General features: G+C 62.9%; 46 protein-coding genes (2 of these 46 cut by a window edge). 13 read left to right on the top strand and 33 right to left on the bottom strand.

Annotated elements, in window-relative coordinates; genetic code table 11:
- The 3 genes in view from MNR02_RS21420 to MNR02_RS21430 are tightly spaced (each overlapping or abutting the next) and all read right to left on the bottom strand, a layout consistent with a single transcriptional unit that may run on beyond the window.
- A protein-coding gene (locus MNR02_RS21420; protein ID WP_241949776.1) for a chemotaxis protein CheA crosses the window boundary here: on the bottom strand, window positions 1–1440 show its 5' portion. The gene continues 564 nt to the left of window position 1, outside the view; only the first 1440 of its 2004 coding nucleotides appear in the window; it begins with the start codon at window positions 1438–1440; its stop codon lies beyond the left edge, outside the window.
- Window positions 1437–1805, bottom strand: a complete 369-nt coding sequence (locus tag MNR02_RS21425; RefSeq protein WP_241603972.1) for a response regulator — start codon at window positions 1803–1805, stop codon at window positions 1437–1439. Before MNR02_RS21425 ends, MNR02_RS21420 begins: the two co-directional genes overlap by 4 nt.
- Window positions 1802–2245 carry an STAS domain-containing protein gene (locus MNR02_RS21430; RefSeq protein ID WP_241949777.1) on the bottom strand — a complete coding sequence of 148 codons (444 nt, stop codon included), beginning with the start codon at window positions 2243–2245 and terminating at the stop codon, window positions 1802–1804. The genes MNR02_RS21425 and MNR02_RS21430 overlap by 4 nt, the downstream gene beginning before the upstream one ends.
- A gap of 249 nt (window positions 2246–2494) precedes the next feature.
- On the opposite strand from MNR02_RS21430, the gene MNR02_RS21435 reads away from it, so the two are divergent.
- Window positions 2495–4219: a type VII secretion target gene (locus MNR02_RS21435; protein ID WP_241949778.1), complete on the top strand. Its 1725-nt coding sequence runs from the start codon at window positions 2495–2497 to the stop codon at window positions 4217–4219.
- Between the two features lie 58 nt (window positions 4220–4277).
- Here MNR02_RS21435 and MNR02_RS21440 read toward each other — a convergent pair whose 3' ends face one another.
- Entirely contained in the window at window positions 4278–5633 is a 1356-nt protein-coding gene (locus MNR02_RS21440; RefSeq protein ID WP_241949779.1) for a sigma-54 dependent transcriptional regulator, read from the bottom strand.
- Window positions 5630–7471, bottom strand: a complete 1842-nt coding sequence (locus tag MNR02_RS21445; RefSeq protein ID WP_241949780.1) for an ATP-binding protein — start codon at window positions 7469–7471, stop codon at window positions 5630–5632. Before MNR02_RS21445 ends, MNR02_RS21440 begins: the two co-directional genes overlap by 4 nt.
- Window positions 7472–7693: 222 nt before the next feature.
- Here MNR02_RS21445 and MNR02_RS21450 point away from each other — a divergent pair, with 222 nt between their 5' ends.
- Window positions 7694–9025: a dicarboxylate/amino acid:cation symporter gene (locus MNR02_RS21450; RefSeq protein ID WP_241603955.1), complete on the top strand. Its 1332-nt coding sequence runs from the start codon at window positions 7694–7696 to the stop codon at window positions 9023–9025.
- 92 nt (window positions 9026–9117) lie between these two features.
- On the opposite strand, the gene MNR02_RS21455 is transcribed toward MNR02_RS21450, so the two are convergent.
- From MNR02_RS21455 to alr, 13 genes are all read right to left on the bottom strand, one after another.
- Complete coding sequence (locus MNR02_RS21455) at window positions 9118–9600, bottom strand: Lrp/AsnC family transcriptional regulator (protein ID WP_241603952.1); 483 nt, start codon at window positions 9598–9600, stop codon at window positions 9118–9120.
- Window positions 9601–9722: 122 nt separating this feature from the next.
- A complete protein-coding gene (locus MNR02_RS21460; RefSeq protein WP_241603949.1) occupies window positions 9723–9974 on the bottom strand; it encodes a hypothetical protein in 252 nt (83 codons plus the stop codon).
- A 465-nt stretch (window positions 9975–10439) separates the two neighbouring features.
- Window positions 10440–10826: a DUF983 domain-containing protein gene (locus tag MNR02_RS21465; RefSeq protein WP_241603946.1), complete on the bottom strand. Its 387-nt coding sequence runs from the start codon at window positions 10824–10826 to the stop codon at window positions 10440–10442.
- A 104-nt stretch (window positions 10827–10930) separates the two neighbouring features.
- On the bottom strand, window positions 10931–12334 hold the full coding sequence (locus MNR02_RS21470) for a PLP-dependent aminotransferase family protein (RefSeq protein ID WP_241949781.1): 1404 nt from the start codon (window positions 12332–12334) through the stop codon (window positions 10931–10933).
- Between the two features lie 136 nt (window positions 12335–12470).
- Window positions 12471–13844, bottom strand: a complete 1374-nt coding sequence (locus MNR02_RS21475; protein ID WP_241949782.1) for an aspartate aminotransferase family protein — start codon at window positions 13842–13844, stop codon at window positions 12471–12473.
- A 29-nt stretch (window positions 13845–13873) separates the two neighbouring features.
- The gene (locus MNR02_RS21480) at window positions 13874–15370 is read right to left on the bottom strand and encodes an NAD-dependent succinate-semialdehyde dehydrogenase (RefSeq protein WP_241949783.1); all 1497 of its coding nucleotides are present in this window, start codon (window positions 15368–15370) and stop codon (window positions 13874–13876) included.
- Window positions 15371–15502: 132 nt separating this feature from the next.
- On the bottom strand, window positions 15503–17116 hold the full coding sequence (locus MNR02_RS21485; protein WP_241949784.1) for a GMC family oxidoreductase: 1614 nt from the start codon (window positions 17114–17116) through the stop codon (window positions 15503–15505).
- 10 nt (window positions 17117–17126) lie between these two features.
- Window positions 17127–18344: a mandelate racemase/muconate lactonizing enzyme family protein gene (locus tag MNR02_RS21490; protein WP_241949785.1), complete on the bottom strand. Its 1218-nt coding sequence runs from the start codon at window positions 18342–18344 to the stop codon at window positions 17127–17129.
- A 35-nt stretch (window positions 18345–18379) separates the two neighbouring features.
- Complete coding sequence (locus tag MNR02_RS21495; protein WP_241949786.1) at window positions 18380–19804, bottom strand: aldehyde dehydrogenase family protein; 1425 nt, start codon at window positions 19802–19804, stop codon at window positions 18380–18382.
- A gap of 173 nt (window positions 19805–19977) precedes the next feature.
- Window positions 19978–20877 (bottom strand): LysR substrate-binding domain-containing protein, encoded by a 900-nt coding sequence (locus tag MNR02_RS21500; RefSeq protein ID WP_241949787.1) that lies wholly within the window; start codon window positions 20875–20877, stop codon window positions 19978–19980.
- Window positions 20878–20961: 84 nt separating this feature from the next.
- Window positions 20962–22287 carry a GGDEF domain-containing protein gene (locus MNR02_RS21505; RefSeq protein WP_241949788.1) on the bottom strand — a complete coding sequence of 442 codons (1326 nt, stop codon included), beginning with the start codon at window positions 22285–22287 and terminating at the stop codon, window positions 20962–20964.
- Window positions 22288–22380: 93 nt separating this feature from the next.
- Window positions 22381–23631 (bottom strand): D-amino acid dehydrogenase, encoded by a 1251-nt coding sequence (locus tag MNR02_RS21510; RefSeq protein ID WP_241949789.1) that lies wholly within the window; start codon window positions 23629–23631, stop codon window positions 22381–22383.
- 26 nt (window positions 23632–23657) lie between these two features.
- Window positions 23658–24782 carry an alanine racemase gene (gene alr, locus MNR02_RS21515; RefSeq protein WP_241949790.1) on the bottom strand — a complete coding sequence of 375 codons (1125 nt, stop codon included), beginning with the start codon at window positions 24780–24782 and terminating at the stop codon, window positions 23658–23660.
- A gap of 127 nt (window positions 24783–24909) precedes the next feature.
- Here alr and MNR02_RS21520 point away from each other — a divergent pair, with 127 nt between their 5' ends.
- Window positions 24910–25374, top strand: a complete 465-nt coding sequence (locus tag MNR02_RS21520) for an Lrp/AsnC family transcriptional regulator (protein WP_241603911.1) — start codon at window positions 24910–24912, stop codon at window positions 25372–25374.
- A gap of 46 nt (window positions 25375–25420) precedes the next feature.
- Here the strand turns inward: MNR02_RS21520 and MNR02_RS21525 are convergent, their stop codons facing one another.
- Complete coding sequence (locus tag MNR02_RS21525; RefSeq protein ID WP_241603907.1) at window positions 25421–26005, bottom strand: tyrosine phosphatase family protein; 585 nt, start codon at window positions 26003–26005, stop codon at window positions 25421–25423.
- Window positions 26006–26225: 220 nt separating this feature from the next.
- On the opposite strand from MNR02_RS21525, the gene MNR02_RS21530 reads away from it, so the two are divergent.
- Window positions 26226–26837, top strand: a complete 612-nt coding sequence (locus tag MNR02_RS21530) for a TerC family protein (RefSeq protein ID WP_241603904.1) — start codon at window positions 26226–26228, stop codon at window positions 26835–26837.
- Window positions 26838–26879: 42 nt separating this feature from the next.
- Here the strand turns inward: MNR02_RS21530 and MNR02_RS21535 are convergent, their stop codons facing one another.
- The 3 genes from MNR02_RS21535 to MNR02_RS21545 form a co-directional block, all read right to left on the bottom strand.
- Window positions 26880–30080, bottom strand: coding sequence for an efflux RND transporter permease subunit (locus MNR02_RS21535; protein WP_241949791.1), 3201 nt, complete (start codon window positions 30078–30080; stop codon window positions 26880–26882).
- A gap of 122 nt (window positions 30081–30202) precedes the next feature.
- Entirely contained in the window at window positions 30203–31393 is a 1191-nt protein-coding gene (locus tag MNR02_RS21540; protein WP_241949792.1) for an efflux RND transporter periplasmic adaptor subunit, read from the bottom strand.
- A 47-nt stretch (window positions 31394–31440) separates the two neighbouring features.
- Entirely contained in the window at window positions 31441–32235 is a 795-nt protein-coding gene (locus tag MNR02_RS21545) for an alpha/beta hydrolase fold domain-containing protein (RefSeq protein WP_241949793.1), read from the bottom strand.
- 143 nt (window positions 32236–32378) lie between these two features.
- Between MNR02_RS21545 and MNR02_RS21550 the strand changes: the two genes are divergently transcribed.
- Window positions 32379–33293: a LysR family transcriptional regulator gene (locus MNR02_RS21550; RefSeq protein WP_241949794.1), complete on the top strand. Its 915-nt coding sequence runs from the start codon at window positions 32379–32381 to the stop codon at window positions 33291–33293.
- 28 nt (window positions 33294–33321) lie between these two features.
- Here MNR02_RS21550 and MNR02_RS21555 read toward each other — a convergent pair whose 3' ends face one another.
- The 6 genes from MNR02_RS21555 to MNR02_RS21580 form a co-directional block, all read right to left on the bottom strand.
- The gene (locus MNR02_RS21555; protein WP_241603889.1) at window positions 33322–33768 is read right to left on the bottom strand and encodes a VOC family protein; all 447 of its coding nucleotides are present in this window, start codon (window positions 33766–33768) and stop codon (window positions 33322–33324) included.
- A 110-nt stretch (window positions 33769–33878) separates the two neighbouring features.
- Window positions 33879–35234: a virulence factor family protein gene (locus MNR02_RS21560; protein ID WP_305854563.1), complete on the bottom strand. Its 1356-nt coding sequence runs from the start codon at window positions 35232–35234 to the stop codon at window positions 33879–33881.
- Window positions 35231–37828, bottom strand: coding sequence for a bifunctional lysylphosphatidylglycerol flippase/synthetase MprF (mprF, locus tag MNR02_RS21565; RefSeq protein ID WP_241949795.1), 2598 nt, complete (start codon window positions 37826–37828; stop codon window positions 35231–35233). Before mprF ends, MNR02_RS21560 begins: the two co-directional genes overlap by 4 nt.
- Window positions 37829–38130: 302 nt before the next feature.
- Window positions 38131–39411 carry a type II toxin-antitoxin system HipA family toxin gene (locus MNR02_RS21570; RefSeq protein WP_241949796.1) on the bottom strand — a complete coding sequence of 427 codons (1281 nt, stop codon included), beginning with the start codon at window positions 39409–39411 and terminating at the stop codon, window positions 38131–38133.
- Complete coding sequence (locus tag MNR02_RS21575) at window positions 39411–39752, bottom strand: helix-turn-helix transcriptional regulator (protein WP_241949797.1); 342 nt, start codon at window positions 39750–39752, stop codon at window positions 39411–39413. Before MNR02_RS21575 ends, MNR02_RS21570 begins: the two co-directional genes overlap by 1 nt.
- Window positions 39753–40132: 380 nt before the next feature.
- Window positions 40133–40336: a WGR domain-containing protein gene (locus MNR02_RS21580; protein ID WP_241949798.1), complete on the bottom strand. Its 204-nt coding sequence runs from the start codon at window positions 40334–40336 to the stop codon at window positions 40133–40135.
- 450 nt (window positions 40337–40786) lie between these two features.
- Here MNR02_RS21580 and repA point away from each other — a divergent pair, with 450 nt between their 5' ends.
- From repA to repC, 3 genes are all read left to right on the top strand, one after another.
- Entirely contained in the window at window positions 40787–42040 is a 1254-nt protein-coding gene (repA, locus tag MNR02_RS21585; protein ID WP_241949799.1) for a plasmid partitioning protein RepA, read from the top strand.
- Window positions 42040–43125 (top strand): plasmid partitioning protein RepB, encoded by a 1086-nt coding sequence (gene repB, locus MNR02_RS21590; RefSeq protein ID WP_241949872.1) that lies wholly within the window; start codon window positions 42040–42042, stop codon window positions 43123–43125. The genes repA and repB overlap by 1 nt, the downstream gene beginning before the upstream one ends.
- Before the next feature lie 305 nt (window positions 43126–43430).
- Window positions 43431–44645, top strand: coding sequence for a plasmid replication protein RepC (gene repC, locus MNR02_RS21595; RefSeq protein ID WP_241949800.1), 1215 nt, complete (start codon window positions 43431–43433; stop codon window positions 44643–44645).
- Window positions 44646–44713: 68 nt separating this feature from the next.
- Here repC and MNR02_RS21600 read toward each other — a convergent pair whose 3' ends face one another.
- Together MNR02_RS21600 and MNR02_RS21605 are read right to left on the bottom strand one after the other, a co-directional pair.
- Window positions 44714–45736 carry an LLM class flavin-dependent oxidoreductase gene (locus MNR02_RS21600; RefSeq protein WP_241949801.1) on the bottom strand — a complete coding sequence of 341 codons (1023 nt, stop codon included), beginning with the start codon at window positions 45734–45736 and terminating at the stop codon, window positions 44714–44716.
- Window positions 45737–45878: 142 nt separating this feature from the next.
- Window positions 45879–46193, bottom strand: coding sequence for a hypothetical protein (locus MNR02_RS21605; protein ID WP_241603869.1), 315 nt, complete (start codon window positions 46191–46193; stop codon window positions 45879–45881).
- Window positions 46194–46424: 231 nt separating this feature from the next.
- Between MNR02_RS21605 and MNR02_RS21610 the strand changes: the two genes are divergently transcribed.
- The gene (locus MNR02_RS21610; protein WP_241949802.1) at window positions 46425–47087 is read left to right on the top strand and encodes a metal-binding protein ZinT; all 663 of its coding nucleotides are present in this window, start codon (window positions 46425–46427) and stop codon (window positions 47085–47087) included.
- A gap of 163 nt (window positions 47088–47250) precedes the next feature.
- Here the strand turns inward: MNR02_RS21610 and MNR02_RS22945 are convergent, their stop codons facing one another.
- Window positions 47251–49083 carry a methyl-accepting chemotaxis protein gene (locus MNR02_RS22945; RefSeq protein ID WP_305854564.1) on the bottom strand — a complete coding sequence of 611 codons (1833 nt, stop codon included), beginning with the start codon at window positions 49081–49083 and terminating at the stop codon, window positions 47251–47253.
- A gap of 355 nt (window positions 49084–49438) precedes the next feature.
- Entirely contained in the window at window positions 49439–50563 is a 1125-nt protein-coding gene (locus MNR02_RS21620; protein WP_241949803.1) for a site-specific integrase, read from the bottom strand.
- 816 nt (window positions 50564–51379) lie between these two features.
- Here MNR02_RS21620 and MNR02_RS21630 point away from each other — a divergent pair.
- Window positions 51380–52675: an acyl-CoA dehydrogenase family protein gene (locus MNR02_RS21630; protein ID WP_241949804.1), complete on the top strand. Its 1296-nt coding sequence runs from the start codon at window positions 51380–51382 to the stop codon at window positions 52673–52675.
- A 9-nt stretch (window positions 52676–52684) separates the two neighbouring features.
- Here the strand turns inward: MNR02_RS21630 and MNR02_RS21635 are convergent, their stop codons facing one another.
- Window positions 52685–53320 carry a metalloregulator ArsR/SmtB family transcription factor gene (locus tag MNR02_RS21635; protein ID WP_241949805.1) on the bottom strand — a complete coding sequence of 212 codons (636 nt, stop codon included), beginning with the start codon at window positions 53318–53320 and terminating at the stop codon, window positions 52685–52687.
- A gap of 213 nt (window positions 53321–53533) precedes the next feature.
- On the opposite strand from MNR02_RS21635, the gene MNR02_RS21640 reads away from it, so the two are divergent.
- The 3 genes from MNR02_RS21640 to nirB form a co-directional block, all read left to right on the top strand.
- Complete coding sequence (locus MNR02_RS21640; RefSeq protein WP_241949806.1) at window positions 53534–54886, top strand: acyl-CoA dehydrogenase family protein; 1353 nt, start codon at window positions 53534–53536, stop codon at window positions 54884–54886.
- A 92-nt stretch (window positions 54887–54978) separates the two neighbouring features.
- Window positions 54979–55596, top strand: a complete 618-nt coding sequence (gene ribA, locus MNR02_RS21645; protein ID WP_241949807.1) for a GTP cyclohydrolase II — start codon at window positions 54979–54981, stop codon at window positions 55594–55596.
- A gap of 205 nt (window positions 55597–55801) precedes the next feature.
- Window positions 55802–57671 carry the 5' portion of a nitrite reductase large subunit NirB gene (gene nirB / locus MNR02_RS21650; RefSeq protein WP_241949808.1) on the top strand. The gene runs 581 nt beyond the window's last position, so only the first 1870 of its 2451 coding nucleotides appear in the window; the start codon lies at window positions 55802–55804; its stop codon lies off the right edge, out of view.

The following is a 57671-nucleotide window of genomic DNA, read 5'->3' on the forward strand; positions in this document are numbered from 1 at the left end:
GACCTGCTGAGCAGTTGAGAAGCCGGGCTGGAAGATCAGCTGGAGAAGATCCTGGTCGGCAAGCGTAGCGCCCGGCTGAATGAGCCCGGAAGCCTCTGCCTTGGCCCGGACGCGATCACGGTTGATGCCGCGGCCGTCGTCCTTGATGGTGATGATGACCTCGCCACCCGTCTGGTGCGCCGAGAGCGCGACGCGGCCCTTGGCGGGCTTGCCGGAGGCAAGACGCTCGTCGGGTTGTTCGAGGCCGTGGTCGATCGAGTTGCGCACGAGATGCACGAGCGGATCGGCCAGCCGGTCGATGACCGTCTTGTCGACTTCGGTGCTTTCGCCTTCCGTGATGAGTTCGATCTCCTTGCCCGTTTCGCGCGAAAGGTCGTGCACCAGGCGGCGGAAGCGGCTGAAGAGGCTCGCGACCGGCATCATGCGCAGCACCATCATCGTATCGCGCAGTTCGCCGGACAGGCGTTCGATTTCCTCCGAAACCGAGCGCAGGCCAAGATCGGCAGCGGTGCCGGCAAGCTGGGTGAGGCGCGACTGGGCGATGACGAGTTCGCCGACCCGGTCCATCATCTCGTCAAGGCGCTCGGCAGGGACGCGGACATTCTCTGCGGTCTTGTTCTGCTTGGGATCGTTGACCGCCTGCGCGGGCTCGCGCTCGGTGAAGACGGGTGTCAAGGGTGCGGCGGGCTCGACGGGAGCGGCCGTTGCGGCGGCGACCGGGCGCTCGGCCGCGATCTCCGTGATATCAAGCTCCATTTCGTCCATGACGAAGATGAAGACGTCTTCGATCTCGCTGCGCGGACGCTCCGTCTTGAGCGTCACCAGCCAGTGGAGGTGGATGTCGCGCGGATCGAGTACATCGAGTGTCGGCACCTTTGCGGTGTCGGCGACGATGGTGCATTCGCCGAGGTCGCGCATCTCGTCGAGCAGGCCGAGCGGATTGGTGCCGTTGGCCATGGCATTGGTCGGCAGGCTGAAGCGGATGCGCCATTCCCGCATGCCGCCGGCATCTTCGCCGGCGCTCGGTGCGATCGCGGCCTGTTGCGCCGCAGGAGTGGGCATGCCCGCACCATTGACAGCGCGGTGCAGACCGTCGAGCAGGGCTGCGCTGACTGCATCATGATCGCCGTTCGGCGTTTCAAGCAGGGCGCGCATATGGTCCTGCGCGGAAAGAACCGCCGAGACCAGTTCCTGCGTTGCCGGGACGTCGCCCTTGCGCACGCGGTCGAAGGCTGTCTCGCAATGGTGCGTGAAGGCGGCGAGCTGGTCGAAGCCGAACATCGCGCCTGAGCCCTTCAGCGTGTGCAAACCACGAAAGACCGCGTCGATCTGATCGCGGTCGTCAAGGCGGCGGGTGAGGTCGAGAAGGCCGGACTCGATCTGCTCCAGCAGTTCGGCAGCTTCTGTCCTGAAGACTGAGATCGGGTCCGGGTTGCTCATCTTCCGAGGACCTTTCGGGCGATCTTGACGAGGCTTTCGGGATCGAACGGTTTGGTGAGCCATCCGGTGGCGCCGGCCGCCTTGGCCTGTGCCTTCAATTCGCCGTCCGATTCCGTCGTCAGGAAGACGACCGGAACGCCGGTATGCGCGGGCAGCTTGCGCAACTCGCGGATCATGGTCAGGCCATCCATGTTGGGCATGTTCAGGTCGGTGACGACAAGGTCGTATTCCCCGCCCTTCAGCTTGTTGAGGCCATCCAGGCCGTCGACGGCCTCGGTGACGGTGTAGCCGGCATTGCCAAGCGCAATGCGTGTCGTCAGCCGGATGCTGGCTGAATCGTCGACGGTCAAAATATTCGCGGTCATAAAGTCTGCTCCTGATGTAACCAGAATTGGGAGGCGTCGGGTGTCAGCTCATCGAGAAAGCCGCCGCGCCGTAGAGCCTCGCGCAGCTCACCTGCCGCCGGCCGCGCAAGTAGAACGCGTCCCGTCTTCTGTGCGGCGTGGCTGCGCGCCGCTACGACGAGTTGCACGAAGCTGAGGTCGACCTGTGCATCGTCGGCGATTTCAAGTACAAGTTCGCCGTTATTGTCGATGGCGCTCAGGATTTTCTCGCGAATGTCAAGTATATTTTTGATAGTTAGCGTCTTTGGTAAGGTTAATGACGCGTGATCGGGCGCAGGCGACGACATGGAGGCCTCGATATCAGGTTTTTCCGTAAAGTAATTTCCAGCGCAAATTCCCAGCACATACTTAATGAACTGTAAATTACGGGTGGTGAAATCCGCCAATTCGGAGCGATACAAGACGCATGCCTTTATATGAGGTAATATTCATATTCGTTCAAGTGTATGAATAACATGAATAAACATGAGAATTAGCAAAATGTAATACTATTTATGAACCACTAATTCTAGGGATGCGTGCAGGACGGGTGTAAGCCGCAGGAAGGTACCGAAACGGCTGTTTTGCCTCCATAAGGGAATCCGAATTTACTGGCCGTTACATTGTTTGCCCTAGGGTCCGCTCTGGGATTCTTGAAGATGGGGTATGGCGTGTCAGGAACAGCGAGCGCATTGCGGCTTGAGCAGCAGACGAATGAAGCCGAACTCGTATCGCGGCTCGAAGGCGCGCGTTCGCGCATCGAACAACGCTTTCTGGATGGCGGCGTCGTGCTGCTCGGCGTACTCGATGTGCTCAACCGGCTGGTTGCGTCGCTCGAGAACCTCTCAGGTTCGCTGGGCGGCGAGGACACGGAAGCCACGACGGCGCGCCTGCTTGCGACGATCGATCAGCTGACAGCCTTGCCCGGCATCGAGGAAACACGCCAGCAGCGTCTTGCCGGCGTGGCTCTTACGGAAAAATCGCTTGGCGCCCACATCGCCACCATGCAGGAAACGTTGCGTTACCTGCGCACCTTCGCCACCACAGCCAAGATCACCGGCGCTGCCATTCCGGATTTCGCGGGCTTTGCCGACGAAATCCTCGAACGTATCCAGTTCGGCACGCGCGAGGTCAATGCGCTGGGCAGCAAGATCAGCACGCTCGGCACCGTGATTTCCAGTGCCTCGGCCGGCGGCGGCGATGCGCTTGAGCGCTTTCGCGGCAGCGTGCCTGATATCGCCGGCAATCTTTCGCGCAATGCCGCGGATCTCGGCACGCAGCGCCGGCATCTCTCGCAGCTGGCCGGCAAGGTCGGCGCGCTTGCACGCGGCGTGCAGGGCAAGGTCGCCACGACGCTCTCGGCGATGCAGATCGGCGACATCACCCGCCAGCGCATCGAGCACTGCCAGTCGGCGTTGACGATGCTCGAGGCGGAGCTTGCGGCGGGCGGCTTCGACGATGAGGCATCGACGCGCCTTACGCAGTTTATTCGCCATCTCGTCCATGCCCAGCTCGACGAAATCGCCAGGGATTTCGAACGCGAATGCCGCACCGTCGTCCAGACGATCCGCAGCTTTGGCGCCGACGTCGACAACCTCATGACGCTCTATCGGGATATGGATGCCGGCGACGGCGCGTCCGCCGACCGTGCGATGCGTACGCTGGAGGCTGACATCACCGCCGCACGCGCTGTGGTGCGCGACATCGAGCAGGTGGCCGACAAGGCGAACACGCTCGGCGAAAGCACGGTCGCGACGGTGCACGAGCTCCTGAAGGGTGTGAAAACCATCCAGCTGGTGCGCACCGACATCCAGTATATGGCGCTGAACACCAACCTGCGCTGCAGCAAGCTTGGTGAGGAAGGCCGCGCGATCAATGTCGTCACGGCGGAGCTGCGCAGCTTCTCAAGCCAGCTCGACGAGACCGCAGAACGGATCCTGACGGCTCTGCAATCGCTTGAGGAGGATGCCGGCAAGCTGGGCGCCGTGGGAGCTGCGGGCGGTGACTCGCTCGATGCGCGGCTTGAAGACGTGCTTGGCCATCTGCGCCACACCGGCGACCGTATGGAAGAGGACATGACGGCGCTGCGCGCCTGCGCGGTCGATGTCACCGCAACGGCTGGACGTATGGCGGAAGGGCTTGATTTCAACGCCGAACTCGGCGACGTGCTCGCCGATTGCACGGCGCGGGCTGGTGAATTGAGCGGCCCCGGTCTGCCGAATACGGATGGCCTTGAACCCGTACTGGCCGATCTTGGCGCACGGATCGCCCGGACCTATACGATGGTGTCCGAGCGGGACGTTCATGCCCGCATCTTCGGCACGGCGGCCGAGCCGCCAGCCGTAACCGCCGCGACCGGCAGCGACGAGGACCTCTTCGAGGACGCCCTGTTCTAAGCCTTTTCCGGCGGAAGCGGGATCGCTTTGACCTTCGGACAAAACGGCAAACGATCGCTCAGCCGTCCGCCTTCTGCGTGAAGTCACGGCGCACGATGCCGTGGCGCTGGAGCTTGTCGTAGAAGGTCTTGCGCGGAATGCCGAGTGCGGCAATCGTTTCCTGCACGTCACCGCCATGGGCCGAAAGCGTATCGCGAATGATCTGCGCCTCAACCCTCTCCAGCCGTTCGGGAAGCGCGCCGTCGCCGGTATCAGCAGGTGCTGACATTGTCTGTTGACCAGCGGGCGGCATCATGCCCAGCACGGCGCGTTCGGCGAAGTGGGAAAGTTCGCGCACATTGCCGGGCCAGTCGTGCTCGGCCAGATGTTTGAGGATGGCGGCGGAAAGCGGCGGGGCCTCGCGCTGGAAGCGCCGCGCTGCCCGTTCGGCGAAATAGCTGAACAGCAGCGGAATATCCTCGCGCCGCTCGCGCAGCGGCGGGATCGTCAATGACACCACGTTGAGGCGATAATAGAGATCCTCACGAAAGGTCTTGCGCTGCTCAGGATCGGCCAGATCGACCTTGGCGGCCGCGACGATGCGGATATCGACGGCACGCACCTCGTTGGTGCCGAGCGGGGTCACCTCGCGCATCTCCAGAACGCGCAGCATCTGGATCTGCGTGGAAAGCGGCATGCTTTCCAGCTCGTCGAGGAAAAGGGTTCCTCCGCTGGAATGCTCGATGCGGCCGACGCGCTTCTTCTGCGCGCCCGTGAAGGCGCCGGGCTCATGGCCAAACAGCTCGCTCTCGATCACCTGCTCGGGCAGGGCGCCGCAGTTGAGCGCGACGAAATTGCCCTTCGAGCGTCGGCTCCAGCCGTGCAGCAGGCGGGCCACCACTTCCTTTCCGCTGCCGGTCTCTCCTGTCACCAGGACATCGACATCGGTATCGGCGATCTGGCGCAACGTCTGGCGCAGCCGGTCCATGGCCACGGTCTGGCCGATCAGCGGAAAATCGTCCTCCGCTTGGCGCGCGGCATCCTTCAGGCGGCGGTTCTCCATGACGAGGCCGCGCTTTTCGGCAGCGCGGTGTACGCACTGGATCAGGCGTTCGGCCGGGAAGGGCTTGGCGATGAAATCGTAGACGCCGTCCTGGATGGCTTTCACGGCTGTCGGGATATCGCCGTGGCCGGTAACGAGGATCACCGGTATCTCCGCATCGATGGCGCGGATGCGCTCGAAAAGTTGCAGCCCGTCCATACCCGGCATGCGGATATCGGAGACGACGACGCCCCTGAAATCGCTGTTTATGAGGCCGATGGCTTCCGTGGCGCGGGCAAGCGGCGTCACGTCGAAACCGGCCAGTTCCAGCGTCTGCGCGGTCGCGTGCAGCAGTTGCCCGTCGTCATCGATGAGGAGAACGGGTGTGGTCATGGCACGGCCTTTCTGAGATGCACGCGGAAGCGGGCGCCGCGCGCGTCCGTTTCGACCTCCAGCCTGCCGCCATAGTCTGAAACGATGTCCTTGACGATGACGAGGCCGAGCCCGAGGCCCGTCTCCTTGGACGTGTTGAAGGGCTCGAACAGGGAGGCGAGAATGGTTTCGGAAAGACCCGGCCCGTTGTCGGCAACCGTCAGGGCGACGTCGGTTCCGTTTTCCTCGACGGACACATCGACCCGGCCGTCGGCCTTCTCCGCCACGGCCTCCAGCGCGTTCTGGAAGAGGTTGATGAATACCTGCTCGAGGCGAAGCCGGTTGCCCATGACCTCCAGGCCCGTCGGGAAGGGAACGATCTTCATTCGCTCGAGACGCCCCGTGAACCGGCTGCGAAGCAGCAGGACGGCGCCATCCACCGCTTCGCGCAGGTTCACCGGTTCCTCGCCCGACCGGCCCTTGCGCGCCAGCGCCTTCAGGTCCTCGGTGATCGTGGCGATCCGGTCCGTCAGGCCGGCAATGTGGTCAAGATTTTCCGCGACGGGCTCCGCGCGGCCACGGCCGAGGAAGACCTTGGCATTGTCGGCATAGGCGCGGATGGTGGCCAGCGGCTGGTTGATCTCATGCGCCACGCCGGCGGCGACCTGTCCGAGAATGGCGAGCCGGTTGGCCTGAACCAGATCCTGCTGCACGGACTGTAGTTGGGTCTCGGTCCGGTGGTGATCGGTGATCTCGGCTTCCAGGCGGTCGCGGGCCAGGCTGAGATCACGCGTGCGCTCCACCACCCGGCGTTCCAGTTCTTCGCGCGCCGCCTGGTCGCGCGCCGTCCCGGCTAGCGCGGTCTGGCGGCGTCGAAGCCATATGGCGGCGGCAATCGTGGCGACGCCGATGAGGAGGAGGGCGAGCAACTGCGCCTGGCGCCGGCCCGCCGCAACCGCCTCCGTAACCGGCATGAGATACTCGAACCGCCACGGTGTGGTGGCCACGGGCACCGAGATGCGCAAATAGGTCTCGCTCCCTCCGCCCGGTTCGACCACGCGGATGATGTTGTCGTCCGCCGTCTGCATGAAGGGGAGCGGCAAGAGCGGGGCTTCGCCGAACTGAAGGCTCTCTCGAATGGCCGCGAGGTTTTCGGCAGGCAGCGGCTGTGTCGTCATGAAACGCCAGGAGGGGATGCTGGTGATCAGCACCACATGGCCGGGGTCGACCACATAGGACGGGCGTTGCGTTTCGTGCCAGTCCTGTTCAAGCTGGTCGAATTCCATCTTGACCACGACGACGCCGAGCGGCGCGGTTGGCGGGCCGATCCTGTGCGAAATATAGAGGCCGGGCCGCTTGCTGACGGAGCCGAGCGCGAAATGCTCTGCCGTGCCTTCCTGCATTGCGCGGAAGAAGTAAGGCCGGAATGAATAGTCGTTACCGACAAAACTCGTCGGCTCGCGCCAGTTGCTGGCCGATATCGTCATGCCGGTCGCGTCCGTCACGTAGATCACTGCCGCGCTGGTGCCTGCCACCAGCTCCTCCAGCTTGCGATCAAGCGCGGTGCGCGGTGCCGGATCGGCGGCGGTCAGCGCGTCCGCGAGGTCGCGGTCGCGCGAGAGAAGAAAGGGCAGGGCGCGGGGTCGCTCCAACACGGCGCGCAGCAGCGCGACTTTCAGATTGGCATCAGTGCGCCCCTGCGCCTCCAGATCGGCAAGCGCGGCGGCCCGGCCATACAGACCGGCGGCATGAAGCGCACAGACCAGTGCAAACAGCAGCACGACAGCAAAGGCCAGCCATTGCCGTCGCGCGGTGCGTGAAAGCTCGGCCTGGATTGGAGTCGTGACGGGTGTTTCCATCGGCAATTTTGAGCACAAAACCGCACGACCCTCAATGAAATTCGTGCGGATTGTCGCACATATCAGTCTCGGCAGTTCATTGCTTCAAAAAATAGATGTTCGATTTCAATAGCATAATGTTCGACCTGCGATCTGGCACGGCCTTTGCTGAATGGATGCCATGTTCAGCAAATCACCCCGGGAAGAGCCGGTTTTCCGGTTGGGGTGCCATAGGAGGAAATCATGCAGATCTCGGCTGTCGATACGCATCCGCGCACACCTCTTCCATTCTATCGTCACCTCTATTTCCAGGTGATCGTCGCCATCGTCGCCGGCATGCTTGTCGGCCACTTCTATCCGGATTTCGGCGCCAGCCTGAAGCCGCTCGGCGACGCCTTCATCCGCCTCGTCAAGATGATCATCGCGCCGGTGATCTTCCTGACGGTGGCCACCGGCATTGCCGGCATGTCGGACCTGAAGAAGGTCGGACGCGTTGCCGGCAAGGCGATGATCTACTTCCTCACCTTCTCCACGCTGGCGCTTGCCGTCGGCATGGTCGTCGCCAATGTCGTGCAGCCGGGTGCGGGCATGCATATCGATCCGGCCACGCTCGATGCCAATGCGGTCGCGACCTACGCCACCAAGGCGCATGAATCGACCATCACCGGCTTCCTGATGAACATCATCCCGCAGACGATCGTCGGCGCCTTTGCCGAGGGGGATATTCTGCAGGTACTGTTCTTCTCGGTGCTGTTCGGCGTTGCGCTCGGCATGGTGGGCGATCAGGGCAAGCCGGTCGTCGACTTTCTCCAGTCGCTGACCAGCCCGATCTTCCGTCTGGTCGCCATACTGATGAAGGCTGCACCCATCGGTGCCTTCGGCGCCATGGCCTTCACCATCGGTAAATACGGCATCGGCTCGGTTGCCAATCTCGCCTTCCTCATCGCCACCTTCTATCTCACCTCGTTCCTCTTCGTCTTCGTCGTTTTGGGCGCCGTCGCGCGCTACAACGGCTTCTCGATCATCGCGCTGATCCGCTACATCAAGGAAGAGCTGCTGCTCGTGCTGGGCACGTCCTCCTCCGAGGCTGCGCTGCCGGGCCTGATGCAGAAGATGGAAAAGGCCGGCTGCAAGCGCTCGGTCGTCGGTCTCGTCATCCCGACAGGCTATTCCTTCAACCTCGACGGCACCAATATCTACATGACGCTGGCGGCGCTGTTCATCGCGCAGGCGGTGGATATCCAGCTGTCCTTCGCCGATCAGATCCTTCTTCTGCTCGTCGCCATGTTGAGCTCGAAGGGTGCCGCCGGCATCACCGGCGCCGGCTTCATCACGCTGGCGGCAACACTGTCCGTCGTTCCCTCCGTGCCGGTCGCCGGCATGGCGCTGATCCTCGGCATCGACCGCTTCATGTCGGAGTGCCGCGCGCTCACCAACTTCGTCGGCAATGCCGTCGCGACGATCGTCGTGGCCCGTTGGGAAAACGAGCTGGATGTCGAGCGCCTCAACGAAGCGCTGAGCGGCAACGCCCTGCCGCTGCCGGAAGAGGTTCCGGTGCTCCAGCCGGCCGAATAAGCCGCGTACCATCTTACGGTCCCGCCAAGGCGGGGCCGCACCGCCTGGGTCCTGTGCCCGGGCGTTTTGCCGTCAGGGGGCGATCCGGCGGTTCAGTCGCGCGCGGGCAGGAGGGTTGCAAGCGGCAGCACCGTTTCCTCCTTCACCGTCTTGGTGACGATGTAGGTGAAGTAGCGGTCGATGCCGAGTTCGCGGTCGAGCAGACCGTCGACCAGCCGCTGGTAGGCATCGATATCGGGGGCCATGATGCGCAGGATGTAATCCACGCCGCCGCCGACGGACCAGCAGGCCACAATTTCCGGCGTGGCCGCCACGGCGCGCTCGAAGCGCTCGAAATCCGCCTGCCGGTGATTGGCCAGCGTCACTTCCATCATCACGCTGGCCACCGGAGCGACGCGCCGCACGGCCACGCGCGCATGATAGCCTGTGATGATACCGGCCTTTTCGAGCTTGCGCAGCCGCAGCCAGCAGGGGGTGGGGGAAAGGCCCGCCTTTTCCGCCAACGCCAGCTTGGTGATACGCCCGTTCTCCTGAATGGCTTCCAGGATGCGCAGGTCGATGGCGTCGAGTTTCATGCGGGCGCTCTCCGGGCGGCGTCAGGTCGGGTGGCGACCTGCTATATCCGAATTGCAGCTTCCGGCCTATCTCTCCCGTGTCGCGTCGTGCCGGCTCTCCACCATATCCGGCGCGTCCGTGGTCAGGATATGGCGGCCGATGCGGGCACGGGCATGTCGGCGGGGGTGATCCAGACGCGCCCGTCGAAGGCGAGTTCGCCGCCGGCGAGCTTGCGGCTGGCGATGGCCTCGATGAGGCCGAGCTTGGTGGTGACGTCGCCGATCGTGCCGTCATCGACGATGCAGACCGCCTGGCACCTGCGCTCGTCGCGCATGACGAGGAGCGTGTGCTGGCCATCTTGCCTCATCTTGCCCGGCATCGTCATCAGTGTCATTCGGCGTCTCCTTCCGTTCGGAATATCGAGCCCCCGGTCGGCGAAGGTCCGGGAGTTTGGTTAATAAAAGGTTAACGCTACCGTCTTCATTCCCCGCATTGGGGTCGGCAGCCGCGTGGTAATGCGCCCGCCGTTGTTTCGTTCCAAAGCATAAGGACAATTCCTGCCGCTGCGCGAGGCATGCGGTTTGCGCCGGAGCGGCGATCGGAAAAGAACGTTCCGAAAAGAAGTCTATAAAAGAGATGGAATTTATATCTTCCGCGCTGTGGGCGACACGCACCGCAGCGGCGCCTGCCGCGGTCGCGCGTAAACCGCGCCGCGATACCGTGTGAGAAAAGCGGAAATGAAGGAAATCGTCACGGTCGGGCAGAAATCGCGCCGTCAAGCCGCCCTTGAGCCGACGCGGGGCTTCGCTGCCACGTCAGACAATGGCGCCGGCAGAGCCGGCGCAAGAGCATGTTATGGTCAAGTCTTCTCCGACCGTCTCACGAGCTGGCCCTGTTCGGCCTTGTAGAAATACTGGCTCGCGACAAGCCATCCCTTGAGTGGGCGCAACGGCGGAATACAGGTGAGCAGCATGAACGGGCCGGTCACGAAAAGCTGTGTCAGCAGCGATGCGTTGTAATTGACCTCCAGCCACACGGCGAGCGCGGCGCTGGGGATGCACGCAAAGATCATGACGAAGAAGGCGGGCCCATCGGCGGGGTCGGCAAAGGAATAGTCCAGCCCACAGGCCTCGCACCGCGGCGCCATTTTCAGGAAACCCTTGAACAGGTGGCCCTGGCCGCAGCGCGGACACCGGCCGCGAATGCCCGTCTGGAGGGGCGGAAGTGCGGGATAGGTCTCACTCATGACGTCTGCCTTTCCGGAGCCATTCAATCCTGTCATTCAATGCAGTCATATAGATGTGTTCATACGGCCAATCTGTCGATTAGACATGATGACGCAGGGCTGTATCAGAAGAAGGAACCCGCCATCTCCGGTGGCCTTTCCAGTGCATGCGCCATGAATTCCAATGCGGACTGCAGCTGCCCACGCGCCATCGGCCCGCCGAGACAGACCCGCACCGCTTCGGGCGGCACGCCATCGACGGTGAAGGCATCGCTGGCGACCACGCCCAGACCACAGCTGCTCATATGGGTGCTGAAGATGGAGCGGGTCCAGCCATGCGGCAACGGCAGCCAGATGTTGAAGCTGATGGCGTCAGCGCCATAGCTTCCGGCAGGCAGCAGTCCGGCGACGATCTGCTGCCGCGCGGCCGTTTCAGCGCGCAGAAAGGCGAGGATCGCATCTGCCGTGCCGTCGCCGATCCAGCGGGTGGCGAGCGCTGTCGTCAGCGGCGAGGCCATGACATTTCCGCTGCGCATTGCCCCGGCGAAGGACCAGAGGGCGCGGCTGTCATCCGGCGCCGCGACATAGGCAAGGCGCAGACCGGCACCGATGCACTTGGAAAGTCCGCCGATATACCAGGTGAGTTCGGGTGCGAGCGAGGCCAGCGCCACCGGTCCCTGCGCCGGCAGGAAGCCGTAGGCGTCATCCTCGATAATGGGTACGCGGTAACGCCTTGCGATCTCCACGATCGCCTGGCGTCGGGCTTCCGGCATGGTCAGCGTCAAAGGGTTCTGCAGTGTCGGGTTGAGATAGAGCGCCTTGGGCTGCTCGCGTTCGCAGGCCTCGGCAAAGGCATCCGGCAGGATGCCGCCCGCATCCATCGGCAGGCCACAGAGCCGAAGCCGCAGCTGCGCAGAAATGGAGCGCAGGCCAGGATAGGTTATGTTTTCGGAGAGCACGGTCTCGCCAGGCTTTGCGAGCGTCGCAAGAATGGCAAGCAGCGCCGGGTGCGCGCCGGGCGTCACGAAAATGCGCTCTAGAGGCGCGTTCACGTCACGGCGGGCAAGCCAGGTTGCGGCCGCCTCCTTGTCCATCGCAGCGCCGCCGAAACCCTGGTAGCGCAGGAGCGGCAGGAGATCGGACGAAAGGGCGGCAAGCCCGTCGCGCATGCGGGCGACGAGTGCGGGATCGTCCGGCTCGGGCGGCATATTCATGGACAGGTCGAGAACGGCGGCGCGGCGGCTGTCCGGGTCTGCCGCGACCGATATGTTCACCTGCGGGCTTTCGATGCGGGCGACAAAGGTACCGCGGCCGACGTGGGACTGGACGAGCCCGCGCTTCTGCGCCTCGACATAGCCGCGCGCCACGGTGGTGACGTCGATGGCGAGCCGGCGGGCAAGATCGCGATGGGTCGGCAGCTTGTCGCCGGCCGACAGCTGGCCGCTTTTCAGGTCCAGTTCGATCAGGTCGGCAATCGCCATATACAGGGGGCTGCTGCTTCGGCCGAGATCGGGATGCCAGGTCTTCATGTCACAGGTTTCCAGTCAAGCGCATATTGACTGTATATTGCCTGTAGGCCTGCCTGTCATCAGAAGAAAGCAGCGTTGCTGGCTCCTTCCGTTTCAGGCTGACGAGGGCCGCCGTGGCGACCCTCGTCCTTTCATGTCAGCCGAGAACGGCCTTCACCGCATCGGCGGCCGCCTTCACGACGATATCGGCCTCTTCCTTCGTCAGGCAAAGCGGCGGCGCAAAGCCCAGGATATCGCCCTGCGGCATGGCGCGGCCGATGACGCCGCGCTCGAGAAGGGCGGCCGAGACCTGCGGGCCGATCTTCTTCGCCGGATCGAAGAAGGCCCGGTCGTCGCGGTCCTCGACGAATTCGACCGCCGCCATCAGGCCGTCGCCGCGAACGTCACCGACATGCTTGTGGTCGCCCACGGCCTTGGCGAGCTCGCTGCGGAAATAGGCGCCGACGGTACCTGCGTTCTCGACCAAACCGAGTTCATCGACCAGCTCCAGATTGGCGACGCCGGCCGCGGCGCAGATCGGATGCGAGGAATACGTCCAGCCATGGCCGATCGGGCCGAGCTCGTCCGAGCCCTTGACGAGGACCTCCCAGACCTTGTCCGAAACGATGGTGCCGGAAAGTGGCGCATAGGCGGAGGTTAGGCCCTTGGCGATAGTGATCAGCGCCGGCTTCATGCCGTAATGATCAGAGCCGAACATCGTGCCGAGACGACCGAAGCCCGTCACGACCTCGTCGGCGACCAGCAGAACGTCGTACTTGTCGAGCACGGCCTGGATCTTCTGCCAGTAGCCCTTCGGCGGCGGAACGATGCCGCCGGTGCCGAGGATCGGCTCGCCGATGAAGGCCGCCACGGTGTCCGGCCCCTCGGCCAGGATCATTTCTTCCAGCTTGTCGGCGCAGTACTGCGCGAACTGCTCCTCGTCCATGGAGCGATCCGGCCGACGGAAGAAATAGGGGGCTTCCGTGTGCAGGACCGGAGCGCGCGGCAGGTCGAAGGCATTGTGGAAGACGCTGAGACCGGTCAGCGAGCCCGTCATGACGCCGGAGCCGTGATAGCCGCGCCAGCGGGAAATGATCTTCTTCTTCTCGGGGCGGCCCAGAATGTTGTTGTAGTACCAGATCAGCTTGATGTTCGTTTCGTTGGCGTCCGAGCCGGACAGGCCGAAATAGACGCGGCTCATGCCCTCGGGCGCGCGGTCGATGATCATCTTGGCGAGCGTGATCGAGGCTTCCGTCCCGTGGCCGACATAGGCGTGGTAATAGGCGAGATTCTTGGCCTGCTCGGCTATCGCATCGGCGATCTTTTGGCGGCCGTAGCCGACATTCACGCAATAGAGGCCGGCAAAGGCATCGAGGCTCGTCTTGCCGCTGGTATCGGTGATGTAGACGCCTTCGCCGCCGCCGATGACGCGGGTCGGCGTTTCGCCGCGCGCATGCATGCCCATATGGGTGGAGGGATGGAAGAAGTGGTCGCGGTCCCAGGCGGTCAGTTCGTTGCGTTGGTCCAGCATGGTCTTTCCTTTCAATGTTCCCGGCGCCGTCAGGCGGCGGTGTCAATGCAGAGATATTTCAGTTCGGTGAAGGTCTCCATGCCGTGGCGCGAGCCCTCGCGGCCGAGACCGGATTGTTTCCAGCCGCCGAAGGGGATCGGGCCACCGGTGATCTTCACGCGGTTGATCGCCACCATGCCGTATTCCAGCGCGCGGGCAAGCCGCATCTGGCGGGCGCCGTTTTCGGTCACGACATAGGCGGCGAGGCCGTATTCGGTATCGTTGGCGCGCTCCACCACCTCCGCTTCGCTGTCGAAGACGCTGATGCCGGCGACCGGGCCGAAAGTTTCTTCACGCATGATCAGCGCGTCGTCGGGCACGTCGGCGAGAAGCGTCGGGGTATAGAACAGAGGGCCGGCCGGATGGCGGCTGCCGCCGGTCAGCAGGGTTGCGCCGCGCGCGACAGCGTCTGCCACCTGTTCCTCCACCTTGGCGATGGCGCGTTCGTGCATGAGCGGGCCGATCTCGACGCCGTCCTCCAGCCCGGTACCGACCTTCAGCGCTTGTATGCGGGCTTGGAAGGCTGCGGTGAAGGCTGCGAGCGCCGGACGCTCGACATAGATGCGGTTGGCGGCAAGGCAATCCTGCCCGGAGGTCGCGAATTTCGCGTTGACCGCGATGTCGGCGGCTTTGTCGATATCGGCATCTGCGAAGACGATCATCGGGGCGTGGCCGCCGAGTTCCATCACGAGCCGCTTCATGGTGGGCGCGCACTGGCCGGCGATCAGCTTGCCGATCTCGGTGGAGCCGGTAAAGCTGAGGGCACGCACGCGGGCATCGGCGTTCATCCGGCCGACGATGGTGGCGGCATCGCCGGTCACCACATTGAAAACGCCGGCAGGTAGACCTGCCCGCTCGCCAAGTTCGGCAAGGGCAAGTGCGGAAAGCGGTGTTTCGCTGGAAGGGTGGGCAACGACGGTGCAGCCGGCGGCAAGCGCTGCCGCGGCCTTGCGCGTTACCATGGCGGAGGGAAAGTTCCACGGCGTCACGATGCCCACGACGCCGAGCGCCTCGCGGCGCACGATCATCTCGGCGCCGGGCAGGTGGCTGGTGACGCTTTCGGCGTTGAGGCGCTTGCCTTCCTCGGCATACCACTCGATGAAGGAGGCCGCATAGTCGATCTCGCCACGGGATTCGGCCAGCGGCTTGCCCTGTTCCAGCGTGATCAGCAGCGCGAGGTCCTCGCGGACCTCCAGCATCAGGTCGTGCCATTTGCGCAGAATTTTCGCGCGCTCCTGCGGCAGCCGGTCCCGCCATGCCGGAAAGGCGCGGCTTGCGGCGGAAATCGCCTGATCCGTCTGCGTGCCGTCGAGGGCGGCGACCCAGCCGAGCGTCGTGCCGGAACCGGGGTCGATCACCGCGAAATTCGCGCCATCACGCCCGGCCACCCAGCGGCCATCGACATAGGCAAGGCTGCGCAGCAGGTGCGGATCGGCAAGACGGGCAATGGCCTCGTGAAAGGCGGGGCGGGCGAATGTGGCGGTCATGAAGGCCTCCTCTGGTGTGCAGAAAGTCTGCCAGAGGATGGCGGTCAGATTGTCTATTGGGTGGGGAGAGCGCAGAGAGTTGGGCCAAATCCGCGCAACGGCGTAGACAATCTCTCTACTAGGTCGCTTCGCCTACCGCGCATCCTCACGGATCATCGCAGCACCCTTTTCCGCCACCATCATGGTCGGCGCATTGATGTTGCCGGCGGTGATGTTGGGAAAGATCGAGGCGTCGATCACGCGCAGGCCCACCACGCCATGCACCCGCAGCCTGCTGTCGACGACTGCCGTGCGACCATCCGGGCCCATCGCGCACGTGCCGCACGGATGGTAGATCGAACCGGCATTCTCGCGGAAATAGTCAAGCAGCGCGGCGTCGCCGTCGATTGCGGGGCCGGGAGACACTTCCTCTGAGGTCATCGCGGCGAGGGCGGCGTGCGCCGCAATCCGCCGCACCAGCCGGCTGCCCTGCAGCACCTCCGCGATATCCCGTTCCGTGGAGAGATAGTTGGGCCGGATCGCCGGCGCGACACGCGGGTCGGTCGAGGTGATCGCCACGCTGCCGCGGCTTTGCGGCCGGCAGGCGTTGAAGCAGATCAGGTAGCCGGGATAGGGCTCCGGCTTCAGCCCCGCCTTCGGCTCGGCTGGAATGCGATAGGAGAGGGGATTGAAATAAAGCTGGATGTTCGGCGTTGCCTCGTCCGGCGCGCCGCGAAAGAAACCGCCCGCCTGATTGACGCTCATGGCGAATGGGCCCTTGCGGGTGAGGAGATATTGCAGCCCAAGCCGCGCCTGGCCGAACAGGCTGGCGAACGCGCCGTTCAGCGTCGGCGTGGTCGCACGGTAATAGTAACTCGCGCAGAGATGATCCTGGAGATTCCGCCCCACCGCGGGCAGATGCCGGCGCACGGGAATGCCGAGGTCGTTCAGCCGATCGCCGTCGCCGAGGCCGGAAAGCTGCATGATCTGCGGACTGCCGATGGCGCCTGCCGCCAGCACCACCTCGCGCCGTGCGATGAAGTTGCGCGTCACGCCGTTCTGGATAACCGCGATGCCGTTGACCCGACCGTCTTGCGCAAAGGTCAGCCGCTCGACCAGCGCATCGCGCTCGATTGCCAGATTGGGACGGCCGAGCGCCGGGCGCAGATATTCCGCGCTGGAATGCGAGCGGCGGCCCTTGTTGGTGTTGATATCGTAGACGCCCGCGCCTTCGATGTCGGCGCCGTTGAAATCCGCATTCATCGGCAGGCCAAGTGTGCGGCAGCTTTCAAGGAAAGCGCCGGTGATGGGGTGCGTCATGCCGCGCATCGGCGTGACATGGATCGGCCCGTCGCCGCCATGCCAACCGGACGCGCCGCCGGCATGGGTTTCCATCTGACGGAAGTAAGGCAGCACATCGTCGTGGCTCCAGCCGGGATTTCCGGCGCGCGCCCAGTCGTCGAAGTCGGCTTTTGCTCCGCGCACGAAGATCATGGCGTTGATCGCGCCTGAGCCCCCCTGCACCTTGCCGCGCGGTACATAGACGCGCCGGCCGTTCAGCGCGGCTTCCGGCTCGCTGTAGTACATCCAGTTCACGCGCGGATCGTAATAGCTGCGGGCATAGCCGACAGGGATCTGGAACCAGAAGGACCGGTCGCTGCCGCCGGCCTCCACGATCAGCACGGAATTGCGGCCGTCCTCGCTAAGGCGGCTCGCCAGGATGCAGCCCGCCGATCCCGCTCCGACGACGATATAGTCGTATTGCATGGGCGCGCCCTCAGCCGCGTGCCGGGGCAAGCGCCTTCACGTCGACCGGCTCGCTCGCCATCTGCAGGTGCAGGCGCTCGCCGGTATAGGGCGAATGGCGTTCCACCACGTCGAGATCGAGTTCGATGCCGAGCCCGGGTTCGCGCGAGGGGATAATGTACCCGTCCTCGACGGTGAGCTTCGTTTTCAGGATTTCTGCATGGAAACCGGAGAAGTCCACGATGGCCTCGTGGATGAGGAAGTTCGGTGTCGCGGCCGAGAGCTGGATGCTGGCGGCCGCACCGACGGGGCCGTTGTAAAGGTGAGGGGCGATCTGCGCATAATGCGCCTCTGCCATGCCCGCGATCTTCTTGGCCTCCAGAAGGCCGCCGACGCGCGCCACGTTCATCTGGAGAATGGAAGCGGCTTTCTCCTCCAGCACACGCTGGAATTCGTATTTCGTTGTCAGCCGCTCGCCAGTCGAGATCGGGATGGAGGTTGCCCGCGCGACCTCGGCCATCGCCGCCTCCTGGCCGGGCGGCACCGGCTCTTCGAACCAGAGCGGATCGTATTTTTCCAGGCGCCGCGCGAGGCGGATCGCCGAGGAGGGCACCATCTGCCCGTGCGTGCCGAACAAGAGGTCGGCACGGGAGCCGACAGCATCGCGGATATTGAGACAGAACGCCTCGCAGCGGTCCATCACGGCGAGCGAGAGCTGATGGCCGGAATAATCCGTATAGGGGCCGGCTGGATCAAACTTGACCGCGGTGAAGCCCATGTCGACCATCTTCACGGCATAGTCGGCCGCAAGGTCCGGGTCGTTGTAATCGTATTCGCCGGCCGCATTGACGGGATAGAGATAGGTATAGGCGCGCAACCTCTCATGTACCGTGCCACCGAGCAGATCGCAGACCGGACGGCCCGCAGCCTTGCCGATAATATCCCAGCAGGCGATCTCCAAACCGGAGACTATACCCATCATGGTCGGGTCGGGACGCTGGGTGAAGCCGCTGGAATAGGCTGCCCGCCAGAAGCGCTCGATGCGGTGCGGATCATGGCCCAGCAGGTAGCGCTCGAAGACGTCGTCGATCAGTGCGGTCATCGCGGCCGGATGAAAGGCGGTGGCGTAGATCTCGCCGACGCCCTCGATGCCGCATTCGGTGCGCAGCCGCACGAAGATCCAGTACATGCCGCCGATATGCGGCGGCGGCACCGCGACGATATGGGTGGTGAGAGAGGCGATCTTCATGGTTTCCCCCGTCCTGGTGAAATCGGTGAGCGCTGTCAGTGCTTGAACACGACGAGCCGCGTCTGGGTGAATTCCAGCATGCCGTGCTTGCCGTCATCGCCGCCGAGGCCCGATTTCTTCCAGCCGGCATGGAAGCCCTGATAGGGATCGGCGGGCAGGCTGTTGACGTAGAGTTCACCGGCCTCGATGGTGGCTGCGGCGCGCATGGCCTTGCGATAGCTCTCGGTAAAAAGCACGGCGCTGAGGCCGTATTGATGGTCGCTCGCCAGCGCCAGCGCCTCCTCGAAGGTGGCATAGCGCAGCACGGCGAGAACTGGTCCGAACACCTCCTCGCGCACGATTTCCATATCCTGCCGACAGCCGGACAGCAGCGTGAGCGGATAGAAGAACCCCGGGCCTTCGGGCAGAAAGCCACCAGTTTCCACGATGGCGCCGTCGGCCCGCGCGCTCTCCACCATGGCATGGACGCGCTGGCGGGCCGCGTCGCTGACGAGCGGGCCCATGCGCGCGGGATCCTCGGCACGGTCGCCGAAAGCCTGCGCCGAAAAGGCCTGCCGTAGGCTCGCGAGCAGGCGGTCATGCACCTTTTCATGGACATAGAGCCGTTCGGGACTGGTGCAGACCTGGCCGCAATGGTTCATCTTGGCCGCGACGATCATCGCCGCGACCGCATCGATATCGGCATCGGGCTCGACGACGACAGGCGTCTTGCCGCCCAGTTCCAGTGAGGGTTTGGCGATGTTTTCCTTGCAGTAATCGAGGACGGCCTGCCCCGCGGCCACGCTGCCCGTCAATGTGATCATGCCCACGGCCGGATGGGTGCAGAGCGCACGGGCGGTGTCATGGTTCATGGCGAGAATGCTGACGAGCCCCTCCGGCAGACCCGCCGCCTGCACCGCCTCCGCAAAGACCAGGGCGGACAGCGGCGTATTGTTGCTTGGCCGTACGACCACCGCATTGCCGGCAATCAGTGCTGGCGCGATCTTCCGCACCAGCGTGTAGATCGGATAGTTGAACGGGATGAGGCAGGCAACGACGCCGACGGGCTCGCGGCGCAGGATGAGCGTCTCGTCGGCATTGTCGCTCTGGATGACTTCGCCTTCGATGCGCCGCGCCCATTCGGCGTGGTAGCGCATCAATTCGACGCCGTAGGTCACTTCACCGGTCGCATCGTCGAGGCTCTTGCCGGATTCGGCGGCGAGTGCCGCGCCAATCTCGCAGGCGCGGGCCGTCAGCGCGTCGGCAAGCCGCCGCAGCGCATCGCCGCGCGCGATGGCGGGCAGAGCGCACCACGGGGCTTGCGCCTGCCGGGCGGCTGCCACAGCGGACAGCGCCTCGGCCTCGGTGGCAGCGGGCACGGCGGCGGCGATCTCTCCCGTCGTGGGATTGCGCACGGCAATCGTCTCTGACGATGCGGGCGGCACCAAACGGCCGGCAAGGAAGTTACGGAATCCGCGCATGTATCTCACCCTGGCTGGTCCCCCTCTGCTGGAGGAAGACCGGGAGAGGATGGCCAAGCGGCGCACGCCGCCTCTCCCCGCGCCGGCCCGCCGGGCAAGTGTCGCGGGGGTAGCGGGAATGCGCAAACGAGGAATTTTCGGGTGAAGCATTCCGCCGGGGAATGCTTCAAGACTCAGCCCGCTCGCCCCGCCTGTGCGAAGAGCCATGTGCGGAACGCCGCTAGCGCGGGGGACGCTGCGGCACGCGGACGGGTCACAAACCAGTAGGATTCATGGCCGCCGACGGCGATATCGAAAAGCTGCCGCAGCGTGCCGGCAGCGAGGTCGGCGGCCACCATGGACCGGTCGGCGATGGTGACGCCAAGGCCCGCGCGGGCCGCTTCGATTGCGAGATCCAGCACATCGAATTCGAGGCCGTGGCTGGTGTCGAGTTCGGGAAAGCCGGCTGCATCCAGCCAGTGCCGCCAGGTGAGGTAGCGCTGGTCGGGCGCGGAAAGCACATGCAGGAAGGTGAATTGCGCGAGGTCACCGGGTGTGGCAAGCGGCCTGCCGTCGACGAGGCCGGGAGCCGCGACGACGATGTGTTCCTCGCTCATCAGCAGGCTGGCGTCGAGCGTGGGCCACTCGCCGTCACCGAAGCGGATGGCGCAGTCGAGCAGGCCACGCTCGGCAAGGCTGTCGGCGGCCTCGGTGCCGATGCTGATATCGATGTCGGGCAGGGCGCGCCTGAGATCGCCAAGCCTTGGCATCAGCCAGCGCCTGGCGAAGGTCGCGGGAACATTGATGCGCAGCCGGTTGCGGTTCTGCTTGTCGGCGATGCCGCGCAGGGAGGTCTCGATGTCATGGAATGCCTGCTGCACGGTTTCCAGCAAGGCGGCCCCTGCAGGCGTCAGCTCAAGGCGATGATGGCGCCGGATGATCAGCGGCTCGCGGATATCGTCCTCGAGGCTCTTGATCTGCTTGCTGACGGCGCTCTGCGTGAGGTTCAGCCGCTCGGCCGCCCGCGTGAAGCTGCGGGTCTGGCCGACCACTTCGAAGACCTTCATGGCCGAAAGACCGGGGAGTTTGCGCATGATCCTCTCGTGCGGCATCTCAATCGCCTGCATCATACGCAAAGACGCCGGACGGCATAGCGAAATGGGCGGCTGAGGGCCGGATTACGGGGCTTTCCACATGATGACGCGGTCGCGTCCGGCTTCCTTCGCCTTGTAGAGCGCCTTGTCGGCCCGCGAAATGCCGGCTTCCAGACTTGTCTCGGAATCGAAGATGAAAAAGCCGATGCTGACGGTGATGGTCAAGTCATCGTGGTCGATCCCGAAGGGCGTGGCGCCAACGGCACAGCGCAGCTTTTCCGCCGCAGCCTCGATCGCCGCGCTATCCGGACGCCGCATCAATATTGCGAATTCCTCGCCGCCCATCCGCCCGAAGCAATCCTGCGGCTCCAGCGCATCCAGGCAGCGGCGGGTGAAGTCCACCAGCACGCGGTCGCCCACGCTGTGGCCGTAGCGGTCATTGATCGACTTGAAGTGATCGATATCGAGCATCAGGAAGGAGAACGCGGCGCTACGGTCGCGGCTTTCTGCATGCAGGCGTGCGGCCTCGTCCATCAGGCGGCGGCGGTTCATCGCGCCCGTCAGCGAGTCGGTCTCGGCAAGTGTCTTCAGCTCGCGCGCCGCGGCGCGCTCCTGCGTCACGTCGATATAGAGGTTGATGTTGAAGTTGCCGATCGTGCGGTGGCGGAACTGGATCGTCCGCGTTCGGCCGGTTGCCGTGGCAACCTCGAGGTCGAAAGGCGTCATCTCCCGCTGCTCGGCGCGGGCGGCGGCAATCGAATCGTACCACTGTTTGCGGGCGTAGGCGCGGTATTCGGGATCGGGATAGGCAACGCGCCACCAGTCCTCGATGTCGGAAATGTCGTCCTGCGAAAAGCCGAACAACTCGTTGAAGGTGGAGTTCGCGAACTGGATCTGGTCGTCAGCGCCCGCGATCTCAAAGCCGAAGGGCAGCCAGTTGAGCAGAGACATCATATTGTCCTGCCAGCCCGCGAGCGCAACGGATCCCTGCGGTGGCGCATCCATGAAGGTAAACAGGCGCAGGACTTCGTCCTCCACCGCAATCTTCGTGACCTGCACCATGAGCGAGCGTTCCTGGCCCTGCACTTGCGCCGGCATGATGAACGGCTCGCCCGGCGTGCCGACGGGCGCGACATTCCAGATCTGGCCGAGCATGCGGGTTGCCTCGGGGCCGACGAGCTCTTCCATCGGGCACTGGCCAATGGCTTCGAGGCCGCGGCCGAAGAGGATCGCGGCGTTGCGGTTGGCCTGGCGCACGACAAGCTGCTGCATCTCGACGAGCACAAGCGGCGCGCCGACACAGTTCATCCAGAAATCGACGTCCTGACGGGAGCGGCCGGAGGCGGGCATGCCTTCGGATGCTGGCTCCTGCGGGAGCGGAACTTCCAGTGCGATTTCGGGCATGCTCATGCGCTCGCTTCTCGCTTCGGACCGCGGTTTCATTCCGTCATCGCCGGAAGCTAGCCTATGAGATGTAAGGATTTGGTTTATGGATCGGCGCCGTCAGGCATAACGCGCGACGGCGAGGTCGGTGGCGTCGATCTCGGGCTTTCGACCGGAGACGAGGTCGGCGATCACGCGGGCCGAGCCGGAGCTCATCGTCCAGCCAAGCGTGCCGTGGCCGGTGTTGAGATAGAGGCCGGCGATCTTCGTCGGCCCGATGACAGGGGTGCCATCGGGTGTCATCGGGCGCAGGCCGGACCAGAAGCTCGCCTTCGACACGTCGCCGCCGGGGAAGAGGTCGGTGACGGAATGCTGCAGCGTCAGGCGGCGCGGTTCGCCAAGATCGTTGGTATAGCCGGAGATTTCCGCCATGCCGCCGACGCGAATCCGGTCGCCGAGCCGCGTGATGGCGATCTTGTAGGTCTCGTCCATTACGGTGGAGACCGGCGCGCGCGTCTCGTCGGTGATCGGGATCGTCAGGGAATAGCCCTTGACCGGGTAGACCGGCAGCCGGATGCCGTGCGGGCGCACGAGCAGGGGAGAGAAGCTGCCGAGCGCCACGACCACGGCATCGGCCTCGATGCGGCCATGGGCCGTGATGACGCCGGTGATGCGTCCGGCCTCCACATCGAGCCCGCGAATGATGCTGCCATAGTTAAAGGTGACGCCGAGCGCCTTTGCCTTCTCCGCCAGCGCATTGGCGAATTTGAAGCAGTCGCCGGTCTCGTCCTTCGGCGTCAGCAGCCCGCCGACGATCTTTTCACGCACATGCCCGAGCGCTGGCTCCACGCGGATACAGCCTTCCGGATCGAGCACCTCATAGGGAATGCCGTCGGCGGCGAGCGCCGTGACGTCCTTGGCCGATGCGTCGAGCTGGGCTTGCGTGCGAAAGAGCTGCAGCGTGCCCTGCATGCGCTCGTCATAGGAGATGCCGGTCTCCTCGCGCAACGCGGCGAGCGCCACGCGGCTGTAATCGGCGAGCCGCAGCATGCGGCTCTTGTTGAGCGCGTAGCGGTCCGACGTGCAGTTGCGCAGCATCTGCGCCATCCAGGACAGCATGGCCATATCGACCTTGGGACGCAGGATGAGCGGGGCATGCTGCATGAACAGCCATTTCATCGCCTTCATGGGAATACCGGGAGCGGCCCAGGGCGAGCAATAGCCGAAGGAGACCTCGCCGGCATTGGCATAACTGGTCTCCAGTGCCGGGCCGGGCTGGCGGTCGATAACGGTGACGTCGTGGCCGGCACGCGCGAGCTGATAGGCGGATGTGACGCCGACGATGCCGGCGCCGAGAACGATGACTTTCATGATGCCCTCGAAGGAAAGAGACGATGTCAGCGATAGGTGCGCTGGTAGCGGTTTCCGAGACCGGTCAGGATCTCGTAGGAAATGGTGCCGGCGTCGCGGGCAACATCCTCCAGCGTCTGGTTGGGCCCCAGTAGCTCGACACGGCTGCCGAGCGTGAGGCGCCCCTCCGGCAGTGCGGAGATGTCGATGGTGATGCTGTCCATGGAGACACGGCCCACGATGGGAAGGCGGATGCCGTCGCAATAGACGGCGCCGCGGCCCGAGAGACTGCGCGGCAGGCCGTCCGCATAGCCGGCGGCAATGGTGGCAAGACGGGTCTCGCCCGTCACGATATGGGTGCCACTATAGCCGACGCGCGCGCCCGCCTGCACCGTGCGGGTCTGCACCACCGATATGTCGAGGCTGACGACCGGCTCCATCGGGTTTGCCCGGCCGAAAACGGGCGCGCCGCCATAGAGCGCGATACCGGGGCGGGCGAGCACGCCGTGATAAGGCTGGCCGAGAAAGATGCCGCCGGAGTTGGCAAAGCACAGGTCGAACTGCGCGAAGGTGGCCGCGACGGCCTGCATCTCGGCAAGCTGGCTGGCGTTTTGCGCGCTCTCGGCGTCGTCGGCGCTGGCAAGATGGCTCATCACGAAAAGTACGGCGATCCCCGCTTCGGCTTTCACCAGAGCCGCGAGCACTTCGCGCTCCTCCGGCGGCACGCCGAGGCGCGACATGCCGGTGTCGAACTGGAGGACGGCGGGAAGGATGCGGCCCGCAGCCTTCGCCGCGCCGGCCCATTGCCGCCACTGCTCAAGCGAGCTGATGACCGGCACGATGCCGTGGCGTGCACAGGCACTTTCATTGCCAGGCAGAAGGCCGTTCAGCACGAAGATGCGGGCATCGTCGGCCAGCAGCGGGCGAAGCCTCAGGGCCTCGACGAACTGGGCTACGAAGAAATGCCGGCAGCCTTCGGCATAGAGCCGAGGCGCGACATGGTCGGCGCCCAGCCCGTAGGCATCGGCCTTTACCACGGCTGCGGCGCGTGCCGGGGAAACTTCCGCCGTCAGCCGTGCATAGTTGCGGGCAAGTGCGGCCAGATCGATGGTAAGATAGCCGGATGCGCCGCCGATCTCTTCGCTGATGTGTCGTGATGTTACGCCGTCCATACCCGTCCCCCGAGCCTTTTATCGAAGCCTAGTGAAACGATCGTGAAATTTCCGGCCGATGAATGCTTGATTGTTGTGTGCTTGCATGATTGTTGGAAGAAACGTTGATGTTTCGGAACAATCTGCCATGGCCGCTCTCGATACGATCGACCGCAACATCCTGCGGCTCCTCCGGCTCGATGCGCGAATGAGCAATGCCGCGCTCGCCGCGGAAGTGGGGCTGTCGCCCTCCGCCTGCCTGCGGCGCATCCGGCTGATGGAAAAGGCGGGTGTTATCAGGGGCTATACGGCGCTCGTCGATACCGGGAGTGCCGAGGCGACGATCGCCGTCATCATCAACATCACGCTGGAGCGCCAGACGGAGGACCATCTGGACCGCTTCGAGGCGGCGGTGCGTCGGCACCCGGAAATCCGCGAATGTTTCCTGATGACGGGCGGCTCGGATTATCTCCTGCGTGTCGAGGTCGCCAATGCCGGCGACTTCGAGCGGATTCACAAGGAAATCCTGTCGGCGCTGCCGGGCGTCCAGCGCATCCATTCCAGCTTTTCGATCCGCAATGTGCTGGCGACACGCCCGCGGGGTCGGCGGTAGCCAATGTCCAGCCGAAGCAGGATCGCTTCTGCGCCGGACCAGACGGTCAGTCGGTGACCGCCATGCGCAGCTCCGCCTCGCGGCCGAGCATCGTCATCCATTCCGTGTATTTCGGCTGGTTGCGGATCTGCCGGCCGTAGTGGCGGCGCAGGGCCGCTGTCAGATCGCCGCCACGCCCGAGCTGCTCGTCGGCAAAACCGATCATCTGCGAATTCGGCCAGGCCTGCGGGCGGATCTCGACGAGACGCCGGAACAGGTCTTCGGCCTCCTCACCCGGGTTCGCCTGCGCCATCAGGGTCAGCATGGCGGCCGTGGAGCGGGATATGCCCATATGGCAATGGACGAGAAGGTGGCTCTGTGCGTCCTGCTCCTGCCGGGCGAGGAAATCGCTGCCGAAGGCCAGCACCGCCGCGACGTGATCGGGGTGCGGCATCACGCGGTCGGGTATCGCGGAAATGATGTCGTGGAAGCGCAACGTCGTGCGATGGTGCTGCCCGTAGGTTGCGAAGGCCTCCAACTCCGGCAGGTCTGGGTCGACGATGGACAGGACATGGGTGACGGCGCGGTCGCGCTGCCCGGGCAGTTCATCGATGCCGCACACCGTCAGCACGGGCGAAAAGATCATGTCCATATTCGTATCCTCGCAAATTCCACTCATGACCGACAGGGCGTCGGGAAACGATAGATAGTCAAATGCGAGCCGCGCGACAACGAAGCGTTTTGCCGCTGAGCGGCAATCTGCGCGCGGCGGCGGCCACGCCATCTTGCAAAATGCGAAGCCGGGGCGCACTGATCCGTATCCCCGGGCAGGGATGACCCGGAGGCGAACCGCGACATTTGAGGTATGACGCATGGAAATTCTGACGGCAGCCGGGCTGACGGCGCTCTTGCAGGTTATTGCAATCGATCTGGTGCTGGCGGGGGACAATGCCGTGGTCATCGGTCTTGCCGCGGCGGGGCTCGATCCCGCCCAGCGAAAGAAGGCCATTCTCGTCGGCATCATCGCGGCCACTGTGCTGCGCATCATTTTCGCCACCGTGGCTGTGCATCTTCTGGCCATTATCGGCCTGCTCCTGGCCGGCGGCCTGCTTCTACTGTGGGTCTGCTGGAAGATGTGGCGCGAACTGCGTGGCGGGCATAGTGACACCGATGGCCTGCCGGCCGAAGGCGCGCCGAAGAAGACGTTCATGCAGGCTGCGACCCAGATCGTCGTCGCCGATGTCTCCATGTCGCTGGATAACGTGCTGGCCGTTGCCGGCGCGGCGCGCGAGCATCCGAGCGTGCTCATCGTCGGCCTTGCGCTCTCCATCGCGCTGATGGGCATTGCGGCGAACTTCATCGCCCGCCTTCTCAACAAACATCGCTGGATCGCCTATATCGGCCTTGCCATTATCCTCTATGTCTCGCTCGACATGATCTATCGCGGCGCGGTCGAGGTGCTGCCATACGTGCCGATCGACTGACGCGACGAAAAAGGCCGGGATGAACCCGGCCTTTCGTTTCGTTCAGTGCTGCACCGCGGGCGTGCCTTCCGGCTCCTCCTCGGACATGGTCGACCGTCCGTGCTGGACGAGCGGGCGGTTGCCCGCGATCCGGCGCATCAGCACATAGAAGACCGGCGTCATGAAGATGCCGAAGAAGGTCACGCCGATCATGCCGCAGAACACGGCAAGACCCATGGCCGAGCGCATTTCCGCGCCCGCGCCGGTCGACAGGACGAGCGGCACGACGCCCATGATGAAGGCCATGGAGGTCATGAGGATCGGGCGAAGACGCAGGCGGCTGGCTTCGATGGCCGCCTGGATCGGGGTTCGGCCTTCGAATTCCAGTTCGCGGGCGAATTCCACGATGAGAATGGCGTTCTTCGCCGATAGTCCCACCAGCACCACAAGGCCGATCTGGGTGAAGACGTTGTTGTCGCCGCCCGTGTACCAGACCCCGGCGAGCGCGGCGAGCACGCCCATCGGTACGATCATGATGATGGCGATCGGCAGCGTCAGGCTCTCATACTGCGCGGCAAGCACGAGATAGACGAGCAGCAGCGCGAGCGGGAAGACGACGATGCTCGAATTGCCGGCCAGGATCTGCTGGTAGGTCAGGTCCGTCCATTCGAAATCGATGCCGGCGGGAAGCGTTTCCGCAGCGATCTTCTCGATGGCGACCTGTGCCTGACCCGACGAGAAGCCTGGCGCAGGCCCGCCGTTGATGTCGGCGGCGAGGAAGCCGTTGTAGCGCGTGGTGCGTTCCGGCCCCGTCGTCGCATCCACCTTCAGGAGGGCGGAAAGCGGGATCATTTCGCCCGACTGCGAACGCACCTTCAGCTGGCCGATGTCTTCCGGCTTGGCGCGGAAGGCGGAATCAGCCTGCACGCGCACGCTGTAGGTGCGCCCGAAGGCGTTGAAGTCGTTGACGTAGAGCGAGCCGAGATAGATCTGCAGGGTCTCGAACACATCCGTAACCCGGACGCCGAGCTGCTGGGCCTTCGCCCGGTCGAGATCGGCGTAGAGCTGCGGCACGTTGATCTGGAAGCTGGAGAACAGGCCGGCCAGCTCCGGCGTCTGGTACGCCCTGCCGAGGAAGGCCTGGGTCGCCTCGTTCAGGGCAGCATAGCCAAGGCCCGCGCGGTCCTCGATCTGCAGCTTGAAGCCGCCCGTCGTGCCGAGACCGTTGACCGGCGGCGGCGGGAACATGGCGATGAAGGCGTCCTGAATGCCGGCGAACTTCTGGTTCAGCTGCATGGCGATTGCGCCGCCGGAGAGATCCGGCGTCTTGCGCTTGTCAAAATCGTCGAGAACCGCAAACACGATGCCGGAATTCGAGCCGATGGTGAAGCCGTTGATCGACAGGCCCGGGAAGGCGATGGCATGCGCCACGCCCGGCTGTTCCAGCGCAATCGCGCTCATTCTCTTGATGACGTCTTCCGTGCGGTCGAGGGTCGCGCCATCGGGCAACTGTGCGAAGCCGACGAGATACTGCTTGTCCTGCGCCGGCACGAAGCCGCCCGGCACGGCATTGAACACCGTGTAGGTCGCGCCGACGAGGGCGAGATAGACCAGCATGACCAGCGACTTGCGGTTCACCAGGGCGCCGACGCCGCGGCCATAGCCGTTGCCGGCCGCGCCGAATGCCCGGTTGAAGCCGCGGAAGAACCAGCCGAACAGGCCGTCCATCACGCGGGTCAGCCAATCCTTCGGCGCGTGATGATCCTTCAGGAGCAGCGCGGCAAGGGCAGGGGACAGTGTCAGCGAATTGATGGCCGAGATGACCGTGGAGATGGCGATGGTCAACGCGAACTGGCGGTAGAACTGACCGGACAGGCCACTGATGAAGGCGAGCGGCACGAAAACCGCGACGAGCACCAGCGCAATTGCAATGATCGGGCCCGACACCTCGCGCATCGCCCGGTAGGTGGCGTCGCGTGGACTCAGGCCGTTTTCGATGTTGCGCTCCACGTTCTCCACCACGACGATCGCGTCGTCCACCACGATGCCGATGGCCAGCACGAGGCCGAACAGCGTCAGCGCGTTCACCGAGAAGCCGAAGGCATACATGACGGCGAAGGTGCCGATGATGGAGACGGGCACGGCGAGCAGCGGGATGATCGAGGCGCGCCAGGTCTGGAGGAAAAGAATGACGACGAGCACTACGAGCGCGATGGCTTCGAGCAGCGTATCAACGACCTTGTCGATGGAGGCGCGCACGAATTCCGTCGTGTCGTAGACGATCTCGTACTTCACGCCGTCGGGCATGGCGAGCTGAAGCTGGTCCATGGTGGCGCGCACGCTGTCGGCGATCTCGATGGCGTTGGAACCCGGCGCCTGAAGCACGGCGACGGCGACGGCAGGCTGCCCGTCGAGCAGGGAGCGCAGCGTATAGTCGGCGGCACCGAGTTCGACGCGTGCGACATCCCTCAGGCGGGTGATCTGTCCCTCGGGCCCGGCCTTGACGATGATGTTGCCGAATTCCTCGGGGGTGCGCAGACGGCCCTGGGCATTGACGTTGAGCTGGAGGTTGACGTCGTTTGGCGTCGGGGAAGCGCCGATGATGCCGGCGGCCGCCTGCACATTCTGTTCGCGAATGGCGTTGCTGATATCGCTTGCCGCCAGCGCATGCTCGGCGGCCTTCTGCGGATCGATCCACACGCGCATCGCATAGTCGCCGGCGCCGAAGACCTGCACCTGCCCGACACCTTCGATGCGGGCGAGGCGGTCCTTGATGTTCAGCGTGGCGTAGTTGCGAAGATAGGTCACGTCATAGCGGTCGGTCGTCGAGACGAGGTTCACCACCATGATGAAGTCGGGCGAGCTCTTGACCGTGGTCACGCCGAGCGAGCGCACCTCCGCCGGCAGGCGCGGCTCGGCCTGCGACACGCGGTTCTGCACGAGCTGCTGGGCCTTGTCGGGATCGGTGCCGAGCTTGAAGGTGACCGTGAGCGTCAGCACGCCGTCCGACGTCGCCTGGCTGTTCATATACAGCATGTCCTCCACGCCGTTGATCTGCTCTTCGAGCGGCGTGGCGACGGTTTCGGCGATGACGACGGGGTTGGCGCCCGGATAGACGGCACGCACCACGATCGAGGGCGGAACGACTTCCGGATATTCAGAAATCGGCAGGGCGCGCATGCCGATCAGGCCTGCCACCACGATGAGGATCGATAGAACCCCGGCAAAGACCGGGCGATCCACGAAGAAACGGGAGATGTTCATTTTGCACCCTCTCCAGGATGAAATTCGGACGAACGAGCCCACCCGGCGGGCAAGGCTCCGCCGGCGGACATGGATTTGCATGCAATCGGGGCGGGGCCTTTACGTCGCCCCGCCGGCCGCCGTTACTTCACGGCGGCGACGCTTTCCTGTTCCTGCGGATCGACCACGACGCCGGGGCGAACGCGCTGCAGGCCGTTGACGACCACTTTGTCCCCATCGGCAAGGCCGCTTTCGACGATACGCTCGTTGCCGGACAGGCTACCGAGCACGACAGGCCGGTAGGTGACCTTGTTCTCCTTGTCGACGACGAAGACGAACTTCTTGTCCTGGTCGGTGCCGACGGCCTTTTCGCTGACGAGGATCTTGCTCTCGGCCTTCGGCTCGCCCATGCGGATGCGCACGAACTGGCCGGGGATCAGGCGATTGCCGGGATTGTCGAACACGGCGCGCACGGCAATCGTGCCGCTGGCCGCATCCACCTCGTTGCCGATCAGCTGGAGCTTGCCGTGGATAGGCGTGCCTTCGTCGGCGAGGGTGCCGACCTCCACCGGGATCTGCTCGATCGGCGGCAATGCGCCTTCGGATGCGGGCAGGGCTGCAAGCGCCGCCGCAACCGTTTCCTCGCTGACATTGAAGCTCGCATAGATCGGATCGACAGAAACGAGCGTCGTCAGCGCCGGGGAAGCCGAGCCGCCCGCCACGAGGTTTCCGGTGGTGATTTCCACCCGGCCGACGCGGCCGGCGACGGGTGCGCGTACATTCGTATAGCTGAGCTCGAGCTCAGCGGCATCGAGCGTGGCACGCGCGGTAGTCAGCGCCGCTTCGGCCTCGGCCACCGCGTTCAGGCGCTGGTCGATATCGCTTTGCGAGATACTGTTGCTTTGCGCGAGGCGCTCGCCGCGCTCAAGCTGGGTTCTGGCGAGTTTAACCCGGGCCTCGGCGGAGGCGAACTGGCCCTTCGCCTGCGTCACCGCCGTCTGGAAGGGCTGGGGATCGATGGTGAAGAGCAGGTCGCCAGCCTTCACCAGCGCACCCTCACGGAAGTTGACCGACTGGATGGCGCCCGAAACGCGCGAGCGAACCTGCACGCGTTCGATGGCCTCCAGGCGGCCAGAGAATTCCTGCCATGTCACCACATCGCGGTTCTCGACAACCGTGACGGTCACGGGCACCGCGGGAACCTCAGCGGAGACGGTCGCCTCGGCCTTGGCGGCGGTGGCGGGCAGTTGGAAGATCAGGGCTGCGGCAGAAGCAGACACAGCCAGTCCCAGGCCGGCGCCCGTGAGGGCCCAGCGCTTGCGCTTCGACATCATTGTTTTCTCCAGTGCGGCTTGGGTCCGCGTTATGTTTTCAATTCAAATCAGGCAGTGCTTATATTGTGAACGAAACCGGAGAACTGGTCGGCGACGACGCCTGCCCAGTTCCCGGCACCATCGGGTGTCCCGCTGTAAATCGTTGGCCAGCCTGTTCCCGCGGGGAGGACATGCTGCTGAACCTTGACGCCCGCCGCGCTGAGGCTTGCGGCATAACCCAGGCCCTCGTCGAGAAGCGGATCGTCCTCAGAGGACAGGATGAGCGCCGGTGCAAGGCCCGTAAGGCGCGAGCACATCGACGGTGCGGCATAGGGGTGGCAGACCCCGCCGCTGAGATAGTGGCTCCAACCGTCGGCCCAGCGGCTGCGCATGCCGATGGCGTCCGCCTTGCGGAAGGATGGGGTGGCCATGAAGGGATCGAGCAGCGGCGACAGCAGGACCTGGCCGTCGAGCTCGTCGGCGAAGTGATCCCGCGCCTTCAGCGCAACGCCGGCCGCGACATTGCCGCCCGCTTCCTCTCCGCCGATCAACAGAAGCGACTTGCGGTCGCCGAGACCGGCGCGCTTCTTGGCCAGATAGGAAAAGATGGAAAAGCCGGTTTCGAGCGGCTGCGGAAAGACGCTGCCGTCCTCGTTATAGTTCGGCACGGCGACGATGGCGCCGGTGCCGGCAATGCATTCGGCGAGCGGGCAATGGGTGAGGCCCGACTGCATGAACGCGCCGCCATGGAAATAGAGCAGGACCGGTGCGCCCTTGGCGTACTCCGCTCCCTGATAGACGCGCACCGACACGGGGCCGGAGGCCACCTTGTCGAACGTCATATCCTTTATTTCCACCGGCATCGATTTTGTCCTGTGGCCCTGTTGGAAATAGGAGGGGCCCTCACCATTTATATCGTTATTCATTGCACCCAGATAAGTGTGGTAAAATTGATTTCACTGTTCGATAACTCGAACAATCATGTCTTCCATAGCGGGAATGTTCCATGGATCAGCTTTCTGCGATGCGCGTTTTCCTTCGTGTCGTCGAGATGGGAAATTTCACCCGGGCGGCCGATACCCTGGGAATGCCCAAAGCCACTGTCAGCAATCTCATTCATAACCTCGAGGCGCACCTGCAAACCAAGCTGCTGAACCGCACGACGCGCCGGGTGATGGTGACGACGGACGGCGCGCTCTACTATGAGCGGGCCAACCAGATCATCACCGAGATCGATGAATTGGACGGCAGCCTTTCACATTCGCGCACCAATCCGAGCGGCCGCCTGCGCGTGGAGATGTCCGGCGCCTTCGCCGATCTTGTGGTCATTCCGGCGCTGAAGGAGTTCCACGAGGCCTATCCCGATATCAGCATCGACCTTGGTGTCGGCGACCGGCCGGTGGATTATCTCGCGGAGAATGTCGACTGCGCGCTCAGGGCAGGCGCGCCGGGCAACACGTCGCTTATCGCGCGGCGGGTTGGCGAGGTCGACCTCCTGGCCTGCGCGGCGCCCGACTACATAGCGGCCTTCGGTACACCACAGCATCCGGCGGAGCTCGAAACCGACCACCGTCTGGTGAACTACTTCTTCGCGCAGAACAACCGCATCATGCCCTTCGCGCTGACGCGCGGAGAAGAGAGGATCGAGATCAACGGCCGATATACCGTATCGACCAACGATGCGCGCAGCTATTCCACAGCCGCGCTTTCGGGGCTGGGCATCGCCCTGCTCGCCCGTTTCATGGCGCGCGGGGCGCTGGAAGATGGCCGGCTGGTGCCGGTGCTGGCCGACTGGGAGGTCGAGCGGCTTCAGCTCTACGTCGTCTATCCGCCCAACCGGCATCTCAGCAACAAGGTCCGTGTTTTCGTCGACTGGCTCGTGCGCCTGCTGGCGCGCTCGCAACTGGCCCCGCACGATTGAGCACGCTGTCGGTCGTAATGGCGAGATCTCAGCCTTGCTTCGGCTTCCAGTCGGCGGACGGTATTGTGTTGATCATCCACGGCACGCCGAATTTGTCGGTCAGCGAGCCAAAGCCGGGGGACCAGAAGGTTTCGTCAAAAGGCATGCCCGGCCGCCCGCCGTCACAAAGCGCGTCATACCAGCGCTTCGCCTCGACCTTGTCGGTTGTGTGCAATGTCACGTCGAAGCCGTTCTTGGGCTTGCCGACATTCGGTGCCCACGCGACGTCCATGTCCGCGCCCATCAACGCCTGATCGCCGACCTGCAGCCAGCAATGCATAAGCCAGTCCTTGTACTTTTCGTCGCTGATGGGCATGTCCGGTGGCGCGGCGCTATAGGGCATGGCAGCCGTGATCGTCCCGCCGAGAACCTCGGCATAGAACTCGAACGCCTCCCGGCACTGGCCCTGGAAACTCAGGCTGGTCACGATCTTCACGATGCTATCCCTCCTCCCTAGAGTGACGCGTCACTATCCTACCGATCGGCATGGAGGTCAACCTGACGGCGTCCGGGCAAGATCGCAGAGACAGGAGGAGCCATCCTGCCCTAGCCGCCGAGGCGCTTCTTCAACCCATCCACGATGCGGCCGGCAAGGGCCTCGTAGTCGCCGTCGAAATGGTGCCCTCCCTCGATGGAGATAGATTCCACGCCCGAGGCCTTCAGTGTCGGGCACGGGTCGTCGTCCTCTTCGCTGCCATAAATGCATTGCACCATCTTGGGGTCGATCTTGGCAATGTCCTTGACGGGATCGCCGCCCGCCCCTTCCCCGGCCACGCCGAGCCAACCCGTCACCGATATCTCGTAGTCCACCTGGTGCGACAGCGCCATCAGCGTCACCTGCGGCACCCGCTTGCGGTCTTCCGCCGGAAGCAGGTTGTAGGTTGCCGGCAGCACATCGGCGCCGAAGGAGTAGCCGACGAGCAGCACATGCTTGACGTTCCATTCCTTGCTGAAGGCATCGATGATGCGGGATAGGTCGTCCGCCGTTTCCTGCGGCTTTCGCTCGGACCAGAAGTAGCGCAGCGAATCCACGCCGACGACGGGAATGCCGCGCTCTTGCAGCGCGCCGGCCACCTGCTTGTCGATGTCGCGCCACCCGCCGTCACCGGAGTAGACCACAGCCATCGTGTCATAGGCCGGCGTCGCCTTGAGGATGCTGAGCGGCAGGCCAAGGGGCGTTTCTGTGTCGGCGGCGGCATCCACCCGGTCGGCCAGCGCCTGCGAAAGCGCATCGGCGGCGCTTGCCGTCTCGTCGCGCACCTCGATATCGGGATGCGAAGCCTGCAGCGTCATCACATGGTCGCGGCCGGCCTGCGGGGCGGCGGTGGTGAAAAGCACCGTCACCGGCGCCGGCAGCGGCCCGTCGGTCAGACCATAGAGTGTGCGGTCTCCCGCCTTCGTCTTGCTGGCGGGGGTGCAGAGCACCTTGTCCAGCGCGATACCTGCTTCCGGATCGACGGCAATAGCCTGGTCGAGCGTGGCGGCGGGGCTCTGGGCGATCATGGCGAGGGCCAGGGCACCCCCTTCCCCGATGCCCGCGACGATGGGCGGATTGTACTGTGTCGCCCCGCCGGCGCGCTGGGTCTGGTGGGCCAGCGATTCCACGTCGGAGATCATGTAGACGCAGTCGCCGGTATCCGCGGCGAGCGTCTTGAGGTAGGTCGGCAGGTCGATGCCGACGACGGCCGCGCCCTTCGCGGCCAGGTCCGCAGCCTGCTTGTCCTCCTGCTCGCCCCAGCCGTCCTTGCCGGAGATCAGGAACACGCTCGCCTCAGGCGCACCGTCTGGCATGGTGATATGATCGGCGGGGATCATGCCTGTGTCGAAGCTCTGCGCCATGGCTGCGCACGGCAGGAGGCCGGCGAGCAGCGCGGCGGCCGTAAGACGGGACAGAACCTTCATTTCGAGATTACTCCTTTGACGCCGCCGCCGATCAGAAAGGTCACGTCCATCAGGGCCAGCGCCGCCCCCGTGCCATTGGAAACCGCAAGATAGCGCGGTTCCCAGCGGGGATGAAACTTCGATTTGAAGGCCCGCAAGCCCTTGAAATTGTAGAAGCGCTCGCCGTGTTCGAAAAGCGCGCCGCCGACGCGGTCCCATACGGGGGCCGCCTCGCGCCGCGCCATGCCCGACAACGGCGCCATGCCGAGGTTGAACTGGGCATATTTTTCGTTGCGCAGATAGTCGAGAATGCTGGCGAACAGGAAATCCATCGTGCCCTTGGGCGCATCCGGCGCAAAGCGCATGAGATCGACCGTCGCCTCGGCTTTCGTATCCGTCACCATGAGCGTCGCAAAGGCCACGATGCTCTCGGCGAGCCGAACGACCGCAACGGGCTGGGACAGCACGTAATCGTCATCGAAGGCGCCGAGCGAGAAGGTCTTTTCCTTGGCGTTGTGATGGTCGAGCCAGCCATCGGACACGGCACGAAGATCGTCGAGGATCGGCGCGATATCGCCCGGCGGGACGACGCTGAATGTCAGCCCGTCGCGAAGGCCGCGGTTATACGACTGGCGCAGATTGGCGAAACGGCTGCCCTTGAGCTCGAATTCCGCAAGGTCGATTGTGGCGAGCTCGCCGAGCTTGAAGGCCCGAAGGCCCACATCCGCGCAGGCGCCGAGCAAAGCGGGCGAAATCTGGTAGAAGGCGGCGCGCCCTCCGCCCGCCCTCGCCGCGCCGACGAATTGCCAGACGAGTTCGGGAAATTCTTCCTCCGCGCCGATCGGATCCGCCAGTGCGATCCAGGAACGGCCGTGGATGCCGTACATGATGTAGGAGCGGCCGGAGGGGGAAAACATCAGCCGCTTGTCACCCATGCGCACCAGATTGGCATCCGCCACATCCTGCTGCATCGTCACGGCCACGGCCTGCTTCAGCTCCTCCGGCGTCGGCCCCTGCGTTCGGTAATGTGCCGGTCGCAGCAGGCTGGAAAGCGCCAGTGTCGATGCCGCGATGGCGAGGCCAAGCAACGCGCGCAATCCGCGGGGCGCCTCTTCCGAGAACTCGAACTGCCACCAGAGGTCATGCGCATAATTCGTGTCGCGATAGACGAAGAACAGGATGAAGGTCGCCGTGACAAGGATGACGGCGATGGCCATCAGCCAGGATGGGCCGAGCGCCTGGCGCAGCAGCGAACTGTGCCGGTCGAAGGCGCGCGCATTGGCAAGCAGCGCGACGATGAACAGCGCCAGGAGGGCCGCCTCGAAGACCGCGATGGCCTTCAGGAAGGCGAAGGCGAAGGCAACAGCAGCGCCAGCGAGCGCGACCCACCAAGCACCGTCGAGCCGCTGGCCAAGTCCGCGTGCAGCCACGATCAGAAGCAGGCCGATAAGGCTCGAGAGGAAATGCGCACCCTCGACGATCGGCAGCGGCAGGTAACCGGACAGGAAGTCCAGATCGGTATCGGGTGTCGGTACCACGCTCGAGAAGATCAGCATGGCGCCCAGCAGTAGCGACAGCGTGGCGATCAACGCCGGGGCGAGCTTTCCGGCAAGCTGGGCGGCCTCGGCAACGCCGGGCCGCAGCGCGAGCTGGCGCATTTCGGTCAGGAGCAGCAGGAGCGTGGCCAGAAGCAGCGGCAGCACATAGTAGATCAGGCGGTAGAGCACGAGGCTGCCGAGCAGCTGGTCGATGCCGATGGCGTTCGACAGGCCCGCCATGATCACGGCTTCGAACACCCCGAGCCCGGCCGGGACATGGCTGAGCACGCCGAAACCGATGGCCACCGCATAGATCGCGAGGAAGGTCGGCCAGCCGACATGGGTTTCCGGCAGAAGCACATAGAGCACGGAGGCCGCTGCGGCGATATCGAGCGCGGACACAAGAAACTGGCGCGAGGCGGTGCCGCTGTCGGGCAGACGCAGCCGAATTCCCTTGATATTCAGCACCCGGCCGTTGCGGCCGATATAGAAGACTGCGGCCAGCCCGGCCACGACCGCGCCGGCGATGACCCGCAGCCAGACCGCATCCACGCCGATGATGCCGGCAACGCGGGGTGCAACGGCAAGCGTGGCAAGGGCGCTGACGCCAAGCAGCCCGAGGCCGAAGGAGAGCGTGACGAAGGCGATGATGCGGGCGATCTCGCCCGGCGTCAGCCCGAGCCTGGAATAGGCGCGAAAGCGGATGGCCCCGCCGCTGAGCGGGCCGAAACCCACGGTATTGCCGACCGCATACGCCATGAAGGCGGTAACGGCGACGGAGGGGAATGGCGCCTTGCGCCCGACGTGGTCCAGCGCGTTCACGTCGTAAAGGATGAGCGCGAAGAAGCTGAGGCCGGTGAACAATGCGGCAAGCGCCATCGCGCTCCACGAGGTGGCCGAAAGCGCGGCGAGCACCTCGTCATAGCGCACCTCCGCCGTCAGCCGATACAACGCGAATGCCACGAGCGCGAAAACGCATAGACTGGCCGCACCGAGGATATAAAGTCTGTATGTGAGAAACAGCACAACGAGCCGAGACGACGTGTCCTCTGCAACCACACCTGTTTTGTCCGACATGCTCAAGCCCGCGCTGATGTTACGGCGCCGCATCCTAGCCCCGTCTGTGGCAAATATCGGGCTGATTTTTCGCAATCGTTCGACAGTGTGGGAGCAACGCGGCCCGTGCATAGCTGCATTGCACAATAAATGTTTTCCATCTGGTCAAAAAAGGGGCATAGTGCTCGCAGTTGATGCACACGGCGGCTTTTTCCTCCCAGTGCCGCCGCATCAGCTGTTCCCCTCTGGAGGTTTTTTGAACCTTCACACTTCATGGGCCGCGCAACTCGCCGGCCCATTTTTTTTGCCTGAAGCCCCCTGCCCTAACCCTTTATCTCCTGCACCAAAGCCAGCGTGTCCAGGTGGGCGATGAGGCGATCTCCGCGTTCTTTGCCGAGCAGGTGTGGGGCTTCTTGCGGCCATCGTTCAAGCGCCGTCCGCACGGTTGCCCTCACCTCCCGTTCGATCCAGTCGGCATCAAGACCGAGGAATTCGGCCACGCGACGGAAGCGGCGAAGATTGACTTTCTCGAAGCTGTGCGTCCCGACGAAGCGCAGCGCCAATCCATCGGCAGGTGAAAACAGCACGGTCGGAACGATGTCATAGGCCGGCGACAACCGGACGATGCCTTCCGACGGAAACAGGAATGACCAGTTCTTCAGGTGGTTGTCGCCATTGCCGATCAGAACGTCGGCGACGATGCGGCGCAAACCTTCCATCACGTCGGCGCGCCAGTCCGTGGAGAAGCGGCGGATCATGTTGAGGATCGTCTCGTAGGTCGCCATCGTGTATTTGCGCTCGCCGACGGCGCCCACGATCTGTGCCGCATCCTCGATATGCAGCCGCCTGCCCTCCCCCGGCCGGTCGAACCGGTCGACCGCAAGGGCCTGCGCGCCACCCTCCAGCAAAGCCGATGGAATACCGTCGATCGCACTGACCGGCACGAGACGGCAGTCGGCGGTGTGAACACCAATCATGCGGCAGAGCGACATGGCGGCGAATTCCGCTTCCGGCAACGCGCGATACCGCGCCGTGGGTACCTTGAGGATCGCCCTCCCCTCCCCTGCCCGCGCGGGCACGGTGAGGCGGCCGTGATTGTCGGTAGCCGAAAACTTGAGCTGCACGCCGGCGAGCGAGAATTTGACCAGCCCTTCCGGCCGCGGCAGATCCAGCCCGCCGAGGCGTTCGAGATGAAGCGGCCCGGCGGTGGAAGGTGGCGTCGTCTCCGGCGTGACGATGAGCGCGCCCGGCAGGTCGCCGCCCAGCCGTGTCAGGAGATCGAACTGGTCGTGCCGGCCCGGCCCCATTTCGGCCATGACGAGCTCGCGGAGCGCGCCTTCCGGCAGCAGGCCCGCAAACCATGGCGGCAGATGCCCGTTGAGGCCGATCTTGTCGCCACGACCGGTAAGGCGTTGTCGGGTGGCCTCCTCATCACCAGGAACCACCCATCCAAGACTGACGACCGGTCGCGCGGGATCACGCAGGAACGCCTCATCTATTGTAAAGGCGGTTGCCCCTCCCCCGTCGCGCGACAGCGTGCCGACGCGCCACAGGTGGCCCTGCGGATCGGTGATGTGAATCGCGAGCATCGCCGCGCCGGCCATCACTCATCCTCGCCCGAGAGATCGACGAACACATCGTCGAAAGCGGTGGAGGTCGGGCTGGATGACAGAACCCTCCCCTCCCCTTGCCGCAACGCGCTCTGCACGGCAGAAAGTTTTTCGACCGGCACCAGCATGGGCACGAGGTCGAGTGCGTCGCAGATGTCGAGCAGCAACGCCAACCGATCACGGCCGATACGCCCCTGAAGCAGATCGCGTTCCAGTTCTGAAATGCGGGCGCGATCACGCCCGAGCCGTGCGGCAAGGTCCGGCTGGGTCATGCTGCGGCCGGTCCGGGCCTGCCGGAGCTGCGCGCCGAGATTTTCGGCAATCGGCGTTTTCATGCGGACCTCGATGTCAGAAAGTCCGCTGTCTATCATGAAACGCTGAACGAAAGAAGCGGAATTCCGCACGAAAATCGTAGTTCGAGCGGAATTCCGCTTCAAATTGTCTGGGGTGTTTCGTGAGAAGACTTTGTGTTGCCGCTAGCGCAGGTGAAACTGGCATGGACAGCGTCCACCGGCTGGGCGTCGAGAGTGCGCGATCAACCTCGAAGCAGCGATGTCCCTGTAATGAAAGAGTATGGAGTCTATGTCCAGTCCTTTTGCGGCAAAGTTCATGGAGGCCAGTGCATGGATCAAGCGGGTCGGCACTGGCAGTGCTGTCGTCTACATCGTCGAACTGCAGATCGTTGACGCGTTGACAGCTGTCAACGATCAACTCATCACTCAGCGACCGGCACATAGCCACGCTTCATCTTCCGCGCCGCGAGCGCTGCCGCGTCGCGCACGGCTTCCGCCAGCCCTGTCTTCTCGTCTGAACGGCGGCGGGCGTAGACACCGACCCGTCCCCATTCGCGGATGAGCAAGGTCTGTCCCAGCAGGTCGCGTGTAACGGTCAAGCGATAGAAGCGGTTCATGTTGCGCATGGGATCGCAGCGGATGAAGTGTCTTGACGTGCCTTGTTCCATGCGCCGAAGTTGAAGGTGGCGGGGAATCGTGTCCAACGAATTTGTTGAATCGATTCGGGCTGATCGATTCATGCCGCTGATGGGTAAGGTCGTTGACAGCTGTCAACGTGATGATGGCGACGCCCTCGTTCCTGACGCCGAAATGCCCGCAAACGATTCATTTTCCAGCGTTTCTTTGCCTGTGCATTGCCATTTCCCATAATCAGAAAGGGCTTGACGCGACTCGCAGCATGGCCCAGCGTGCCTAACGGAATAAGGCGAAGGATGGTTAGTTCGCCGTAACTGCTAAATGCATCTGTAGATTTTCAAGACGTCGCATATCCACGGTGTCGAGAATCGGGAGATAATAGCATGACGGTCCGCAGTGCATGAGGCGCTAGCGAGACCGGGAAACGATCGGAGACATTGATGGCCCTGCCGTCGGATACAGCCATGGGAGAACAGACGCCGACGCTTCGCCCGGCGGACGAAACCATTGCGGAAGATGCGCAGGCGCTCTCCGTGCAGCTCCAGGCAATGCGCGACCGACTGTTTTCGCCGACATCGCGGAAGTCGTTGCGCAGCTTCACTTCGGGGGAAGCCGCGCGGCTGATCGGCGTATCCGACGGTTATCTCCGGCAGATCTCGTTGGCGGGCGAGGGACCGGAACTGGCAACCGGCCCCGGCGGCCGTCGCATGTATTCGCTCGCCGATATCGATGCGCTGCGTCATCACCTCGCCGAGCAGGCGCGCGCCAAGGGCAATGCCGCCAAGGCCCGCTCCTATCTGAAATGGCGTGACGAGGCGCGAGGCGAGCACCTGCAGGTCATCTCCGTCACCAATTTCAAGGGCGGCTCGGGCAAGACGACCTCGGCGGTCCACCTCGCCCAGCACCTGGCCATGACCGGCCATCGCGTTCTGGCGATCGATCTCGACCCGCAGGCCTCGCTTTCGGCGCTCTTCGGTTACCAGCCGGAACTCGACCTTGTCGGCAATGACACGATCTACGGCGCGATCCGCTACGATGACGAGGCACGGCCGCTTTCGGATATCGTTCGCAAGACCTACTTCCACAATCTGGATCTGGTGCCCGGCAATCTCGAACTCCAGGAGTTCGAGCACTCAACGCCGCGCGCGCTTGCCGAGCGACGCCCCGGCGACGCCCATGGCCTGTTCTTCACCCGCGTCCAGGCAGCCCTTGCCACGGTTGCGGATGACTATGACGTTGTTGTCATCGATTGCCCGCCGCAGCTCGGCTATCTTACGCTGTCAGCACTCTGCGCCTCGACGTCGGTCATCGTGACGGTGCATCCGCAGATGCTGGATGTCGCCTCCATGAGCCAGTTCCTCTTCATGACGGCGGATCTGCTTGGCGTGGTGCGCGAGGCGGGCGGGCAGCTCAATTTCGATTTCCTGCGCTATCTCGTAACGCGCTATGAACCGCATGACGGGCCGCAGGCACAGATCGTCGGGTTTCTCCGTTCGCTCTTCGGCAGCCGTGTTCTGACGGCACCGATGCTGAAATCCACCGCCGTCTCGGATGCCGGCCTGACGAAGCAGACGCTTTACGAAGTCGGGCGCGAGAACTTCTCCCGCGGCACTTATGATCGCGCGATGGACGCACTGGATGCCGTCAACAACGAGATCGAACAGCTGATTCATACTGCATGGGGGCGCACATGATGGCGGGGCGCGATCGCAAGAATTCCATCAAGGCGCTGTTCGGCGGCGATATCGTGCCGACCGGAGAGGCAGCGCCCGAAACGAAGTCCGTGCCGACAGCAAACGAACCGGCCGCTGCCCCGGTGCGGGCGTCCTCCGGCGCCGTCAAGGCGATGGGCCTGACGCTGACCTCGATTACTCGCGAGGCGGAGGAGGCGCGGGCGCTGCGCCAGGCGTTGCAGGACGGCGAGCGCATCGTTTCGCTCGATACAGACAAGATCGACGTCTCCTTCATCAATGACCGCCTCAGCGACGAGGAACGCGACGATCCGGATTTCCTCTCACTCGTCGAAAGCATCCGCGAAAGCGGGCAGCAGGTACCGATCCTGGTGCGCCCCTCCCCTACTGGAAATGCCGGGGCAGGGGAGGGGGACCGTTATCAGGTCGCCTATGGCCACCGCCGCCTGCGCGCAGCCCGTCGCCTTGGCCAGCCCGTAAAGGCGATCGTCAAGACGCTGAGCGATGACGAACTCGTTCTGGCACAGGGCAAGGAAAATGCCGAACGACGCAATCTGAGCTTCATCGAGCGCGCGCTGTTTGCGCATACGCTCGTCGGGCGGGGTTTCGAGCGCAAGCTCGTCTGCGATGCGCTGGCCGTACAGAAGAGCGAACTGTCGCGCCTGCTGCAGGTCGCAGAAGCCGTGCCCTTCCGCTTCGTGCGCGAAATCGGGCCGGCGCCAAAGGCCGGCCGCGAACGCTGGATGGCGCTCGGCGCGCTCTTCGAGAACGGCAATGGCGCGGAGATCGAGAAATCGGAGGACGAAGTCCATTCCGAACGCTTCCGCCTGGCAACGAGCGACGAGCGTTTTCAGATGCTGTTCGACCGGCTGATGCGCCGCGCGCCCAAGGCAGCGGCTGCGGTCGAGGCGATCACCCGTCCGGACGGCGGTGTACTCGCCCGGGTCGAACGCAAGGGCAAGGCCGTACGCATTGCCTTTGCACCGGAAGTGGATCCCGCCTTCATTGAGGCTGTAACAGCCCGGATGAAGGACGATTACGCAGACTTTCTTGCCGCGCGCAAAGACGCGAAGGCGGGGAAGACCTGACCGACAATTCTGTGATTCGGCCGCGTGAGCGGCTGGAGAACGCCTGAGAAACCAGCGAAAGGAAGCGCGGAGACAAGAAAAAAGGCCCCCAAAACGTCACCATTTCGGAAGCCCTCTTCTATGTAGCAATTCGAGAGAATCACTTCCTACAGTCAAAGTCAAGAGTCGTGCGACGCTAGCGTCGTGCGATGGTGAAACTTTGTCTGCCAAATGACCTGTCGCAGGAGCGGAAACCCCGCTCGATCACGCGGCAGGGCGGATGGATGGCGTCGACGGGACCTCCTTGCCTCGGAAAGGGGACCCGAATGATGGAGCATATTGCAACGACGCCTTTCGGCGGCGGACGAATGAGTGCGCGCCAATTCCAGAGACAGCGCGAAATGGCGGGGCGGCAGGAAAAGCTGCGAGCCGGAAAGGGCGGTAACGATACCGGCCGAGCCGACAAGTGGCAGCTGATGCGCGCCCTGACCGAGGCCCGCGCGGCCTATGGCATCGGCGATCGCACGATCAGCGTGCTGGAAGCGCTCGTTTCTTTTACCACGACGCGGGAGCTCGACGGGTCGGCACCGATCATCGTGTTCCCATCCAATCGCGAGTTGTCGGTGCGCACGCGCGGCATGGCGCCGGCGACAATCCGCCGTCACCTGGCAGCGCTGGTCGAGGCCGGCATGATCTTCCGCCGCGACAGCGCCAATGGCAAGCGCTTCTGCCGGCGTGACGACAACGGCGTTATGGAAGACGCCTTCGGCTTCGATCTCGCGCCGCTCGCGCTGCGGGCCACCGAAATCCTTGAGGCAGCGGAAGCCGCACGCGCCGAGGACAGGGCCATACGGGCGCTGCGGGGCGAGGTGACGCTGCACCAACGTGACATCGCCAAGATCATCGCCTGCGCTCTGGAAGAGGGCAGGGCGGGAGACTGGCTCGATTTCACGGCCCGTCTGGCCACGGCCACCGCCGGCCTTGGCCGCCGCTCGGCTCCCGACCTCCTGGCGCGGCGGCGCGATGAATTGATAACGCTGCGTGCTGAGGTGGAAAACACATATCTTTCAAGTCTTTCCGAACAAGAAATGAGCGGCAATGACCTTCAAGATGAGCACCATATACAGAATTCAAATACAGACTCATCTTTTGAAATAAGCGGCTGGGAAACTAAAACGGGCGAAGCCGCAATCTCCAAAGGCAAGGCGCCAGAGCAAAAGATGGCGGTCAGCCTCGACAGATTGATGCGTATATGCCCGCAAATCGCCGACTACACGAAGGACGGCATCCGGTCATGGGGCGATTTCCTGGCTGCGGCGGATCTCGCGCGGTCGATGCTCGGCATTTCACCCGATGCATGGCGCAAGGCGAAGGCAGCGATGGGTGAGCAAGCGGCGGCCGTGGTGATTGCGGTGCTGCTTGAACGGGGCGAGGCCGTCCGCTCGCCCGGGGGCTATCTGCGAAACCTAACCGAGAAGGCGGGGCGTGCGGCCTTCAGCGTCTATCCGATGCTTCAGGCGCTCGAACGGTCGCAGGCGTGACGGGCAAGGGCGTGAAAAATCCAGGTTTACCGGGCGGATGGCCGCAATTGCCCCCGCCCGGTGCGTTTTCACCGCCAGCCAAGCGCCGGTGCGACGTGTTTCAGGATGGATTCGATGACATGCGCGTTGTAATCGACCCCAAGCTGGTTCGGAACGGTCAAAAGCAACGTGTCGGCTTCCCGGATGCCCTCGTCGGCGGCCAGCTGGTCGATCAGCCTGTCCGGCTCATCGGCATAGGAGCGGCCGAAGATCGCGCGTGTCTTGTCGTCGATGAAACCGACGGAATCCTCTTCCTTGCCGCCGCGGCCGAAATAGGCGCGGTCGCGGTCATCGACCAGGGCGAAGATGCTGCGGCTGACCGAAACGCGCGGCGTGCGCGTATGGCCGGCTTCCTTCCAGGCTTCGCGATAGGCGCGGATCTGTGCGGCCTGCTGAATATGAAAGGGTTCGCCGGTTTCGTCGTCCTTCAGCGTGGAGCTTTGCAGGTTCATGCCCTGCTTGGCAGCCCAGACGGCTGTGGCGTTGGAGCCGGCGCCCCACCAGATGCGTTCGCGCAGGCCTTCCGAATGCGGTTCAAGCCGCAGCAGGCCCGGCGGGTTGGGAAACATCGGGCGCGGGTTCGGCTGGGCAAAGCCTTCTCCTTTCAGCACCTCGAGGAACACCTCGGCGTGCTGCCGGCCCATATCGGCATCGCTCGTACCTTCCGCCGGCGCATAACCGAAATGGCGCCAGCCATCGATGACCTGTTCGGGCGAGCCGCGACTGATGCCGAGCTGAAGGCGGCCTTGCGAGATGAGGTCGGCCGAACCGGCATCCTCGGCCATGTAGAGCGGGTTTTCATAGCGCATGTCGATGACGGCCGTGCCGATATCGATGCTTTTGGTCCGTGCACCGACGGCTGCCAGCAGCGGGAAGGGCGAAGCGAGCTGCCGCGCGAAGTGGTGTACCCTGTAATACGCACCGTCGGCGCCCAGTTCTTCCGCCGCGACCGCCAGATCGATCGATTGCAGCAACGTATCGCCGGCCGAACGGGTCTGTGATTGGGGGGAAGGGGTCCAGTGTCCGAAGGAGAGAAAACCGATTTTCTTCATGTGAGTTCGCCTCGACGCCATGCGTCCGTTTCTGGGAAGTTGATCCGCAAGATGGGTGATCGCCGCCCGCTTGAAAAGGCCGCTGGCGAGAACGGTGCGTTCACCGGTTGAGACGGAATGAACTGGGTTTGGTGCCGCTTGCCTATTTGTGGCGGGGCAGGGACGTCAGTTCGAAATCCAGGCGATTGTAGGTGGCCTGGATCATATCGATATCGCTAAGATGGCTGGCGACTGCGATTTCCACCATCACATCGGCGACGGAAGCATCAACTCTAGGCTTCTGCGGCCTTTGGGCTCCGGCAAGAACCACGGCCTGCGCCGGATCGCCGCCCAGCGCGAAATAAAGGTTGAGAGCGCTTTCGAGATAAGGAAGAGCCCGTCCGGCGGGTGATTGAGAGGAGATGTCGCCTTCATTCTGCATGGTAAGGGCGACAGCCTTGTTCTGAATCTCGCTCATCTCGTTTCTCTCTTCGCGCGCCCGCCGAAAGCCGCCGCTTCAACCGCAGTCTGTGCTCATTTATCCCGCGCAAGCTAGCGCCAGCCTGATGTGCGGGACGGAGGATGGGTAAAAATTCAATGCATTTTTGACCTTGCACGCGACTTCCAGGCGGGTTAATCGATATGTGTAACGTTATTACATATCGGTTTGGTGTTGACTGCCGAACGGGACAATTGAAAGGAAGAGGCAATGACCAAGGTGATGAGAAGGCTCGGCCACGTATTGGCGATATCTGCAGCGCTGGGCCTTGCGGGACTGGCCAGCGCCCATGCCGCGTCGGAGCACAAACATAGCCATAGCCATGCCGACGAGGCACAGAAAAAGGTCCATAACGGCTACTTCGAGGACGATCAGGTGCAGGCGCGTCCGCTTTCGGACTGGGAAGGCGACTGGCAGTCGGTCTATCCCTATCTCGTCGACGGAACGCTCGACCCGGTCATGGCCGACAAGGCCAAGCATGGCGACAAGAGTGCCGCGGATTACCGGGCCTATTACGAGGTTGGCTACAAAACCGATGTCGACCGCATCCTGATCGCCGGACCGAAGGTGACCTTCTTCCGTGGCGAGACGCCGGTTAGCGGCGACTATGAAACCGTTGGCCACGAAATCCTGACCTACGAGAAGGGCAATCGCGGCGTTCGCTTCATTTTCAAGAAGGTAGGGGGTGACGAGGCAGCACCATCCTTCATTCAGTTCAGCGACCACATCATCGCCCCCCAGAAGGCAGGCCACTACCATCTCTACTGGGGCAATGATCGCGCTGCGGTGCTGAAGGAACTGACGAATTGGCCGACCTATTATCCGGCCAATCTGGACGGCAAGCAGATCCTTGAGGAAATGCTCGCCCATTGAGCCGATCGCGGCCTGCCGCCGGGCAGGCCGCGCTAGGTGTTCTGCGCAGGGTGGTCGGTGCGGGTGGAAGGATCCGAACGACCATATGCGCCCTCAGGCAGTCCTTTTCATTCGTTTGTCTTCGAGATGCCGAGCCGTGTGACGCGGCATCATCTTCCGGCTTCTATGCAGCCCGCATCGTCCGGACGATGCTTTCTGGGCCTTTTGCACCGCTCAGGTTGAACTGCGCCAGGAGTTGATTGAGCGCAGCGGCTTCCCGGGCGAGACCATGGCTCGCCGCCGTCGACTGCTCGACCATTGCCGCATTCTGCTGCGTGCCCTGGTCCATGACGTTGACGGCGGTGTTGATCTCCTGAAGGCCGGTCGCCTGCTCCCGAGACGATTCCACGATGGCGTGGACGTGCAGGCTGATTTCCCGAACTTCAGCGACGATCGTTTCGAGCGAGGCACCGGTCTGCTTTACCAGGTCAACGCCTGTTTGAACTTGAGAGCCGGAGGCGGCGATCAAGGCCTTGATTTCCTTGGCGGCGTTTGCCGAGCGTTGGGCAAGCTCTCGAACCTCCTGAGCGACCACCGCAAAGCCTTTTCCCGCTTCGCCGGCGCGGGCCGCTTCTACACCCGCATTCAACGCCAGGAGATTGGTCTGGAACGCGATCTCATCGATAACGGAGATGATGTTACCCATCTCGCCCGAAGATTTCTCAATCGCCATCATCGCTTCGACGGCATTCTGCATCAACGCACCAGACTGTTCGGCACCTGTTCGTGCCTTCGACACGAGCCGACCGGCATCGTCCGCACGCTTGGCTGAATCCTTCACCGTCGTTGTGATCTGTTCCAGCGCTGCTGCCGTTTCCTCGACGGAGGCTGCCTGTTGTTCGGTGCGCCTCGAAAGATCGTCGGCAGCCGCCCGAATCTCGTTCGCACCCGCGTCGATCCCTTCCGCATTTTGCCCAACCGAGCGAAGCACGGAATGAAGCCTCTCCACGGAACTGTTGAAGTTTGAACGCAGTTCGTCGAGCGTTCCGGTGAAGGGTGTCAGGATGCGGTGAGAGACGTTGCCATTCGCGAGAGCCTCCAGGCCATCTCGAAGGGAATCGACCGCAAACTTGGTGTTGGCGGCGTCGGCGGCCTTCTGTTTCTCCCGCTCCAGTCTCTCGTGTTCGGAAAGCGTTCTGTCAGCCTCGCTCTGTCTTTCGAGACGATCCTTTTCAATGGCATTCTCCCGGAAGACAGAGACCGCAGAAGCCATGCTTCCGAGCTCGTCGCGGCGGTCAGCACCCGGCACGGCCTCATCCACCTGACCGGCGGCCAGCGACATCATTCTAAGACGAAGCCGCTCGATCGGCGATGAAATCTCGCGTTTCGTAACGACCACGGCAAGAAGCAACAGGGACGAGAAAACAACAGCCAATGCCAGAAGAGTGTAGAGGATCGTATTGTTGGTTTTTTCAGAAAGAACCTCTGATTTCTTCTTCAGAGAGTCACTCGTATTGTTAATCCATGTCCGCATCGCTTTAATTGTCTGCGCCGCCTTCTCGTCGGCTTGCATGAGAAGTGCTTTGGCCTCCTCGTTCCGGTCGGACGACCCTGCAGAAACGGCCTTATCTGTGATTTCGATGACGGTGTTGGCTTGATCCTGCAGCGACGTCAGCACCTCACGGTCCGCCGGCATCAGTGTCCGCGCGTTATCAATCAGCTGGTTGAGCCTGGTCTTGCTGGCGGCGTAGTCACTCTCCGCTCTTTTCATGCCGTCAGTTCCGGCGTCGTAGAGAAACACCTGATATGCGTCATAGACGATCGCAACGAGACGCTGGCTGGCAATCGCCATGTCTATCTCGGCGTTCCCGTCATTGCTGACGAAATCGGAATACTCGGTATCCGCAGATTTGAATTTGCCCGAGACATAGAGGGTTCCACCTATACCGATAAGACAGGCAGGGAGGACGAGGGACAGGACCTTTGTTCTGATCCGCAGGTTTTGCAAAAGCGACATAGTACTTTCCGTGGATAGGGGGAACAGACGCGAAAGACAGGGTGAACATGATCGTTCGCGTTATGAACCGACTACAATCGGTCGCGCCTCTACCCCGGGATCTGCCGGCTAATACTTGACAAAAATGCTTAAGGTCTTGTTAAGCTTATTATGAGTTGAGTCGCTGGGCAATTTGGCGAACAATTACAACTGCTGCTCTGTGTCATATATGAATATGCTCGAATTCCAGCGTTTATAGGTTGTTTTTATCGCTTCCAGCTCGCGTCCCGACGGATCAAGAGGGACGAGGGGAAAGCTGCCGAAGCGCATGGCACATCCACCCGATGACGTCCGCGCCAGTGGCGGACACGCGGCATCACAGCCCTGCCGCCTTTGTCAGATTGACGCGGAAACGGTCACGCCGGCGCTGATACTTGCGGGTCATCTCGGCAGAGGCGTGGCCGAGCTGTTTCTGCACATGGCGTTCATCGACCTCGGCGGAGGAGGCAAGGCCGGCACGCAGCGAATGGCCTGCAAACTTCCCGCCCCGCTCGGTTTCCGACAGGTCGCCCTGCACGCCGGCAGCCAGCGCCGTCTTCTTGACGAGGCGGGCCACCTCCTGGTCATTCAGCCGGTCCGGCCCGACATCCTTGCCGCGGCCTGTCACGCGGCGGAAGAGCGGTCCTTTCGCGAGCTTGGCGAAGCGGATCCACGCGCCGACGGCGGCGACGGGGCAGGTGGCTTCCGACGACCCCCTGCCGATCTCCACCTCGCGCCAGCCGGTCTTGCCGCGTAGCGTCACGAGCATGCCCTTGTCGAAGATCTCGATCCAGCCGCGGCCGTCCTGCGTCTGGTCGCGGCCAAGATCGAGCCCGGTGATTTCCGATCGCCGCAGACCGCCGGCAAAGCCGATGAGCAGCATGGCGCGGTCGCGCAGGCCGCGCAGCGTGCCGCGCTCCAGCGTCTCGAGCATGGCGATCAGGTCCTCTGGTAGCACCGCCTCCTTCTGGCGCGGTGGGGCGGCATGGGTGTTGCGGATGCCGGCCATGACGGTGGCGATCGCGCGATCCTTGCGATCGAGCGGCTGGCCGGCCTGGGCATAGCTCCAAGACAGCGCCGAAAGCCGCCGCTCGATGGTCGAGACCGTGTTGGGCCTGACGCCGCGCGCGCCAGCACCGCCGCTGCTGCCCGAGGCACAGGCGGTGATGTAGAGCCCGACGACCGCCGGGTCGGGCGGCATGAGGGCCAGGCCCTGGCGCCGGCACCATGCGGCAAAATGCTTCCAGTCGGCCGCATAGGCGCGCCGCGTATTGGCCGAACTCGCCGCCTCCACATAACCACGCGCCCGCTCCGTCAGATCCCGCAGATGCGCCGGCACAGCCCCCGATCCACCATCCGGCGGCAAGGCAGCCAAATCCCCACCGCCAACAGCCGTGCTGTCAGACGGCGCTGAGCTCTCCTGAGGGTGATTTTCGCTGTTCTGCTCGACGATAGGGCGCATTTCTCTATTAAAGAGCATGATGAATGATAATGCAAGATTATCCGTCATTATTTATTGACGACGTGCCGTGCGGTTATTACACATTACTCCGATATAATGCGCACGTGTAGGCTAGCATGCCGGACCTGCATTCGCCCGTCGCCTCATCCGGTTCCGCCCAGACCTTCACTGCTTCTCTGCCCGGCTGAGCCGTGCCGCGTGGGCGCGAGCCGGATGTGCTTGCGGCGGCATTTTCAGCCGCATTGCTTTGAAATCGCTCGACATCTTCAGCTTCCGCCCCCATCTGGACCGACTGCTGGCGTGCGCGCCAGGCCCTCAAATGTGCCGCCGTCGCGGTCCGGCTGATGGGGCGGAATGAGGACGAGGCCGCACTCGCGTTAGGCCGTTCAACTGGCGGCCGCCGGTGACGATCCGGGGCCAGCGGGAAAAGTGTTTTTCGCAGATCAGCAAGATGCAAGGCTCCGGATACATGCCGCTCCACTATGGCGGCAAGGATTGGTTTGTCATCATGAAGCCGCTGAAATTCGAATGCGCAGCGCGCGCTTGTTGTGCGGCAGAAGATGCCCGGGGCCACTGCACCAAGTTTGATGCGGAAGCGTAAGGGTCGATAAACATTCCCTCGCGTCGTCGATGTGCGCTTGCGCGGTTTCAAAGATGGATTGGTCGGCGCGCGGCTACCTACGGAGGATCATTCGGTGCAACTGGAATCGCAAATTTCATTCCGATTGCCGTGTTTCAAAAGAAAGAGCACGCTGGGTCTTCCCTCCGACTTCTGGCACGGCGATTGCTTTGTTTTCCGAGAAATCGGAGAACGATATGGCAATCGACTTCAACCTTTCTGGTGGTCAGAAACGCCTCCAGCGCATAGCGCGGGAATTCGCCAATGACATTCTTGCCCCGCGAATTTGCAGGGCAGACGAGGAACCGGATCCGCAAAAGGCGTTCCAGGAAGTCAAGGGCGCTTATATCGAGGCCTACAAGCTCGGTTTTGCGACCGGATTCATTCCCCAGCAGTATGGCGGCGGCGGGATCAGCAACCTCGATCTTCAAGTTGTTTCTGAGGAAATCTGTGCGATCGATCCGGGTTTTGCTACCATTCTCCTGGTCAATGGGCTCGCGCTCATGCCGCTCGTATGGTTCGGAAGCGAGGCGCAGAAACAGAAATGGCTCATCACGGCAACCAGTGATCCGAGAGGTGAGTATCTGGCAGGGTGGACTGTCAGCGAAGGCGCCGGCTCTCCCGGCGGAACCGCCAATTTCGACAGCCCGGCTGTATGGCCTGCCGGGATATCGCTTACAGCCACGCACGATGCGGCGAACGGCGAGTATGTCCTGAATGGACGTAAATACTGGCCGTGCAATTCAGGCGGCTGGGATCTCGCCGGTGCAAATGTAAATGTCTGTATCGTCCGAACGCGGAAAGAAGCGGGTGGTGATGAGGGCTTGTCGGCTATCATCGTGCCGCGCGGAACGCCTGGAGTGCAATACGAGGAGCCGATCTCCAAGCTCGGCCACCGCATCTGTCAGAACAATTCGATCATCTTCAGCGACTGTCGTATTCCAGAGGAGAACGCCTTCGCTATAGGGCAAGGTGATCTGGCCATCTCGCGAGCCTTTACCTGGTCGGGACCGGTTGCGGCGATAGCGTCCGTCGGCGTCGCGCGGTCCGCATATGAATACGTTCTTGAATGGTCGAAAACCTACACCGGCGGCGGGCCGACGCCGATAATCAACCACCAGGCCGTTGGATACGCGCTCGCTGACATCGCCATGAAGATCGAAGCGTGCCGAGCCTTCGCCTGGAAAGCTGCCCATTATCTCGACAGCCATGAGAGCCAGGGCCACGCCATTTGCGCGATGGCGAAGGTGTTTTGCGGAGAGACGCTTTTTGATGCTGTCTTCAAGGCGATGAAGGTGATGGGAGTAAATGCGCTCGACCGAAGACATCCACTTGAGCGCTACTTGCGCGAAGCCGCGGTGTTTCCCCTCTATGATGCCGGCAATATGGGAATGCAGATGCGCAAGATCTGGACTGTTCTTAGAGATGATGCGTTTGATCCGCGCGCATTTATGGATCTCACGGCGACCCCGTTTGACAAGAGGTTGATCTGAGTGGCTGCATTACGCGTAAGGGATAAACCGAAACCGACAGAGTTCACCGCCATCACGCTGCATGCACTCTTCTTGCTCGACCTCTGCTCCCATCAATCCGCTAAGGAAGCCGATATCGAACCGACATACTTCCGGATACTCCTTGGACAGGTCGTGATAGACGCAGTTTTTACAAGCAATTCGGGGGAGGCTGCCTTCCTCCGCATCGACCACGTGTGCAACGAAGCCTGTCTCATTCATGATGCGTACGATTTCCACGATGCGCTCTAGTCTCGTTTTGCCCGTGATGCGCGGCAACGCTGTCGCCGACATGTCAACGCCGAGATTGTACATGAACTCGCCTAGATCGTTTTCGCCTATGCGCGACCTGAGCGTCTGTAACAGTACCTTGGAAAACCAGGAATACTGCTTCGGGAAGAAGTCGATTCCGCTGTCGGTCAATACAAAGGTCTGCTCCGGCCGCCCCGCCGTTCTTCTTGCCGTACCGCGCGCGACATAGCCGTCTCTTTCGAGCGTCGACAAATGCTGCTTGACGGCTGTGCGGCTGATCTCGAGCCGCAGCGCAAGATCATCGATGGACAGTCCCTTCTTGTAGTCGAGAAGCTGTGCGAGCAGTCGACGCTGGGTATCTCCCCCGCTGAGCATAGTTTTTTCCCTTCGTTCTACCCGCAATTATAAAGGCGCGCCTGCAACTTAACAACGTTGCCAAAAACAGGCACTTTGATCAGATTCTAAGCGCAATTGCCTACTTTTCAACATAAAAATCTTTTGACATTTTTTTAAGCCAAAAGTACCGTAAGGGCGCTTCCACCTGGGAATGGAGGAAGCATCACGGTCGATTAATCAAGGGGAACTTCAATGGCAATTGACTTTACGATGTCACCTGAGCAGCGAAGAATTCAGGCAACGGCCCGCGAGTTTGCGGAAGGAATTCTGGCGCCGGTAGTGCCGGATGCGGATCGCGAGCCTGACCCATTAAAGGCCCACGCCATGACAAAGGGCGCTTATATCGAGGCCTACAGGGCGGGCATCGCCATGGCGATGTTGCCGAAGGAATACGGTGGCGGCGGGATGTCCTGCCTGGACTTTACGATTGCCGCTGAAGAAATCTGCGCGATTGACCCCGGCTTTGCATGTACAGTTCTTTGCAACGGCCTCGGCCTCATGCCCGTTTCCTGGTATGGCACTGAAGAGCAGAAGCGCCGATTTATTGGCGCCGCAACCTCAGACCCGACCGGGGAGTTTCTGGGAGGGTGGACTGCCGGTGAGCCTCCGGGTGGCACGGGCGGCACCGCAAATTTCGACAATCCGTTCCCGAGGCCAGCAGGTATAGGGCTGACCGCCGTTCGCGACGGTGACCACTTTATCCTCAACGGCCGAAAGAAGTGGTCCTCGGCCAGTGGCTGGGATGCCAAGGGTGTGAATGCTCAGACCGTCATCGTCCGCACCGACTCGACAGTTGGTGGCACGAAAGGTCTCTCGGCTCTTGTCGTGGAACGGGGAACCCCCGGCATCACCTACGAACTCGTCAACAAGGAAGGCCACCGTACTGCATCAAACGCTGTTATCACGTTCGATAATGCGCGTGTACCGGTCGATAACCTTCTTCCCGGTGCAGAAGGAAATGGCGACTTCGTCATCAACCGGAACTTCGCGTGGTCGGGCCCCGTCGCCGGGATCGCGGCTGTGGGTATGGCGCGCTCGGCATACGAACTTGCTTTGAAGTTCTGCAAGAACAATACCGCCGGCTCGCTGACGCCTATCATCCGTTTCCAGAATGTTGGTTACATTCTCGGTGATTGCGCTGCGAAGATTGAATCCGCTCGTTATTTCTGCTGGCGTGCATCTGACTATCTGGACAAGCATGACCAGCATGCCGAGCTGGTCGGTGCAATGTGCAAGATCAACACCACGGAGGCGATGCTTGACGTCATCTACAAGTGCATGCAGGTGGTCGGCGTTAACAGTCTCAGCACGGAATATGCGTTCGGCCGCTACCTGCGCGAAGCCTCGGTCCTGCCGATCTACGACGGTGGCAACATGGGTATGCAGCGGCGACGCGTCCACGGCGTCATCGCTGATGAACGCTTCAATCCTCGCGCCGTCATGCAGGACGAGACGATCGTTTTCGACAAGTCGATGGAAAGTATCGGCACGGTGGCCGATTGGGACCAACGTTACTCGAACGCGACAGCGATTGCTGCCGAGTAACGCGCTCGCCCATTGAACGGGAGACCTGGGCAATCCTTCGCCCAGGTCTCATTCATGGTTGGCGTCATGCGCCGATGAAAAGGAGCCATCTGATGATCCCGCCAAAGGAGACGCGGATTTTCCGATATTCGGAAGCGAAGCTACCGTCCAGGTACGGCCAGTTCAGAGTGATTGCCTACCGCGAACAGCCTTCGGACGTGGAGCACTTGGCGATGGTGTACGGAACGCCTGAAAACCGAAAGGCGCCGCTTGTGCGTGTCCATTCAGAATGCCTCACAGGGGAAGCCCTGGGCTCCCTGCGGTGCGATTGCGGTGAGCAACTGGAAAGCGCTTTGAGACTTATAAGTGACGCCGGGGATGGGTGCCTAATCTACCTTCGCGGCCACGAGGGTCGGGGCATAGGCCTCGCGAATAAGATCGCTGCATATGCGCTCCAGGACATGGGTCTGGATACGTTCGACGCTAACGAACGGCTGGGCTTCGCACCAGATGCGCGTGAATTCGTGGCGGCTGCGGCCATTCTTCACGATCTCGGGCTGACGAGCATTGAGCTTTTGACGAATAATCCAGCGAAAGTGTCAAAGCTTATGGATGCGGGAATCCACGTGCCAGCGCGAAGAAGTCTTATTGGAGCATTCAACGCTTCCAATGCAACATATCTCGCGGCCAAAAAAGCTCGTTTCGGACATCTAATCGGACCCGCGAGCTGAAAATTCGCTGGATCAACGCGGCCGTCGAACTGTTCACTCTGAGCACAAAGCGCGCGCGCTCACAGCCAAGACTCATTTGGGCACGCTTCATAAAGTTGTTGTTCGAATTGCACGCAATCCTTCGCGCGGACGCCGGAAACGAACATGCTTCGTTGAACGGGTTGACTGGGGTCCAAGCGACCATCCTAGCCAGAGAGTAAACGAAATGACTGAAAAACTCGTCATCATCGGCAACGGCATGGCACCGGGACGCATGCTGGAGCACTTGTTCGAACAGGCGCCCCACCGCTACGCGATCACGATCTTCAACGCCGAGCCGCGCGTCAATTACGACCGCATCATGCTCTCGCCAGTTCTGTCCGGCGAAAAGACCTACGAGCAGATCGTCATCCATGGTGACGGCTGGTACATCGATCACGGGATCACGCTCTACAAGGGCCACAAGATCGTTGCGATCGATCGGACCGCCAAGACAGTGACCTCGGATCATGGTGTGACAGAAAGCTATGACAAGCTCGTCGTCGCCACCGGGTCCGTGCCCTTCATCATACCGGTACCCGGCAAGGACCTGCCCGGCGTCATCACCTACCGTGATCTTGATGATGTACAGGCCATGCTGCTGGCCGCCCAGTCGCGCGAGAAGGCCGTCGTCATCGGCGGTGGATTGCTCGGGCTTGAAGCAGCTGCCGGTCTTGCCGAGCGGGGCATGGATGTCACCGTTCTACACGTCATGCCGACGCTGATGGAGCGCCAGCTCGATCCGGCCGCTGGCTATCTGCTGCAGAAGGCGGTCGAGGAACGCGGCATCAAGGTGATCTGCAAGGCTAACACCAAGGCGATCGTCGGCGACGGCAAGGTGGAAGGCATCGAGCTCGACAACGGCACGATCATTCCGGCGACGCTTGTGGTCATGGCGGTCGGCATCCGTCCGAACGTCAATCTCGCCAAGGATGCCGGTCTCGCGGTCAATCGTGGCATCGTTGTCGATTCCGGGATGCAGACGTCGGATGGCGACATCTACGCGGTAGGGGAATGCGCGGAAGTCGGTGGCATGATTTATGGTCTCGTCGCTCCGCTGTACGAGATGGCGGGTGTCGCCGCCTCGCATCTGGCCGGCGACAGCAGTCGCGCCTTCGTGCATTCGGATACGCCAACCAAGCTGAAGGTGACGGGCATCGATCTCTATTCGCTCGGCGATTTCGCCGAGGGCGACGACCGCGAGGAGATCGTGCTGCGTGACGCCACCGCCGGCGTCTACAAGCGCCTGGTGCTCAAGGATAACCGCATCATCGGTACCGTGCTTTACGGCGACACGGCCGACGGCGCATGGTTCAACGATCTCAAGAAGAAGCGGACCGACATAACCGAGATGCGCGATACGCTGATCTTCGGGCAGGCTTATCAGGGCGGATCTTTGCTTGATCCCATGGCGGCGGTTGCAGCCTTGCCGGACGATGCGGAGATCTGCGGCTGCAACGGTATCTGCAAGGGAAAGATCACCTCGACAATCAGCGCCAAGGGACTAACGTCGCTCGACAATGTGCGCGCGCACACCAAGGCGTCGGCGTCCTGCGGTTCCTGCACCGGCCTCGTCGAGCAACTGATATCGTTGACGCTCGGCGATGCTTACAATCCCAAGGCGGTGCAGCCGATGTGCACGTGCACCGAGCTCGGCCATGACGATGTTCGCCGTCTCATCAAGGCCAAGGGCTTGAAGACCATTCCAGCCGTGATGCAGGAACTGGAATGGAAAACCTCCTGTGGCTGCGCCAAATGCCGCCCTGCTTTGAACTATTATCTGATCGCCGACTGGCCGGACGAATATGCCGACGATTACCAGTCTCGTTTCATCAACGAACGCGTCCACGCCAACATCCAGAAGGATGGCACGTATTCCGTCGTCCCGCGCATGTGGGGTGGCGTCACGAACGCCAACGAATTGCGGGCCATCGCTGATGTTGTCGACAAGTTCGAGATACCGCTGGTCAAGGTCACGGGCGGCCAGCGCATCGATCTTCTTGGCATAGAGAAGGAAGCCTTGCCGGCCGTCTGGGCCGATCTCGGCAAGGCCGGCT

It is taken from the genome of Shinella sp. H4-D48 (assembly GCF_022637395.1).
In the GTDB taxonomy this organism is placed as follows: Bacteria; Pseudomonadota; Alphaproteobacteria; order Rhizobiales; family Rhizobiaceae; genus Shinella; species Shinella sedimenti.

Bases quoted from the DNA above. Each gene is read 5' to 3' on its own strand.
- MNR02_RS21425 (WP_241603972.1), bottom strand. From the start codon at position 1,805: ATGACCGCGAATATTTTGACCGTCGACGATTCAGCCAGCATCCGGCTG.
- MNR02_RS21440 (WP_241949779.1), bottom strand. From the start codon at position 5,633: ATGACCACACCCGTTCTCCTCATCGATGACGACGGGCAACTGCTGCAC.
- MNR02_RS21445 (WP_241949780.1), bottom strand. From the start codon at position 7,471: ATGGAAACACCCGTCACGACTCCAATCCAGGCCGAGCTTTCACGCACC.
- MNR02_RS21450 (WP_241603955.1), top strand. From the start codon at position 7,694: ATGCAGATCTCGGCTGTCGATACGCATCCGCGCACACCTCTTCCATTC.
- MNR02_RS21455 (WP_241603952.1), bottom strand. From the start codon at position 9,600: ATGAAACTCGACGCCATCGACCTGCGCATCCTGGAAGCCATTCAGGAG.
- MNR02_RS21460 (WP_241603949.1), bottom strand. From the start codon at position 9,974: ATGACACTGATGACGATGCCGGGCAAGATGAGGCAAGATGGCCAGCAC.
- MNR02_RS21465 (WP_241603946.1), bottom strand. From the start codon at position 10,826: ATGAGTGAGACCTATCCCGCACTTCCGCCCCTCCAGACGGGCATTCGC.
- MNR02_RS21470 (WP_241949781.1), bottom strand. From the start codon at position 12,334: ATGAAGACCTGGCATCCCGATCTCGGCCGAAGCAGCAGCCCCCTGTAT.
- MNR02_RS21475 (WP_241949782.1), bottom strand. From the start codon at position 13,844: ATGCTGGACCAACGCAACGAACTGACCGCCTGGGACCGCGACCACTTC.
- MNR02_RS21480 (WP_241949783.1), bottom strand. From the start codon at position 15,370: ATGACCGCCACATTCGCCCGCCCCGCCTTTCACGAGGCCATTGCCCGT.
- MNR02_RS21485 (WP_241949784.1), bottom strand. From the start codon at position 17,116: ATGCAATACGACTATATCGTCGTCGGAGCGGGATCGGCGGGCTGCATC.
- MNR02_RS21490 (WP_241949785.1), bottom strand. From the start codon at position 18,344: ATGAAGATCGCCTCTCTCACCACCCATATCGTCGCGGTGCCGCCGCCG.
- MNR02_RS21495 (WP_241949786.1), bottom strand. From the start codon at position 19,804: ATGCGCGGATTCCGTAACTTCCTTGCCGGCCGTTTGGTGCCGCCCGCA.
- MNR02_RS21500 (WP_241949787.1), bottom strand. From the start codon at position 20,877: ATGCGCAAACTCCCCGGTCTTTCGGCCATGAAGGTCTTCGAAGTGGTC.
- MNR02_RS21505 (WP_241949788.1), bottom strand. From the start codon at position 22,287: ATGAGCATGCCCGAAATCGCACTGGAAGTTCCGCTCCCGCAGGAGCCA.
- MNR02_RS21510 (WP_241949789.1), bottom strand. From the start codon at position 23,631: ATGAAAGTCATCGTTCTCGGCGCCGGCATCGTCGGCGTCACATCCGCC.
- alr (WP_241949790.1), bottom strand. From the start codon at position 24,782: ATGGACGGCGTAACATCACGACACATCAGCGAAGAGATCGGCGGCGCA.
- MNR02_RS21520 (WP_241603911.1), top strand. From the start codon at position 24,910: ATGGCCGCTCTCGATACGATCGACCGCAACATCCTGCGGCTCCTCCGG.
- MNR02_RS21525 (WP_241603907.1), bottom strand. From the start codon at position 26,005: ATGGACATGATCTTTTCGCCCGTGCTGACGGTGTGCGGCATCGATGAA.
- MNR02_RS21530 (WP_241603904.1), top strand. From the start codon at position 26,226: ATGGAAATTCTGACGGCAGCCGGGCTGACGGCGCTCTTGCAGGTTATT.
- MNR02_RS21535 (WP_241949791.1), bottom strand. From the start codon at position 30,080: ATGAACATCTCCCGTTTCTTCGTGGATCGCCCGGTCTTTGCCGGGGTT.
- MNR02_RS21540 (WP_241949792.1), bottom strand. From the start codon at position 31,393: ATGATGTCGAAGCGCAAGCGCTGGGCCCTCACGGGCGCCGGCCTGGGA.
- MNR02_RS21545 (WP_241949793.1), bottom strand. From the start codon at position 32,235: ATGCCGGTGGAAATAAAGGATATGACGTTCGACAAGGTGGCCTCCGGC.
- MNR02_RS21550 (WP_241949794.1), top strand. From the start codon at position 32,379: ATGGATCAGCTTTCTGCGATGCGCGTTTTCCTTCGTGTCGTCGAGATG.
- MNR02_RS21560 (WP_305854563.1), bottom strand. From the start codon at position 35,234: ATGAAGGTTCTGTCCCGTCTTACGGCCGCCGCGCTGCTCGCCGGCCTC.
- mprF (WP_241949795.1), bottom strand. From the start codon at position 37,828: ATGTCGGACAAAACAGGTGTGGTTGCAGAGGACACGTCGTCTCGGCTC.
- MNR02_RS21570 (WP_241949796.1), bottom strand. From the start codon at position 39,411: ATGGCCGGCGCGGCGATGCTCGCGATTCACATCACCGATCCGCAGGGC.
- MNR02_RS21575 (WP_241949797.1), bottom strand. From the start codon at position 39,752: ATGAAAACGCCGATTGCCGAAAATCTCGGCGCGCAGCTCCGGCAGGCC.
- MNR02_RS21580 (WP_241949798.1), bottom strand. From the start codon at position 40,336: ATGCGCAACATGAACCGCTTCTATCGCTTGACCGTTACACGCGACCTG.
- repA (WP_241949799.1), top strand. From the start codon at position 40,787: ATGGCCCTGCCGTCGGATACAGCCATGGGAGAACAGACGCCGACGCTT.
- repB (WP_241949872.1), top strand. From the start codon at position 42,040: ATGGCGGGGCGCGATCGCAAGAATTCCATCAAGGCGCTGTTCGGCGGC.
- repC (WP_241949800.1), top strand. From the start codon at position 43,431: ATGATGGAGCATATTGCAACGACGCCTTTCGGCGGCGGACGAATGAGT.
- MNR02_RS21600 (WP_241949801.1), bottom strand. From the start codon at position 45,736: ATGAAGAAAATCGGTTTTCTCTCCTTCGGACACTGGACCCCTTCCCCC.
- MNR02_RS21605 (WP_241603869.1), bottom strand. From the start codon at position 46,193: ATGAGCGAGATTCAGAACAAGGCTGTCGCCCTTACCATGCAGAATGAA.
- MNR02_RS21610 (WP_241949802.1), top strand. From the start codon at position 46,425: ATGACCAAGGTGATGAGAAGGCTCGGCCACGTATTGGCGATATCTGCA.
- MNR02_RS22945 (WP_305854564.1), bottom strand. From the start codon at position 49,083: ATGTCGCTTTTGCAAAACCTGCGGATCAGAACAAAGGTCCTGTCCCTC.
- MNR02_RS21620 (WP_241949803.1), bottom strand. From the start codon at position 50,563: ATGCGCCCTATCGTCGAGCAGAACAGCGAAAATCACCCTCAGGAGAGC.
- MNR02_RS21630 (WP_241949804.1), top strand. From the start codon at position 51,380: ATGGCAATCGACTTCAACCTTTCTGGTGGTCAGAAACGCCTCCAGCGC.
- MNR02_RS21635 (WP_241949805.1), bottom strand. From the start codon at position 53,320: ATGCTCAGCGGGGGAGATACCCAGCGTCGACTGCTCGCACAGCTTCTC.
- MNR02_RS21640 (WP_241949806.1), top strand. From the start codon at position 53,534: ATGGCAATTGACTTTACGATGTCACCTGAGCAGCGAAGAATTCAGGCA.
- ribA (WP_241949807.1), top strand. From the start codon at position 54,979: ATGATCCCGCCAAAGGAGACGCGGATTTTCCGATATTCGGAAGCGAAG.